At 59.4% G+C, this 56228-nt stretch carries 53 protein-coding genes and 4 pseudogenes (1 of these 57 running past the window's edge); 26 read left to right on the top strand and 31 right to left on the bottom strand.

Annotated features, from left to right (window positions below; all coding sequences use genetic code 11):
• The 3 genes from AvAM_RS14685 to AvAM_RS14675 form a co-directional block, all read right to left on the bottom strand.
• Positions 1 to 121: the 5' portion of a hypothetical protein gene (locus tag AvAM_RS14685; protein ID WP_137747730.1), read on the bottom strand. It extends 365 nt beyond the left edge of the window; the window shows 121 of its 486 coding nt (coding positions 1–121); the start codon lies at positions 119 to 121; the stop codon falls past the left edge of the window.
• 42 nt (positions 122 to 163) lie between these two features.
• Complete coding sequence (locus tag AvAM_RS14680) at positions 164 to 2074, bottom strand: IPTL-CTERM sorting domain-containing protein (protein WP_137747729.1); 1911 nt, start codon at positions 2072 to 2074, stop codon at positions 164 to 166.
• Between the two features lie 456 nt (positions 2075 to 2530).
• Positions 2531 to 3181: a TetR/AcrR family transcriptional regulator gene (locus AvAM_RS14675; protein WP_137747728.1), complete on the bottom strand. Its 651-nt coding sequence runs from the start codon at positions 3179 to 3181 to the stop codon at positions 2531 to 2533.
• 202 nt (positions 3182 to 3383) lie between these two features.
• On the opposite strand from AvAM_RS14675, the gene fabF reads away from it, so the two are divergent.
• Complete coding sequence (fabF, locus tag AvAM_RS14670) at positions 3384 to 4664, top strand: beta-ketoacyl-ACP synthase II (protein WP_137747727.1); 1281 nt, start codon at positions 3384 to 3386, stop codon at positions 4662 to 4664.
• Between the two features lie 26 nt (positions 4665 to 4690).
• Here fabF and AvAM_RS14665 read toward each other — a convergent pair whose 3' ends face one another.
• Entirely contained in the window at positions 4691 to 5089 is a 399-nt protein-coding gene (locus AvAM_RS14665) for a BLUF domain-containing protein (protein ID WP_137747726.1), read from the bottom strand.
• 138 nt (positions 5090 to 5227) lie between these two features.
• Here AvAM_RS14665 and AvAM_RS14660 point away from each other — a divergent pair, with 138 nt between their 5' ends.
• The 3 genes from AvAM_RS14660 to AvAM_RS14650 all read left to right on the top strand — a co-directional run bounded on the left by AvAM_RS14660 (position 5228) and on the right by AvAM_RS14650 (position 8395).
• Positions 5228 to 5983, top strand: coding sequence for a Crp/Fnr family transcriptional regulator (locus AvAM_RS14660; protein ID WP_137747725.1), 756 nt, complete (start codon positions 5228 to 5230; stop codon positions 5981 to 5983).
• Between the two features lie 166 nt (positions 5984 to 6149).
• Complete coding sequence (gene glmU, locus AvAM_RS14655) at positions 6150 to 7580, top strand: bifunctional UDP-N-acetylglucosamine diphosphorylase/glucosamine-1-phosphate N-acetyltransferase GlmU (RefSeq protein ID WP_137747724.1); 1431 nt, start codon at positions 6150 to 6152, stop codon at positions 7578 to 7580.
• Positions 7577 to 8395 carry an ATP-binding protein gene (locus AvAM_RS14650; protein WP_137747723.1) on the top strand — a complete coding sequence of 273 codons (819 nt, stop codon included), beginning with the start codon at positions 7577 to 7579 and terminating at the stop codon, positions 8393 to 8395. Before glmU ends, AvAM_RS14650 begins: the two co-directional genes overlap by 4 nt.
• A gap of 10 nt (positions 8396 to 8405) precedes the next feature.
• Here the strand turns inward: AvAM_RS14650 and AvAM_RS14645 are convergent, their stop codons facing one another.
• Positions 8406 to 9458: a diguanylate cyclase gene (locus AvAM_RS14645; RefSeq protein WP_137747722.1), complete on the bottom strand. Its 1053-nt coding sequence runs from the start codon at positions 9456 to 9458 to the stop codon at positions 8406 to 8408.
• Between the two features lie 183 nt (positions 9459 to 9641).
• The gene (locus AvAM_RS14640; RefSeq protein ID WP_137747721.1) at positions 9642 to 10133 is read right to left on the bottom strand and encodes an Lrp/AsnC family transcriptional regulator; all 492 of its coding nucleotides are present in this window, start codon (positions 10131 to 10133) and stop codon (positions 9642 to 9644) included.
• 135 nt (positions 10134 to 10268) lie between these two features.
• Between AvAM_RS14640 and glmS the strand changes: the two genes are divergently transcribed.
• The gene (gene glmS / locus AvAM_RS14635) at positions 10269 to 12221 is read left to right on the top strand and encodes a glutamine--fructose-6-phosphate transaminase (isomerizing) (RefSeq protein WP_137747720.1); all 1953 of its coding nucleotides are present in this window, start codon (positions 10269 to 10271) and stop codon (positions 12219 to 12221) included.
• 234 nt (positions 12222 to 12455) lie between these two features.
• On the opposite strand, the gene AvAM_RS14630 is transcribed toward glmS, so the two are convergent.
• Entirely contained in the window at positions 12456 to 12740 is a 285-nt protein-coding gene (locus tag AvAM_RS14630) for an antitoxin (protein WP_056638830.1), read from the bottom strand.
• A gap of 236 nt (positions 12741 to 12976) precedes the next feature.
• Between AvAM_RS14630 and AvAM_RS14625 the strand changes: the two are divergent.
• The 4 genes and pseudogenes from AvAM_RS14625 to AvAM_RS14610 all read left to right on the top strand — a co-directional run.
• Positions 12977 to 13222: pseudogene (locus tag AvAM_RS14625) on the top strand (transposase); the annotation flags it as partial.
• 117 nt (positions 13223 to 13339) lie between these two features.
• Positions 13340 to 14866, top strand: coding sequence for an IS21 family transposase (gene istA, locus AvAM_RS14620; RefSeq protein ID WP_056637686.1), 1527 nt, complete (start codon positions 13340 to 13342; stop codon positions 14864 to 14866).
• The gene (istB, locus tag AvAM_RS14615; protein ID WP_024815605.1) at positions 14859 to 15644 is read left to right on the top strand and encodes an IS21-like element helper ATPase IstB; all 786 of its coding nucleotides are present in this window, start codon (positions 14859 to 14861) and stop codon (positions 15642 to 15644) included. Before istA ends, istB begins: the two co-directional genes overlap by 8 nt.
• 460 nt (positions 15645 to 16104) lie before the next feature.
• Positions 16105 to 16332: an antitoxin Xre/MbcA/ParS toxin-binding domain-containing protein gene (locus AvAM_RS14610; RefSeq protein WP_082564895.1), complete on the top strand. Its 228-nt coding sequence runs from the start codon at positions 16105 to 16107 to the stop codon at positions 16330 to 16332.
• A 297-nt stretch (positions 16333 to 16629) separates the two neighbouring features.
• On the opposite strand, the gene AvAM_RS14605 is transcribed toward AvAM_RS14610, so the two are convergent.
• The 11 genes from AvAM_RS14605 to AvAM_RS14555 form a co-directional block, all read right to left on the bottom strand.
• Complete coding sequence (locus AvAM_RS14605) at positions 16630 to 17310, bottom strand: TetR/AcrR family transcriptional regulator (protein WP_056743877.1); 681 nt, start codon at positions 17308 to 17310, stop codon at positions 16630 to 16632.
• A gap of 96 nt (positions 17311 to 17406) precedes the next feature.
• Positions 17407 to 18558, bottom strand: a complete 1152-nt coding sequence (locus AvAM_RS14600) for an acyl-CoA dehydrogenase family protein (protein ID WP_056743879.1) — start codon at positions 18556 to 18558, stop codon at positions 17407 to 17409.
• 43 nt (positions 18559 to 18601) lie between these two features.
• Complete coding sequence (locus tag AvAM_RS14595; protein ID WP_056743881.1) at positions 18602 to 19390, bottom strand: ABC transporter ATP-binding protein; 789 nt, start codon at positions 19388 to 19390, stop codon at positions 18602 to 18604.
• Positions 19391 to 19450: 60 nt separating this feature from the next.
• A complete protein-coding gene (locus tag AvAM_RS14590; protein WP_083235468.1) occupies positions 19451 to 20701 on the bottom strand; it encodes an ABC transporter substrate-binding protein in 1251 nt (416 codons plus the stop codon).
• 85 nt (positions 20702 to 20786) lie between these two features.
• Entirely contained in the window at positions 20787 to 21845 is a 1059-nt protein-coding gene (locus AvAM_RS14585) for a branched-chain amino acid ABC transporter permease (protein ID WP_231940635.1), read from the bottom strand.
• Entirely contained in the window at positions 21842 to 22726 is an 885-nt protein-coding gene (locus tag AvAM_RS14580) for a branched-chain amino acid ABC transporter permease (protein ID WP_056743883.1), read from the bottom strand. The genes AvAM_RS14585 and AvAM_RS14580 overlap by 4 nt, the downstream gene beginning before the upstream one ends.
• Positions 22723 to 24690, bottom strand: coding sequence for a long-chain fatty acid--CoA ligase (locus AvAM_RS14575; protein WP_056743885.1), 1968 nt, complete (start codon positions 24688 to 24690; stop codon positions 22723 to 22725). Before AvAM_RS14575 ends, AvAM_RS14580 begins: the two co-directional genes overlap by 4 nt.
• Positions 24687 to 25484, bottom strand: coding sequence for an ABC transporter ATP-binding protein (locus AvAM_RS14570; RefSeq protein WP_056642819.1), 798 nt, complete (start codon positions 25482 to 25484; stop codon positions 24687 to 24689). Before AvAM_RS14570 ends, AvAM_RS14575 begins: the two co-directional genes overlap by 4 nt.
• Before the next feature lie 112 nt (positions 25485 to 25596).
• Positions 25597 to 26358 carry an SDR family NAD(P)-dependent oxidoreductase gene (locus AvAM_RS14565; protein ID WP_056642823.1) on the bottom strand — a complete coding sequence of 254 codons (762 nt, stop codon included), beginning with the start codon at positions 26356 to 26358 and terminating at the stop codon, positions 25597 to 25599.
• A gap of 33 nt (positions 26359 to 26391) precedes the next feature.
• A complete protein-coding gene (locus AvAM_RS14560) occupies positions 26392 to 27630 on the bottom strand; it encodes a thiolase family protein (RefSeq protein WP_056642825.1) in 1239 nt (412 codons plus the stop codon).
• A 129-nt stretch (positions 27631 to 27759) separates the two neighbouring features.
• Entirely contained in the window at positions 27760 to 28821 is a 1062-nt protein-coding gene (locus tag AvAM_RS14555) for a CaiB/BaiF CoA-transferase family protein (protein ID WP_231940634.1), read from the bottom strand.
• A 95-nt stretch (positions 28822 to 28916) separates the two neighbouring features.
• Here AvAM_RS14555 and AvAM_RS14550 point away from each other — a divergent pair, with 95 nt between their 5' ends.
• The 3 genes from AvAM_RS14550 (at position 28917) to AvAM_RS14540 (ending at position 32087) form a co-directional block, all read left to right on the top strand.
• Positions 28917 to 29729, top strand: a complete 813-nt coding sequence (locus AvAM_RS14550) for an enoyl-CoA hydratase/isomerase family protein (protein WP_231940633.1) — start codon at positions 28917 to 28919, stop codon at positions 29727 to 29729.
• 12 nt (positions 29730 to 29741) lie between these two features.
• Positions 29742 to 30965 carry a phenylacetate--CoA ligase family protein gene (locus tag AvAM_RS14545; protein WP_056642827.1) on the top strand — a complete coding sequence of 408 codons (1224 nt, stop codon included), beginning with the start codon at positions 29742 to 29744 and terminating at the stop codon, positions 30963 to 30965.
• Between the two features lie 69 nt (positions 30966 to 31034).
• On the top strand, positions 31035 to 32087 hold the full coding sequence (locus AvAM_RS14540; RefSeq protein WP_056642830.1) for an MBL fold metallo-hydrolase: 1053 nt from the start codon (positions 31035 to 31037) through the stop codon (positions 32085 to 32087).
• Between the two features lie 371 nt (positions 32088 to 32458).
• Here AvAM_RS14540 and AvAM_RS14535 read toward each other — a convergent pair.
• Positions 32459 to 33133 (bottom strand): annotated as a pseudogene (locus AvAM_RS14535) (DDE-type integrase/transposase/recombinase); the annotation flags it as partial.
• Between the two features lie 119 nt (positions 33134 to 33252).
• On the opposite strand from AvAM_RS14535, the gene AvAM_RS14530 reads away from it, so the two are divergent.
• From AvAM_RS14530 to AvAM_RS14520, 3 genes are all read left to right on the top strand, one after another.
• Positions 33253 to 33495, top strand: coding sequence for a hypothetical protein (locus AvAM_RS14530; RefSeq protein ID WP_056642833.1), 243 nt, complete (start codon positions 33253 to 33255; stop codon positions 33493 to 33495).
• Between the two features lie 233 nt (positions 33496 to 33728).
• A complete protein-coding gene (locus tag AvAM_RS14525) occupies positions 33729 to 34385 on the top strand; it encodes a tyrosine-type recombinase/integrase (RefSeq protein WP_108499779.1) in 657 nt (218 codons plus the stop codon).
• A complete protein-coding gene (locus AvAM_RS14520) occupies positions 34382 to 34810 on the top strand; it encodes a hypothetical protein (RefSeq protein ID WP_020228498.1) in 429 nt (142 codons plus the stop codon). Before AvAM_RS14525 ends, AvAM_RS14520 begins: the two co-directional genes overlap by 4 nt.
• Here the strand turns inward: AvAM_RS14520 and AvAM_RS14515 are convergent.
• Positions 34807 to 35514: an SOS response-associated peptidase gene (locus AvAM_RS14515; RefSeq protein ID WP_082564899.1), complete on the bottom strand. Its 708-nt coding sequence runs from the start codon at positions 35512 to 35514 to the stop codon at positions 34807 to 34809. The genes AvAM_RS14520 and AvAM_RS14515 overlap by 4 nt on opposite strands.
• Positions 35486 to 35923: a Cd(II)/Pb(II)-responsive transcriptional regulator gene (gene cadR, locus AvAM_RS14510; protein WP_020228496.1), complete on the bottom strand. Its 438-nt coding sequence runs from the start codon at positions 35921 to 35923 to the stop codon at positions 35486 to 35488. The genes AvAM_RS14515 and cadR overlap by 29 nt, the downstream gene beginning before the upstream one ends.
• Positions 35924 to 35999: 76 nt before the next feature.
• Between cadR and AvAM_RS14505 the strand changes: the two genes are divergently transcribed.
• From AvAM_RS14505 to AvAM_RS26155, 6 genes are all read left to right on the top strand, one after another.
• Positions 36000 to 37046, top strand: coding sequence for a cation transporter (locus AvAM_RS14505; RefSeq protein WP_056642836.1), 1047 nt, complete (start codon positions 36000 to 36002; stop codon positions 37044 to 37046).
• Positions 37043 to 37357 (top strand): DUF3703 domain-containing protein, encoded by a 315-nt coding sequence (locus AvAM_RS14500; RefSeq protein WP_020228494.1) that lies wholly within the window; start codon positions 37043 to 37045, stop codon positions 37355 to 37357. The genes AvAM_RS14505 and AvAM_RS14500 overlap by 4 nt, the downstream gene beginning before the upstream one ends.
• Before the next feature lie 113 nt (positions 37358 to 37470).
• Positions 37471 to 37971: a signal peptidase II gene (gene lspA, locus AvAM_RS14495; protein WP_137747719.1), complete on the top strand. Its 501-nt coding sequence runs from the start codon at positions 37471 to 37473 to the stop codon at positions 37969 to 37971.
• Between the two features lie 82 nt (positions 37972 to 38053).
• On the top strand, positions 38054 to 38671 hold the full coding sequence (locus AvAM_RS14490; RefSeq protein ID WP_020228492.1) for a hypothetical protein: 618 nt from the start codon (positions 38054 to 38056) through the stop codon (positions 38669 to 38671).
• Positions 38672 to 38693: 22 nt separating this feature from the next.
• On the top strand, positions 38694 to 38939 hold the full coding sequence (locus AvAM_RS14485; RefSeq protein WP_199227788.1) for a hypothetical protein: 246 nt from the start codon (positions 38694 to 38696) through the stop codon (positions 38937 to 38939).
• Between the two features lie 188 nt (positions 38940 to 39127).
• The gene (locus AvAM_RS26155) at positions 39128 to 39496 is read left to right on the top strand and encodes an HNH endonuclease (RefSeq protein ID WP_082564900.1); all 369 of its coding nucleotides are present in this window, start codon (positions 39128 to 39130) and stop codon (positions 39494 to 39496) included.
• A 212-nt stretch (positions 39497 to 39708) separates the two neighbouring features.
• On the opposite strand, the gene AvAM_RS14475 is transcribed toward AvAM_RS26155, so the two are convergent.
• Positions 39709 to 40743 (bottom strand): IS630 family transposase, encoded by a 1035-nt coding sequence (locus tag AvAM_RS14475; protein ID WP_056642839.1) that lies wholly within the window; start codon positions 40741 to 40743, stop codon positions 39709 to 39711.
• A gap of 392 nt (positions 40744 to 41135) precedes the next feature.
• Here AvAM_RS14475 and AvAM_RS14470 point away from each other — a divergent pair, with 392 nt between their 5' ends.
• From AvAM_RS14470 to AvAM_RS14450, 5 genes are all read left to right on the top strand, one after another.
• On the top strand, positions 41136 to 41465 hold the full coding sequence (locus AvAM_RS14470) for a helix-turn-helix transcriptional regulator (protein WP_056642842.1): 330 nt from the start codon (positions 41136 to 41138) through the stop codon (positions 41463 to 41465).
• A gap of 215 nt (positions 41466 to 41680) precedes the next feature.
• The gene (locus tag AvAM_RS14465) at positions 41681 to 42685 is read left to right on the top strand and encodes a CBASS cGAMP-activated phospholipase (RefSeq protein ID WP_056642845.1); all 1005 of its coding nucleotides are present in this window, start codon (positions 41681 to 41683) and stop codon (positions 42683 to 42685) included.
• A gap of 12 nt (positions 42686 to 42697) precedes the next feature.
• Complete coding sequence (locus tag AvAM_RS14460) at positions 42698 to 43867, top strand: cyclic GMP-AMP synthase DncV-like nucleotidyltransferase (RefSeq protein WP_056642848.1); 1170 nt, start codon at positions 42698 to 42700, stop codon at positions 43865 to 43867.
• Positions 43868 to 43870: 3 nt separating this feature from the next.
• Positions 43871 to 45586 (top strand): ThiF family adenylyltransferase, encoded by a 1716-nt coding sequence (locus tag AvAM_RS14455; RefSeq protein WP_056642852.1) that lies wholly within the window; start codon positions 43871 to 43873, stop codon positions 45584 to 45586.
• A complete protein-coding gene (locus tag AvAM_RS14450; RefSeq protein WP_158276489.1) occupies positions 45558 to 46016 on the top strand; it encodes a Mov34/MPN/PAD-1 family protein in 459 nt (152 codons plus the stop codon). The genes AvAM_RS14455 and AvAM_RS14450 overlap by 29 nt, the downstream gene beginning before the upstream one ends.
• A 69-nt stretch (positions 46017 to 46085) precedes the next feature.
• Here AvAM_RS14450 and AvAM_RS14445 read toward each other — a convergent pair whose 3' ends face one another.
• From AvAM_RS14445 to AvAM_RS14415, 9 genes and pseudogenes are all read right to left on the bottom strand, one after another.
• Entirely contained in the window at positions 46086 to 46670 is a 585-nt protein-coding gene (locus tag AvAM_RS14445; protein WP_056642858.1) for a hypothetical protein, read from the bottom strand.
• 1040 nt (positions 46671 to 47710) lie between these two features.
• Positions 47711 to 48190: a hypothetical protein gene (locus AvAM_RS25685; RefSeq protein ID WP_171012235.1), complete on the bottom strand. Its 480-nt coding sequence runs from the start codon at positions 48188 to 48190 to the stop codon at positions 47711 to 47713.
• Positions 48187 to 49014: a hypothetical protein gene (locus AvAM_RS25915; RefSeq protein WP_249368150.1), complete on the bottom strand. Its 828-nt coding sequence runs from the start codon at positions 49012 to 49014 to the stop codon at positions 48187 to 48189. The genes AvAM_RS25685 and AvAM_RS25915 overlap by 4 nt, the downstream gene beginning before the upstream one ends.
• 84 nt (positions 49015 to 49098) lie before the next feature.
• A pseudogene (locus tag AvAM_RS26150) lies at positions 49099 to 49557 on the bottom strand (TniQ family protein); the annotation flags it as partial.
• Positions 49558 to 49593: 36 nt separating this feature from the next.
• A complete protein-coding gene (locus AvAM_RS14435; RefSeq protein ID WP_082564902.1) occupies positions 49594 to 51459 on the bottom strand; it encodes a TnsD family Tn7-like transposition protein in 1866 nt (621 codons plus the stop codon).
• A 32-nt stretch (positions 51460 to 51491) separates the two neighbouring features.
• Entirely contained in the window at positions 51492 to 52886 is a 1395-nt protein-coding gene (locus AvAM_RS14430; RefSeq protein WP_056642864.1) for an ATP-binding protein, read from the bottom strand.
• Positions 52883 to 55087 carry a DDE-type integrase/transposase/recombinase gene (locus tag AvAM_RS14425; RefSeq protein ID WP_082564903.1) on the bottom strand — a complete coding sequence of 735 codons (2205 nt, stop codon included), beginning with the start codon at positions 55085 to 55087 and terminating at the stop codon, positions 52883 to 52885. Before AvAM_RS14425 ends, AvAM_RS14430 begins: the two co-directional genes overlap by 4 nt.
• Positions 55084 to 55674: a TnsA endonuclease N-terminal domain-containing protein gene (locus AvAM_RS14420; RefSeq protein ID WP_082564904.1), complete on the bottom strand. Its 591-nt coding sequence runs from the start codon at positions 55672 to 55674 to the stop codon at positions 55084 to 55086. The genes AvAM_RS14425 and AvAM_RS14420 overlap by 4 nt, the downstream gene beginning before the upstream one ends.
• Positions 55675 to 56105: 431 nt before the next feature.
• Positions 56106 to 56228 (bottom strand): annotated as a pseudogene (locus tag AvAM_RS14415) (IS30 family transposase); the annotation flags it as partial.

The following is a 56228-nucleotide window of genomic DNA, read 5'->3' as shown; positions in this document are numbered from 1 at the left end:
CCGTGCCCTCGCCCAGGTCCGCGGTTGCGCCGGTGGGCAGGGCCCAGTCGGCCCTGGCGAAGGCCATGGCCGTGAGGAGTGCAGCGGCAATGGCGCCCTTGTGTAAGATGATTTTTGGCATGAAATTGGGCTCTGGCGCTTGCACAGAATGTGCAGGCAGCTCTTATTTCAGGAGCGATTGCCGCCTCCGAATCGGTGCCATGCCTGCTGCGAACAGGGACAGCAGCACCAGGGCCCAGGGCCCCAGTGCAGGAATGGCCTGTGCGCCAGTGGGGGCGACCGCCAGCAGGACGGGCAAGCCCGGGTCAGTGATCTGGCCGTTGGCGGCGCCATCGCTGTCGCCTGCGCCGCCATCGGTCAGGGTAAAGCTCACGCTCAGGCCATCGGGGGCAAACACAGCGCCCGGCAGTGCGTACCAGTGCGGCAGAGCACAGGCGGTGGCGCCAGTGCAGCCCAGGCCTTCAGGGCTGGGGCCGTACTTCAGGTAGGTGGCGCCCGGCGGCACGGGCTGGGTGTAGCGCACGGTGACGCTTGCGCCCTGTGTGCCACCCGCCAGGGTGAGTGTGAGCGGGGCAGAGGTGGTGCGGGCACCCGTGGGCAGAGGGGCGGGGAGATTGCTGCCGAAGGCCGCAGACTGGATCCGCCAGCCGCTTGATCCATCTACCTGTACGCTGCCTTTGCCCGTGCCAACATCGGCCCACGGAGCGCTGCACAGGCCGGAGTCACTGCCGCCCTGGGCGCCCCCGCAAGTCCAGGTGTAGCCTCCGCCAGCCGATTGCACCGGGCTGGCCGGGCCTGCGCCGCAAAGGTCGGCTGTAGGGGGGGTGATGATGGGGCGACCGGCTGCCGCGCCACAGGCGCCATTCACCGACTGCACAAAGCCAAAACCCGTGTGCTGCGCCGTGCCGTGCGGCGTGAGGACCTCGATGGTGGCCAAGCCCGCCGCGTGGGCTGGGGTGGTGGCGGTGATCTGTGTGGCGCTGTCCACCGTGAAGCGGGCTGCGGCGGCGCCGCCAAAGGTGACCGCTGTCGCACCGCTGAAGGCGTGGCCTGTCAGCGTGACGCGTTCCCCCCCGTTGCTGCCCGCGCTGGAGGGATTGGCCTGCGTGATGAATGGCAGCAGCGAAGGCGCCGAGCATTGCGGCGAAGTGGCTCCGCCGTGCAAGCCAACACAGGTCCATTGGTAGGCCGTCCGGTCACCGGGCGGTAGCAGCACGCTGCTGGCCTGGCCCGCGCTGCACAGGTTGGCTGTGGGGGCGATGGATGTTGGCTGGTTGTGGGCGCTGCCACAGGCGCCATCAATGGGTGCGACGAAGGTGAAGCCTGCCCCCAGTGTGGCGGTGCCATCGGGCGTAGTGATCTCTATGGCCACTGGTCCCAGGGTGTGGGCGGGGGTGATGGCGGTGATTTGGGTGTCGCTGTCCACGCTGAAGCTGGCTGCAGGCGTGCCGCCAAAAGCCACGGCCGTCGCGCCGGTGAAGCGGGCACCTGCGATGCGGACAGCAAGCCCCCCGTTGGACAAACCCGTGGCAGGGCTGGCGCTGGTGGCCAAGGGGAGCAGCGTGCCCTGCAGTTGCATCACCCAGGACTGGGGATAGCACCGCCATCCCATGTACTCGCGGCAGAGGTGCCCCCCGGTGCTGCTGCGGTTGACTTGTCGATAGCCCCTGCCTGCAGGCCCGTTGGGGTCCGCAAAGATCACCCAGACCTGGCTCGAAGCCTGCGCGGTGTAGCTGCCGGTAAAGGTGGTGGGCCCCGGCGACGGGGCCATGGCCGTGGCGGTGAACGGCTGGCAGTCGTTGGCGGGGGCTCCATCGCCCGGGGCGCTGCCGCAGACCTCCATGGTGAAGGGTGTGTCAGGGTTGTGGGCGTTCACCATGTCCAGCGCGACGCTGGTGATGCGGGTCGGGGCCGGGCCCACCGGCACCCGGTTGGCCCAGCGCATGGGGACCTGCACCGTGTAGCCGATGTTGTCGCCCGTGCCCAGGTTGTCGAAGAGCACTTCGGCGTGGACGGTCGTAGCGCAGGCCAGGGCTGTGATCAGCAGCACGCGCAGATGGGGAGAAAAAACCATATTTATGCGGAAAAAAGGCCTCCCCCGCTTTGCCAGAAAGCGCGAGTAGCTATGCTTTTGAGAGCATCAGGATGCGTGCCTGATGGGGCCGTGGAATCGTCGCGGCAGATGGGCTAGGCGGCTTGACTGAGCGTTTGCCCTGTTCTTGACTGAGCGTCCCCCTGCTGGTGTCAGCGGTCGGTCGGTGTGTGGGGCCGGGAGCGCAGTGGAGTGCTCCAGCGCGACGCCAGAAGAGAAGGCGAAGGCGCGGGAGCATCCCGTGCTGCTGCATGTGGCGATGCCCCAATGCTCTGGTGCCTGGGGTGGCCAGTGGCTATCTGCGCGGCAGGCGCCGGGCTCTCACAAGATGGTGTGCACTTGGCACGAGGCCAGCCCTGCCTGCGGGTTTCTGGCGCTTGTCCAGCGGTGCATGCGGCGCTCCGTCGGATCGCCGCAGGTTGGGAATGGCCTCTGGCTTTAGGCGGGCGGCGTCTCTAGCCACTGAATCAACTGATTCTGCAGCGTCGTCAGTAGCTCCTCAGACAGCCTTGGCTGTGCGGCGGCTGTGGCGCGGGCCAGCACCAGGCCGCCGACCATGGTGGCCAGCACCTGCATGGCGCGGGCGCGCTGGGTGGCTGCGGCGACCGCTGCTTCGTCGGCATCCTGAGGCGCAGGTGCAGAGCCAGGGGCAGCGGGCGCGGCAGGCGCGCTGTCGGCCAGCAATTTTGCAAAGCGCTGGATGTTGCGCTCGATGCCTTCGGCAAACACCTGCGACAACTCGGGCCCGGCGCGTGCCGCGTCCACCGCCAGGGCGGCGGCGGGGCAGCCGCTGCCGGGGGCGTCGCGGTGCTGGGGTGAGAGGTAGCTTTGGATGCGGTCGGCCACATTCGCGTTGGGGGTGTGTCCGTCCAGCGGCGCAATCGACCAGTCGAACGCGCGGGCGCAGGCCTCTCGCACCAGGGCGTCCTTGGAGTCGAAATGCCGGTACAGCCCGCCATGCGTCAGCCCTGCGTCGCGCGTGATGTCGGCCACGCCCACGCCCGTGAGGCCCCGCTCGCGGTACAGCCGTGCGGCGGCGTCCAGGATGCCCTGGCGGTTTTCGGCGGCCTGCGCTTTGGAGACTTTCATGGGTGCGGCCTTCTAATGATTGCGGTCATACGCAAAACAATGTTTTGTGTTTATGATGACGACCCCAATCATAAATGCCCACCCCTCTGGTGTCCTGTGCCCCAGGGGTGCAGGGCGGCAACCCGTGAGGTGATTCCATGACGTCAACCCCTTTGTCTTTTCACACGCGCAAAGCGCTTGTGTTGCCTGGGATGGCCCGCTGATGCGCCGCGTTGTCATCACCGGCATGGGCCTGGTCTCGCCCCTGGGCTGCCAGGTGGAGCTGGCCTGGCAGCGGTTGCTGGCGGGCCGTTCGGGCCTCACGCTGCTGCCAGCGGCCGTGACCGAAGGGGTGCCCGCCAAGGTGGCCGGCCGGGTGCTGCCGCTGGAGGAAGATCCCGAGGGCGGCTGGGATGTGGATGCCGTTGTCTCGGCCAAGGACCAGCGCAAGATGGACCGTTTCATCCCCTTTGCGCTGGGCGCTGCCGACCAGGCGCTGGCCCAGGCGGGCTGGCCCGCTGCGGGTGGCAGCGAGGCGGCACTGGCGCGCACAGCCACCGTCATTGCGTCGGGCATTGGCGGTTTTGGCGCGATTGCCGACGCCGTGCGCACCACCGAAACGCGCGGGCCGCAGCGGCTGTCGCCGTTCACCGTTCCGTCGTTTCTGGTCAACCTGGCGGCGGGGCAGGTGTCCATCCGCCACGGGCTCAAGGGGCCATTGGGCGCGCCGGTCACGGCCTGTGCCGCCAGCGTGCAGGCGCTGGGTGATGCCGCCCGGCTGATCCGTGCGGGCGAGGCCGACATCGCCGTGTGCGGCGGCAGCGAGGCCGCCATCGACCGTGTGAGCCTGGGCGGTTTTGCGGCGGCCAAGACCCTGTCCACCGGCTTCAACGCTGCGCCCGCACAGGCCTCGCGCCCGTTTGACGCGCAGCGCGATGGTTTTGTGATGGGCGAGGGCGCGGGCATGCTCGTGATCGAGGCGCTGGAGCATGCGCTGGCGCGTGGCGCCCAGCCGCTGGCCGAGCTGGTGGGCTATGGCACCTCGGCCGACGCGCACCACATCACCTCGGGCCCCGAGGATGGCGACGGGGCTGCGCGCAGCATGGCCGCCGCGCTGGCGCAGGCGGGCCTGCAGCCCAGCGAGATACAGCACCTCAACGCGCATGCCACGTCCACCCCGGTGGGCGACCGGGGTGAGCTGGCCGCCATCCGCCGCGTGTTCGGCACGGGCGCGGGGCCCGCCATCGTCTCCACCAAGTCGGCCACGGGCCACCTGCTGGGCGCAGCGGGTGCGGTGGCCACCATCTTCACGGTGCTGGCGCTGCGCGACCAGGTGGTGCCGGGCACGCTGAACCTGCACGAACCCGACGAACTGGCGCAGGGGCTGGACCTGGTGGCGCTGGCGCCGCGCCGCATGGCGCTCACACACGCTATGGTCAACGGCTTTGGTTTTGGCGGGGTGAACGCCACGCTGGTGCTGCGGCGCTGGGCCGAGGCCGCCTGATCGTTTTGGGGCGCTCAGGCCGCAGGTCAGAGCACCAGCTCGCCCCGCACCGCCTCGAATGCGGCGATGGCTGCCTCGCCGTCCAGCAGCTCCATGCGGGCCAGCGCCTCCACGTCTTCCACGGTGCTGAATGCCAGGCTGAAGTGCTGAAACCGCCGCCCCGCCAGCGGGCCGTGGTGCAACACCTCGATGTTGATGTGGCGGGGGTCGTTGCGGATGCGCTCAATGAGCTTGAGCACGGCTTTTTGCGGGCCCTCCAGCTGCTGGCAAAAACGCTGCCCGTCAAAGATCAGCAGGCCCGTCACGTCCAGCTCCACGTTGACCTGGCGTGCACTCCCGGCAATTTCAGCCACCACGCTCAGGGGTTGCTCGGGGGCGATGGTGCTCACGTAGAGCACCTCGTAGAGGGCTGGGGATAGATTCATAGATGCAGTCCAATGTAGGGGGCTCCAGGTGCCTGCGCAATGTCAAAAGACATAGCAGCGCCAGTGGCGCCGCCCAGTCTGCTGCGCGGTTGCAACACGGTGTGTGTCGGTGCCATCCATCCCTAGAATCGCTGCCTCATGAACGTCACCTTGCCCGCCAACGTCTGCCCCCCGGCCTGCGGCAATTGCCGGTTGCGCAAGACCGGGGCCTTCACCGCCGTGAAGCCCGAGGTGCTGGACTTCATCCAGGGCTTTCGCAGCGAGAGCCTGGCGGTGGAGGCGGGCGGCGCGCTGGTGCGCGAGAACCAGACCAACGCCAAGCTGTTCACGCTGTATTCGGGCTGGGCGTTTCGCTACAAGACGCTCAGCGACGGGCGCCGCCAGATCCTCAACTTCTTGCTGCCCGGCGATCTGGTCGGGCTGCAGCAGGAGTTTGGCGAGGTGTCGGCCCACGGCATCGAGGCGCTGACCGACTGTTCGCTGTGCGTGTTCCAGAACGACAGCCTGTGGGCGCTGTTCCGCGAGCACCCGCGCCTGGGCTACGACATCACCTGGCTGTCGGCGCACGAGGAGGGCCATGTGGACGACAACCTGCTCACTGCGGGCCGCCGCAACGCCACCGAGCGCGTGGCCATGCTACTGATGCACCTGTACCGGCGGCTCGATCGCATCGGGTTGGTGGAGGACGGCTCGGTAGCGTTCCCGCTCAACCAGCAGCACATTGCCGACGCGCTCGGGCTGTCGCTGGTTCACACCAACAAGACGCTGCGGCGCCTGGCCCTGCTGGGCCTGCACGAGCTGAAAAACGGGCGGCTGCGCCTGCTCAACACCCGCGCGCTGGCGCGCATTGCCGAGTACTACGACACGCCGCCCCGGCTGATGCCGCTGCTGTAGCGCGGTGGATGCGCAAAGAGTTTGGTCTAGTAGGCCCTTTGCGCCTGTCCCGTATGTGTGGATAGCTATGAATTGAATAGCATTTTGCGACCTGTGGGCGGCAGCCGATAATCCACGCCATGCCCGCGCGCCGGGTTTTTCTGCCGCGCAAACCACCTCTTTTTCCATGACCCCAATCGACATCCTCATCATGGCGGCCGGCAAAGGCACGCGCATGAAAAGCCGCCTCCCCAAAGTGCTGCAGCGCCTGGCCGGGCGGCCCCTGCTGCACCACGTGCTGGACCAGGCTGCGCATCTGCAGGCCCGCAGCGCCATCGTCATCACGGGCCATGGTGCTACAGAAGTAGAAGCTGCTTGCGCAGGCGCAGCGCGCGCAGACAGCAGTTTTGACCTGAAATTTGTGCGCCAGGAACCCCAGCTGGGCACCGGCCATGCCGTGCAGCAAACCGTGCCCCACCTGCGGGACGACGGCACGGCCGTGGTGCTGTCGGGCGATGTGCCGCTGACGCACGCCGACACCCTGCGCGCCCTGGTGGCCGCGAGCGGCGGTGAACGGCTGGCACTGCTGACGGTGACCCTGCCCGACCCCACCGGCTACGGCCGCATCGTGCGCAACGCCCACGGTGCGGTGCAAGGCATCGTCGAGCACAAGGACGCCACCGAGGCCCAGCGCGCCATCACCGAGGTCTACAGCGGCATCATGGCCGTGCCCGCGCGGCTGCTCACGCCCTGGCTGGCGCGGCTGACCAACAACAACGCGCAGGGCGAGTACTACCTCACCGACGTGGTCGCCATGGCCGTGGCCGACGGCGTGCCCGTGGTGGCCCACCGCATCACCGACGCGCTGCAGGTGGCGGGCGTCAACAGCCCCCTGCAACTGGCCGAGCTGGAGCGTGCCCACCAGCTGCGCCAGGCCCGTGCCTTGATGGAGCAGGGCGTGCGCCTGGCCGACCCGGCCCGCTTTGACCTGCGCGACGACACCCGCACCGGCGTGCGTGGCGAGCTGGTCTGCGACCAGGACGTGGAGATTGATGTGAACTGCGTCTTCACCGGCCGTGTGGAGCTGGGCGATGGCGTGAGCATTGGCGCGAACTGCTGTATCGCCAACGCGCGCATCGCAGCGGGCGCGGTGATCCACCCCTACACCCACATCGACGGCGAAAAAGCCGGCGCCACCGTGGGCGAGGGCGCGCTGATTGGCCCCTTTGCCCGCCTGCGCCCCGGCGCGGAGCTGGGCCGCGAGGTGCACATCGGCAATTTTGTGGAAGTGAAGAACAGCACGCTGGCCGATGGCGCCAAGGCCAACCACCTGGCCTACCTCGGCGACGCTACGGTGGGCGAGCGTGTGAACTACGGCGCAGGCAGCATCACCGCCAACTACGATGGCGCCAACAAGCACCGCACGGTGATCGAGGCCGACGTGCATGTGGGTAGCAACTGCGTGCTGGTAGCGCCCGTGACCATTGGCGCAGGCGGCACGGTGGGCGGCGGCAGCACCATCACCAAGAGCACGGCGCCCGGCGCGCTGAGCGTGGCGCGGGGCAAGCAGGTGAGCATTGCCAACTGGAATCGCCCCGCCAAACAAGCCAAGCCATGAACGAGTCAGGCACCGGCATCGATCACGAACTGCAGCAACTGCGCGCCGACTTGGCCCGCAGCCAGCAGCAGGTGGCCGACATGGCGGCTGCGCAGGAGGAGTTCTTGCGCGCCGTCTCGCACGACCTGCGTGCGCCGCTGCGGCATGTGACGTCGTACGGCACGCTGGTGCGCGAGGTGCTGGGCGACTTGCCGCCCGAGGTGGTGCAGGGCGCCGAGGTGCAAGAGGCCCTGGGCTTCCTCGCCACCATGGACCAGTCCGCCCGCCGCATGGGGCTCATGATCGACGGGCTGCAAGCCCTGGTGCGCGCCAGCCGTGCGCCGCTGCGCCTGCAGCCTGTGCGACTGGCCGATGCCATTGCCGGAGCGCGCACCATACTGGCCTCGGCCGAAGCAGGGCGTGCCGTGGAATGGCGCGTGGCTGCTGACTTGCCCACGCTGCAGGCTGACCCCGTGCTGCTGCAGGATCTGCTGGTGCAACTGCTGGGCAACGCCCTCAAGTTCACACGCCCCGTGGCCCAGTCGTGCATCACGGTGGCGGCGGATGCAGCCTCAACGGGCCAGGTCGCCTTCACGGTGCAGGACAACGGTGTGGGCTTTGACCCGGCGCGCGCGGGCAGCTTGTTCGGCGTGTTCCAGCGCCTGCACCGCGAGGCAGAGTTCGAGGGCGTGGGCACGGGGCTGGCGCTGTGCCGTGCCATTGCCCAGCGCCATGGTGCGGCGGTGGCTGCCACGGCGGCGCCGGGGGCGGGCTGCACGGTGCGGGTGATGTGGCCTGTGGCTGACGGGGCCGCCCCAGCGCCGGGGGCGCAATAGAAAAGCCTGCCTATACCGCCGGCGCCAGTGCCGGCTCGATGTAGCCCGACACGCGGTTGCGCCCTCCATGCTTGGCGGCATACAGCGCCGCATCGGCTGCATCGACCCAGGCGCGCAGGTTGCTGTGGCGGTGGTCGGCCGGGGCCACGCCAATGCTGCTGGTGATGCGCAGATCGGGCAGGTGGCGCAGCCGCACACACTCGGTCTGCTCGCGGATGCGCTGGGCAATGGCCAGCGCATCGCGGGCGTGCATGCCGGGCAGCACGATGGCGAATTCATCGCCGCCAAAGCGCCCCGCGCAGTCGCCCGCGCGCACATGGCCGCGCACCACATGGGCCAGGGCGCGGATGACCTCATCGCCCACGGTGTGGCCGTGCAGGTCGTTGATGCTCTTGAAATGGTCGATGTCCAGCATCAGCATGCAGGCGGGTTCGTCGGTGGTGTGGTGGCGGCGCAGCGCGGCCTCGGCCTGTTCCTGCCAGTGGCCCCGGCCGAACAGGCCGGTGAGCGCATCCACGCGCCGCAGTTCGTCGAGCATCTGGTTGTTGTGTGTGGCCTTGCGGATGAGGTGGTAGCTCACGACGCTGACGGACAGCGTGTGCAGCACCATCACGGGCAGGCAGGCCACCATCACCAGCATGGATGTCTGGGGCGCCCAGTGCATGCCCGTGAGCAGGGTGCTGGCAGCACCGGCCACCAGCATCACCACCAGGGCGCGCGCCCACAGCCCCCGGATGCCGGTGGTGATCTTGTCCACCAGCGTCAATGTGACCAGCAGTACGCTGGGCAGCAGGTTGAAATGCATGAGCGGCACAAACGCTGCGGCCATGGCCGAGTCGATGAGCAGGTTGCGGGTTTCAGCGTGGTAGGGGTCGGCACTGCGCTGTGTGAGCAGGTAGGCCACATGGGGCCAGACAAACGCGGGCAGCGCCATGCACAGCCAGGCCAGAGCCGAGGCCTGGCGCTCCCACAGCACCACGCCCACCACCATGCCGCCCAGCCCCATGCCCAGTATGCGCAGCGGGTAGATGCGGCGGGGCATCTGGCGTCGGGAGGTTGGCATCGGTCTGCGGGTGGGCCCGGGCGTGCCGCCAGGGGATGCCTGGGGGCGCTTTCGCGGGCAAAGGTCAAAGATGCGGGGGAGCTTACAACGCACATCCGGGCGATGCCAGCAAGAAATGACCATCCGGGGCAGCGCCCTCCGGTGGGGCTCCAATCTATCAAATTTGATAGCAATCAGCGCTTGTCAGTCGAGCGCAAGAGGCACTTTTGTATCGAATTTTGCGCGCCGTGTGGCAAAGAAAGCCTTCACGTTGCGCACGTTGGCATCGCCGGTGAACAGCCGCTGCGACAGCGCGAGGTATCCCGGCATGTCGCGCGTGTGCACCACCAGCACAAAGTCCGGGCCCGGCGACACGCGCCAGCATTGCTGCACGGCGTCGTCGGCCGCCGCGCGCGCCTCGAAGGCGTCCAGCTGCTCGGCGCCCTGGCGGTCCAGCGACACTTCGACGATGCAGGCCAGGCCATGGCCCTGGATAGCGGCTAGCCGGTCCGGCTGCAGGATGGCCACCTGCCGCTCGATCAGCCCCGCATCCTGCAGGCGCTTGACGCGGCGCAGGCAGGTGGGGGGCGACACATGCACCTGCTCGGCCAGCGCCTGGTTGCTTTGTGCGGCATCGGTCTGCAGCAGGTTGAGCAGCTGGAGGTCGATGGCGTCGAGTGTGATTTGTTCCGACATTTCTGATTTTATGAACTTAAATTTCATTCGATGTGAATGGTGAAATTTAAATTCAAATTTACGCAAATATAAATCAAACATTTCTTTTTGGGCTGCATACGATCACCCCATCGTTTTCACACCAAGGCAACCACCATGTGCGGCATCGTCGGCGCAGTCTCCACGCGCAACATCGTTCCCATCCTCGTGCAGGGCCTGCAGCGGCTGGAGTACCGGGGGTATGACTCCTGCGGCGTGGCCGTGCACGGCGCCAGCATCGACGCATCGCGCCACGGCACCGAGCGCGGGGGGCTGCAGCGCGCCCGCAGCACCGCCCGCGTGGCCGAACTGCTGGAGCAGGTGCAGGCCGAGCATGTCGATGGCGCCACCGGCATCGCCCACACCCGCTGGGCCACCCATGGCGCCCCAGCCGTTCACAACGCCCACCCGCACTTCAGTCATGGCCTGGGCGCAGACGCCGCCGCCCGGCAGGCGGGCCGCGTGGCCCTGGTGCACAACGGCATCATTGAAAACCACGAAGAGCTGCGCCGCGCTTTGCAGGCACGCGGCTACGTGTTTGCCAGCCAGACCGACACCGAGGTCATCGCCCACCTGGTGGACAGCCACTACAGCGGCGACCTGTTCGAGGCCGTGCAGGCCACGGTGGCTGAGCTGCACGGTGCCTACGCCATCGCCGTGATCCACAAGGACGAACCCCACCGCGTGGTGGGCGCGCGTGCAGGGTCGCCACTGATTCTGGGTGTGGGCAAGGACGCTGCGGGCAGCGCGGCGGCGTCGTCGTCGCGCGAGCACTTTCTGGCCAGCGACGCCATGGCCCTGGCGGGCGTGACGGACCAGATCGTCTACCTGGAAGAGGGCGATCTGGTAGACCTGCAACTGGGCCGCTACTGGATCGTGGGCCAGGATGGCGCCGCGCTGACTACTGCGCAGCGCCCCGTGCGCACCGTGCTGGCCCACAGCGGCGCGGCCGAGCTGGGCCCCTACCGCCACTACATGCAAAAGGAAATCTTCGAGCAGCCGCGCGCCATTGCCGACACGCTCGAAGGCGTGGAAGGCATCGTGCCCGAGCTGTTCGACGGCGCGGGCCAACACGGCCAGCCCGGTGCGGCCGCCTGGCGTGTGTTCAAGGAGATCGACAACGTCCTCATCCTGGCCTGTGGCACCAGCTACTACAGCGGCTGCACCGCCAAATACTGGCTCGAAGAAATCGCGGGCATTCCCACCCAGGTCGAGGTGGCCAGCGAGTACCGCTACCGCACCAGCGTGCCCAACCCGCGCACCCTGGTCGTCACCATCACCCAGAGCGGCGAAACCGCCGACACGCTGGCCGCGCTGCGCCACGCACAGAGTTTGGGCATGCAGCACACGCTGACCATCTGCAACGTGGCCACCAGCGCCATGGTGCGCGAATGCAAGCTGGCCTACATCACCCGCGCAGGTGTCGAGATCGGCGTGGCCAGTACCAAGGCCTTCACCACGCAGCTCGCTGGCCTCTTCTTGCTGACGTTGGCCCTGGCGCAAAGCAAAGGCCGCCTCTCTGAAGCGCAGGAAGCCGCCCACCTCAAGGCCATGCGCCACCTGCCCGTGGCCCTGCAGGCCGTGCTTGCGCTCGAACCCCAGCTCATCAGCTGGGCCGAAGACTTTGCGCGCATGGAAAACGCACTCTTCCTGGGCCGAGGCCTGCACTACCCCATCGCGCTGGAAGGCGCCTTGAAGCTCAAGGAAATCAGCTACATCCACGCCGAGGCCTACCCGGCGGGCGAACTCAAGCACGGCCCCCTGGCCCTGGTGACCAGCGCCATGCCGGTGGTCACCGTCGCGCCCAACGACGCGCTATTGGAAAAGCTCAAGAGCAACATGCAGGAAGTCCGCGCCCGCGCAGGCGTGCTGTACGTGCTGGCCGACGGCGACACCCACATCGAAAGCAGCGAAGGCATCCACGTGATCCGCATGCCCGAGCACTACGGCGCACTCAGCCCGCTGCTGCACGTGGTGCCGCTGCAGCTGCTGGCGTACCACACGGCCTGCGCGCGGGGGACGGATGTGGACAAACCCCGCAACCTCGCGAAATCGGTGACAGTGGAGTGAGGCTGGGGCGCCCTCTTTGGAGCTCCTTAATTGACTAAAGTTATGGACTTTTTCATGTATAAAAATTAGATTTCAACAATTATTTTTCGATTGTGGGAATTTTCTACAAATTTGACTCATGCACTGTGGGTCGTAAAGATAGCTCTGCAGCCTGTAGATAAAGCCCCAAGGGTACCTGTCACCGGAAGCGGTTCGGACGGACGCATGAACGACAAGGAGTCGTGAATCCACGCACTACCTCGGGCTCAACAGGCTGGACGTCAAACCACACGTTCCTGAATTTGGCAAGCGTTCGCGCACCGCCATGAAGTCGGCCGAGGTCTTCACCCCCGAAGCAAAGAAGTCAGACCAATCGGTTGGACGCGGGGTCAACACCAGCCTCTCGCCATCGCGGCGGATGAACACCTCACGGACGGAATCGGCAAACCTGAATCCGGGCGGCAACACTACCGTCTGGGAGCCATTGCTCCAGCCGACGCGGGCTATCAGCAAAGGGTTGGTGGTGTGCTTTTTCGGCATGTCATCCTCCAGCAAAAAGACTGCTTATGCGAACAACTGCCCCCTTCGGCAGATCCTCATTGGCCACTGCCTGAAGCACCGATATCTGCGCAGGAGATAGCGGCCCATCGTCGGTATTCTGGGTAATTAAAGTCGTAAACACGCAATTAAAGTCGTAAACAAGCATCTAGGGAAATCCTGCAAAACCCCCCGCAGTGTTTGGTACATGTCAGCATGCAATGGCATCCTCACAGGCCATGAAGCAAAGCAGCCTTGACCTGAATCTGAGCACCAAGAAGACCCGCAAACAGGAACTGCTGGTCCAGATGGATCGGGTGGTTCCCTGGGCTGCATTGATCGATGTCATTGCCCCGTACTACCCCGAGGGCAAGAACGGCCGCCCACCCTTTGCCCTGGAGACCATGCTGCGCATCCACTGCATGCAGCAGTGGTTTACCTTGTCGGATCTGGCGATGGAAGAAGCCCTCTTTGACACCCCGATCTGTTGACGCCGACCGAAAACTGAGCCACTTTTTGGTGTGATGCCGACCTAAAACTGAGCCAGGTGTTTTACCTACCCTGCTGTTTTGTGCAGCAAGGGAATGAAGAGGGTGATCACCATGGACATGATTGGCAAGATACGGCGGATGCACCGCCGGGACAAGAAGACGAAGCGGGAGATATCGAGGGCCACGGGCCTGTCGCGCAACACGGTGGCCAAGTGGCTGGACGAGGCGCAGCCGGTCGAGCCCAAGTACCGCCGGGAGGCGGCGAAGGCGACCAAGCTGTCGGCGCACGAGGCGGAGCTCAAGCAAGCCTTGAAGGCCGATGCCAAGCGGCCCAAGAAGGAGCGGCGCACGGCCAAGGCCTTGTTCACGCAGATCAAGGCAGCGGGCTACGAAGGTGGCTACACGCGGGTGACGGACTTCATCCGCAAGTGGCGCCAAGGTGAAGGCCAACAGGCGGCCTGCAAGGCCTTCGTGCCATTGACTTTCGAGCTTGGCGAGGCCTTCCAGTTCGACTGGAGCGAAGACGGCTTGCTGGTGGGCGGGGTGTACTACCGCATGCAGGTCTCGCACATGAAGCTGTGTGCCAGTGGGGCCTTCTGGCTGGTGGCCTACCCCAGCCAAGGCCACGAGATGCTGTTCGATGCGCACACCCGCAGCTTTGCAGCGCTGGGTGGCGTGGCACGCCGTGGCATCTACGACAACATGAAGACGGCGGTCGACAAAGTCAAGAAGGGCAAAGGCCGCGTGGTCAATGCGCGCTTTGCAGCCATGTGCGCGCACTATCTGTTCGACCCTGATTTTTGCAACCGTGCCAGCGGCTGGGAGAAGGGGCGCGTGGAGAAGGATGTGCAAGACAGCCGCCGTCGCATCTGGGTGGAGGCGGGGCAACGGCGCTTTGGCAGCTTTACCGAGCTCAATGCGTGGCTGGGCGAGCGCTGCCGGGCTCTGTGGCGAGAGCTGCGCCACCCGCAGCACAAAGCGTTCAGCATCGCCGAGATGCTGGAGCTGGAGCAAAGCCACCTGATGCCGATGCCGGTGGCCTTTGATGGCTATGTTGAGAACCCGGCCAAGGTGAGCAGCACCTGCCTGGTGACGGTGGCGCGCAACCGCTACTCGGTGCCCTGCGAATGGGCGGGGCAAATGGTCAGCACACACCTGTACCCGGCGCAGATCGTGGTGGTGGCCGGCGATGCTATGGTGGCCACGCACGAGCGCCTGAGCGATCGCAACCAGACCCGCTACGACTGGCAGCATTACGTGCCGCTGATCGAGCGCAAGCCGGGCGCGCTGCGCAACGGCGCGCCCTTTGCAGACCTGCCCGAGCCATTGCAGCGCATGCGCAAAGGCTTGCTGCACCAGGAGGGGGGCGACAGGGTGATGGCGCAGGTACTGGCCGAGGTGCCCAAGCAAGGGCTGGACGCCGTGCTGGTGGCGGTGGAGTTGGCCCTGGAGAGTGCGCCGCCATCGGGGCGGGTGAGCACCGAGCACGTCATCAACGTGCTCGGCCGCCTGCAAGCGCAGCCCCTGCCCGAGACGGTTGCGACCAACCTGCAAGTGAGCCAGACACCCCTGGCCGACACGGCGCGCTATGACAGCCTGCGCGCTGGCAGCGACATGCAGGAGGCCGATCATGCGTGAGCTGGACAAGGAGTTCAAAGAGCTGCGCCTGTACGGCATGGCCGGGGCCTGGGAGGACCTGGTCAAGCAAGGCGGCCACGCCACGCTGGAGAGCTCGCGCTGGCTGCTGGAGCACCTGCTGCAAGCGGAAGTCACGGACAGAGCCATGCGCTCAGTGAGCTACCAGATGCACACGGCGAAGTTCCCCGTGCACCGCGACCTGGCGGGCTTCGACTTCGAATGCTCGCCCGTGGACAAAAAGCTCATCGAGCAGTTGGCCAGCATGGCGTTCACCGAGCAGGCGCACAACGTGGTGCTGGTGGGTGGCCCCGGCACGGGCAAGACGCATCTGGCCACGGCCATCGGCGTGGCGGGCATCACGCGCCATGGCTCACGCGTGCGGTTTTACTCCACGGTGGACCTGGTCAACGCACTGGAGCAGGAGAAGGCCCAAGGCAAGGCAGGCCGCATCGCAGCGAGCTTGCAGCGCATGGACCTGGTCATCCTTGATGAGCTGGGCTACCTGCCCTTCAGCCAGGCAGGCGGCGCCTTGCTGTTCCACCTGCTGAGCAAGCTCTACGAGCAGACCAGCGTGATGATCACCACCAACCTGGACTTCAAGGAATGGTCCAGCGTGTTCGGCGATGCCAAGATGACCACGGCACTGCTGGATCGACTCACGCACCACTGCCACATCGTCGAGACGGGCAACGAGTCCCACAGGTTCATGCACAGCACAGCCGTGGCCAAGAAACGCATCAAGGCACGCGAACAGGCCAAGAAGGCTGAGCCGTTCTGAGCGGCTCAAGGGCAAGCCGCTACGGGCTTCGCCCTGCGCGGCTTACCCTCAACGGACGACCACCGAGCTCGATCACCAAGGAGACCAAAACCGACCCAAGGCACTACACTTATCCACAGCCGACCTTCACAGGTTGGCCATTAGCCCTGGCTCAAAATTCAATCGGCACGGTGGCTCAATTTTGAATCGGCGCCAACACTCAGCCGCGATAGTTGCAGCAGCACGCGCGGTGCTCGCACGTCCAAAATACCCCCCACACTCTTGCACCCCAGCCGAAGACCAAGGCAGTTTTCATATGTCCGCCCAAAGCAAGCGAGCAATTCGCTGAATCGCCCACTGCAGTTCATCGCCTCCATGTTCGTCATGCAGGCGGTGGTAGGGCGGGGAACTCCCTTCAATTCAAGATACCTTGCCCGGACGTGTGCATTGCATTCATCTGGCGTGCAGATCAGAATGGGCCATGGCCCTCGAAGACGATATCGCTACCCTCTCCGCACTTGTTCAGCGTATGGTTGATGAATCAGGAACACCAGTAGGTTTTGACGCGCGGGCTTGGCTTGACCAATGGCTGTTGGAATTGGCACCGACATTTGGTCATCGTCGTCCACTGGATGTTCTCAGCGGACCCGGCGGGCTGGATTTGGTGCGTAGCCACCTCCTGCGCGCGCAATCCGGGGCCTATTCCTGAGCGCAATTGTGGTGCTCTCCATTCATTGAATGCGTCACTGCCCACTAATTCATTGGGCCATCGCACACGCCTTGAAAGCCGCCTTGGATTCCCGTGTGGGCCGACCAGCTTCTCAGCATCCCATCGTCGAAGCAGAAAGACTCGCATTGGCTGCCTCGAAGAACTCGACCACCTTGCCATCCTGATCAAGCCTGAAGACCTGATTCCAGCACCGGTTTCCGCCATGCACGACGATGTCCGCCAGAATTGCCTCACTGCGAAGAACACAACCGGAAGCCCAAGCCTGTTGCGCCAGATTCACGCTTGACTGGGACGAATACCATGCGCAAGAAAACCGATAAAAATATCGGCCACTTCGTCGCTTCCAAGGCTGCCATCGATATGCATCCATTGGGTAATCGAGCTAACAGCGCCCATGAACCAGAACACCGCCAATTTCACGTTGCACGGGGCAATGGAACCATCCTGAACACCCCCCTCGAGCACTTTGCGCAGCTCTTGATCAAACTTTCGCCGACGCAAAGTGATTTTTTTCTGATCCGCCACAGTCATACCGGAGAAATCCTGGAGGATCGCCGGTGCGCCCATTTCATCCGTTAGCAACGAGATGTAGTTCTTAATGAAGACCGAGATCCGACCGAAACCAGTATTTTCCGAAGCGATCGCGTCTTGCAAGACGCGATCTCCCAAATGCATGGCGAGCTCGTGGCATTCGTAGACAAGTTCCTGCTTGTTCTTGAAGTAGTAGTAGAGGGCAGGCTTGGTGACGTTGAGCGTTTTTGCAATCTCGTCCAAGGACACATTCTTGTACCCATGGCGGCCAAATGCGCGCGAAGCTTCCGCAATGACAGCTTGCTTTTTGAGCTGGTACTGCTCATCCGCGCCGCTGACCGCATTGTTCCATTTTGCGCCCTTGCCCGATCTTTTGGCAGCATTGCGTGTCAGTGACTTGGGCTTTGCCTCAATTGGCGTACTCATTGGTGTTGTTTTCCTTGAGGGCATTCGTATCGCTAACTGAGGCAAAGTGTATCGAACTGCTTTCGCCGATAGGCCTGCGGAGAAAGGCCGTGCTCATCAGCCAGCCAAGATACTGCGCGCAATGATCAACTTTTGAATGTGACTAGTGCCTTCGTAGATCTTTGTAACGCGCACATCGCGATAATAGCGCTCGACCGGGAAGTCGTTGACATACCCGTAGCCACCATGCACTTGCAGCGCCGCAGAGCAAACCTTTTCAGCCATTTCGCTGGCATAGAGTTTAGCAACGGAGGCCTCCTTACTGGTTGGCAGGCCCGCATCCGTAAGACGAGCTGCATACAGCATGTACTGGTGCGCCACCTCAACCTGCATGGCCATTTCCGCCAAATCAAAGCTAATGGCCTGCAGTTCGGTGAGTGGCTTGCCATAGGCCTCGCGCTCTTTGGCGTAGCGGATGGCTGCCTCCAGCGCTGCACGGGCAATGCCGATGGCCAGGGCGGCGATTGCGATGCGCCCATCGGACAACAGCGATAGTGCTTTGCCATACCCGCGCCCTTCCTCACCGATCATGTTCTGAACTGGAACACGCATGTTGTCCAGCTGAATCTGAGCCGTGTGGGCCGTGTGCTGGCCCAGCTTCCTTTCGATACGCAAGCATTGGTAGCCTGGATCTTCGGGGTCCGCGATGAACAGGCTGAAGCGGTGACGGGCACCTGGTTCCGCAGTTGCTGCCACGACGAGCGCAAAGCCCGCTTCACTGCCATTGGAAATCCATTGTTTGCTGCCATTGATCACATAAACGTCGCCGTCCCGCTTAGCCGTGGTCCGGATGGCTGCGGTATCCGAGCCTGCATGGGGCTCTGACAATAAAAAGGCACCAATGCGCTTGCCACTGGCCAGATCCGGCAGATGGCGGGCCATCTGTTGTTCGGTTCCAAAACTACGTAACACGTGCGCAGCTGAGTTGTGGACGTGCATCATGGTGGCGAAGCCACCATCGGCCGCTGCGAATTCTTCAATAGCCAGGCAATACTCCACGAATGAAAGCCCGGAACCGCCGTATGCTGGCGGGGCGAGCATGCCCATGAAGCCTACGTCGGCAACTGCCTTGATTTCGTCGTGTGGCCAAGCCCCCGTGCGATCACGTTCGGCGGCCGTGCTACCCACCACTTCAGTCGCGACACGCCGGGCAGACTCCCGAATAATGACTTCTTGTTCGCTCAGCAATGCATTGGAAACGATGCTCATAAACCCATCCTTGAAAACTTGGAAAACGACTGACCCAATGCGGTCAACCCAGCCAGCGCTTGCGGCGGCGGTAATGTTTCATGTCGCGGAAACTCTTGCGCTCCCCATCGACCGTCAGGCCGAGGTAGAACTCTCGAACGTCCTCGTTGGTCTTTAAGCTGTTGGAGGGGCCCTCTAACACGATCCGTCCGCTCTCCATCACATAGCCGTAGTCGGCTAAATCCAGAGCGACGCGGGTGTTTTGCTCCACGATCAGCAGAGTCAGACCGCTGGTCTTGAGGTCACTCAGCAAACCATAGACCTCATCGACCATCAGCGGAGCCAAGCCGAGCGAAGGCTCGTCGATCATCACCAACTTAGGCTTGGCCATCAGGGCCCGTCCAATTACCAGCAATTGCTGCTCGCCGCCCGACAGGTAACCTGCTGTGCGAGTACGCAAGGCTTTCAGACGCTTGATGCGGCTATACACCTCATCAAGCATTTCCTTGGCATCGCCAGCGCTGCCCATATGACCGCCCACCACCAGGTTCTGCTCCACTGTCATGTGGCGGAGAACCTTGCGCCCTTCCATGACATGTACCAACCCCTTGCGAACGACATCGACGGGGTTGGCACCGGTGATGTCCGCACCATCAAATTGAATACTCCCCGCCGTCACACGACCATCCTCTGTCCTGACCAGGTTGGAGATGGCCTTGAGCGTGGTGCTCTTGCCAGCGCCATTGGCGCCCAGCAAGGTCACGCACTGTCCAGCGGGGACTTTGGCGGTAATGCCTTTGACAGCAAGAATGACGTCGCTGTAGAGGACTTCAACGTTGTTCAGTTCAAGCACGGGTAGCTCCAGATGATGTGGCCTGGGTCTCGGTGGCCCGAGACCCAGGCCGATTTGCAATTACCACTTGTTCAACACAGGAACCGGAACGTTCTGCTCGAGAAGTTTGTACTTTCCCTTTTCGACGGTGCCGATGTTGACGGCTGTGCCCGAGGTCGGGAACGGCGCATCATTGTTGAACTTGATATTGGGCAACAAGCCAAAACTGCGCTCGGTAGGCATGGGGGTGGACAGCAGTGCAGCGCGAACCTCTTCGCCCGTCACACCGCCAGCACCTTTGACCTTGACAACATTTTCAACGGCACGAACCGTCAACATCGCTTGGCTCATGCCCATAATGCAGGCAGAGTTATAGGCGGCTTGCAACTTGTATTGGCTGCGCAGTTTCTCGAAGAAGTCCCGTGCCGGTGTTGCGCCTTCGGCGGCCATGGCCATGCCATAGACCTCATAGTTTCCATCCATTTGGCTCAGGTCACCCAGCGCTTTCCCCGACGAAAGCAACCCGTTATGAGCGCTAACCACTATCGGAATATTGGTTTTTCCAAGGCTTTGCAGGGCGCGCCGTGTCGCCACTACCGATGCTGTATTGTTGAACACCTGCAGTACCGTGGCCCCCTTGCGGACCAGGCGGCTGACCTGCTGGGTAAGGTCGGTCGGCTGTGCTTCGGTATAAATCGTTTCAACGACTTCAATGATCTTCGGATTGTCCTTAGCGAACTTCTCGACACCTTTGTGGATGTCCACGTAGGCCGGCGATACTTCCGATGAAATCACCCCCACCTTGAGAGGAGCAGACGAACCCGACTTCTTCTGCATCCACACATAAAACGCAGCCGCTTCGTGCGGGTAAGTGGCACGGGCATTGAACACCCAGTTATCACCCTTCCAAGCAAATCCATATCCTGCTGTCGACTGGACAAGAGGCACCTTGTCACTAGGCAAGCGCTGCTGCAGCGCATTGGTATCTGCACCGCCCACACCCAGAACAGCCACCGGGTTGAGCTCGGACTTGATGCCTGGCCAGAGGCTGGCCACTTGGGCGACGTCATAGCGGGTGTCGAAATCCTTGATTCGCAATGCGACGCCCTGCGCTTTACCGACCTCTTCGCTCCACCAGTCGAGCACCGCACGGCGGCATCCCGTCATATCTTTCATGATGTCTGCGAAAGGTCCGGTGAAGTCAGCCAGGCCAGCCACGTTGTAAGTAGTCTGAGCTTGTGCCATGCCGCCAAGGCACAAGGCTGACGCCAGTAAAGCGCCGCGTTGCCCCAGTTTGACCATTGCCGACAACTTTGCTCGATTCGTTTTCATAAAAAAAGTCTCCTTTTGTAGTAGCGCTTTGCATTGGAGCAGCCCTTCCCAGCGCCTAAGGTGGCTGCAGAAAACAGGATTGCGGTCAATATGGGTAAGGCCACATGCGATAAGACCGCTTGACGATGTTCCACCGGTGCATCAGACCGCGTGGCTCAAAGATCAGAAAGGCCGCGATGACTCCACCCAGGAAAATATTCATCACTGCGAAAACAACATCTCCGCTCAGGAAGGAAAAGTTCTCGACCAGTGAAGGGCCCACGATGGTGATCGTCTCCTGGGCAGTACGGATAACAAACACGCCGATCAGCGCGCCCGTCACCGACCCCATGCCACCCACAATGATCATCGCGATGAACCATATCGAGTGGATCAGGGTGAACTGGTCAATCGCCACGAACCTGACGTAGTAAGCCCAGAGCCCTCCACCGATGCCCGCGTAAAACGCACCCAGCAAGAAGGCAAGTACCTTGGTGCGCACGACATTGATGCCCATCATTCCTGAGGCCACGTCGTCATCGCGCACTGCCGCAAAAATTCGACCATGGCGGCTGCGTGCGACGCCGTAGGCGCCCGCAATCATGATGAAGGCCACTACCAGACACAGGTAGTAAATGCGGGTATCGGTGTTGAAAACGAAACCAAGGAGCTGTGCTGGTTCCAGAGTGATGCCGTTAGATCCCCCCAGCCACTTGGCAGGCAGGTTGAGCACAAAGAAGTGGAACAAAATCTGCGCAGCAATCGTGGTCAAGGCAAGGTAAAAACCCTTTATGCGCATTGCGGTTAATCCAAACACCAGCCCAAAAAGCGCCGCGCACAGCCCGCCGATGGGCAAAGCCAGCCAGAAAGGCAGGTGGCCTTTCGTCGCTAGGAGCGCTGTTGCATACGCACCAACCCCCATGAACGCAGCTTGACCCAAATTGATCTGACCCGCTAGACCAGTATTGATCTGCAGCCCCATGACCACCACTGCAGTAATCAGCATAGAGGTCATGATCGCCACCCAGCGGACCTCGCTGATCAGGGGCAGCGCAAACAACGCTATAACAAACAGGCCCAATGCCACCGCCTGGCTGCGCGTGCGAATTAGTGCTTGGTCTTTGGCGAAAGAAGTCGCGAATACACCTGCGGGATCCATGCTCATACCCTCTCAATGGTTTTCCACCCGAACATGCCGGTGGGACGAATTAACAACACCACCAGCATGATGATGAAAGGAAAGACGGAGCCCAGCGCTCCCCCCACCAGGGGATCGAGATAGGCCGAAGCCAAACCCTGAATCACACCCACCAAAACACCGGCGATCAGCAAACCTGCGAGGGACTCCAACCCAGCCAGCAAGGCCACCGGCAAGGCAGCCAGGCCGATGTCGGAGCTCATCATGTTGATGGAGCGGCCACTCAAATGCACTATCGCCCCCAGTGTGGAAAGCACGGATCCCAGCACCCACGCAAAGGCAATGGAACGCTGCACCGAGATGCCCATGGACATGGCCACCTGGTGGTCTTCCGCCACGGCCGTCATGGTCAAGCCAGCCCTTGTCCGGTTGAAAAACCAGGAGAGGCCAACGCCGATGAAGATGGTCATAATTCCACCGTAGAGCATCGAACGGGAGACGATGAGATCGCCAACGATGATCGGATCCAGAGGAAAGATGATCGGAAAAGCACGCACCTGTGGACCAAAAAGCACCAACACAACGCCTCGGATCAGAATCAAGAGACCGATCGTCACCATGACCATCGAGAAGACGGATTCCCCAACCAGACGGGCAAAAAATATCCGCTCAATCATGAAACCAAAAATTGCAGCACTAACGAATGCCACGGGCAATCCGACCCACAGCGGTAGACCCATCTGAATAATCGTCCACCACACCATGTAGCCGCCAAAGACCACCAACTCACCTTGTGCAAAGTTGAACACCTTTGACGCGCGATAGATCACGACGAAACCCATGGCGATCAACGCATACAGAAGCCCTGACAGCGCACCGTTTATCAGGTAGTTAATAAAATCGATCATTTCCGTCCTCTGCTTCGGGCTGCGCCCAGGTGGTCTGACCCTGCGGCGTCCGTGTCATGGATGGACACCAGAGCCTCGAAATTGCCGCGCCGACCGTCCTGGTAGGTCACAGGAATATCGATACGCACGGCGTGCAAGCCGTCATATAAACCGTTGATCAGCGTGGCGTATCGCACCTCCAGGAATTCGCGCCGCAGCTTTCTCGAACGTGTTAGTTCGCCCTCGTCCGGATCAAGCTCTTTTGGAAAATTGGCGAATCGCTTGACCCGCGCATGCGCCGGCAAAAACTGATTCACACGGGTAATTTCCTGACTGATCAACTCTGCGACCTCTGGCCGCTGTGACAAATCGGTAAAGGTTGAAAATCCGATCCGCTTGTCTTCTGCCCACCGCGACAGAACAGCCATGTCGATATTGATGAGAGCGGCCACGAAGTCCCTCGTCTCGTCTCCCACCGTCATGATGTCCTTGATGAAGGGACTGAACCGAAGGCGGGTCTCGACGAACTGCGGCGGGAAGGTTTCTCCGCTGCGCAAACGCTTGAGGTCCGACAACCGCTCCAGGAACACGAGCTCGCCTAGCTCAGTTTTCGTTACGGCATCGCCCGTGTAGAACCAGCCATCTTTCACCTTCGACTCTACGGAACCCTCTCTGCGGTAGTAGCCCAGAAACGGGCTTCCGCCACGAATCTGCAGCTCTCCGTCCGCACTCAAGCGCCATTCCAATGGTGGGCCCGCCTCTGGATGCGCCTTCATCCAGTGCCCTACGGTCTCCAGATCAAATCGGTCACCCTGGTGGCATGTCAGCAACCCGGTTTCGGTGGAGCCATAGATGTTGCGCAGAGGTATACCCATGGCATGGAACATGCGAAACACATCCGGTGCCATGGTGGCACCACCGCAGCTGGCACAGCGCAGCCGGGTCAGGCCGAGCAGATCTCGCAACGGGCGCAGAACCAGTGCATTGGCGATAGGAAACAGCAACCGGTCCAGCAGGCCAACGGGTTTTCCATCCAAGCGCCCCACATTAACGGTGTGACCGATCTTCATGCCCCACTCGTAGACACCTCGTCGAATGGGTCCTGCGTCGAGCATGTGCGCCTGCACAGAGGACGCCATGCTTTCCCACTGGCGCGGAGCAAATGTCATACCTTCCACCGCCAATTCCCGAATGTTGGACAACACCTGCTCCGGGCCCTCGGGGAAGTTCACTACCATGGGCAATCCCAATCCCATGGTGATGCCATATATTTGTTCAGTGGCCCAGGATGGCGCGATGTAACTCAGGTATTCCATACCCGGCTTCACATCCATGGAATCGATCAAGCGCTGGGCGTTGTCGATCAAAAAGCGATGCGTGAGGATCACGCCCTTGGGCTGCCCCGTCGTGCCGGAAGTGTAAGAAAGAACCGCTATGTCATCGGGGGCTCCCGCATCCACTAGCGCGTCGTACATCTTTCCGTTACGTTGATGGATTTCACGCCCTTGCCGCTGCATGCCATCGAAGGTTTGCAGGATGGGGTCGTTATACGACCACATACCCGTTTCATCCCAATACACAATGTGGCGCATCTTCAACGTCTTGTTCCGGACATCCAGGCCCTTGTCAACCTGCTCTTGGTCCTGCGCGAACAAGATGACTGCTTCGCTGTCGTCCAAAAGATAGGCCACCTCCTCCGAAGTGAGGTCCGGGTACATGGATACAACTTTGCATCCCAGTGCATGCGCGGCATACTCGGCCCAGTAATGCTGCGGCTCATTCTCACCAATGATGGCAATGGTCTCACCCGCTTTGACGCCTGCTTGGTGCATGCCCAGCGCAATCTCTCGAACGTTGCGCTGCACATCCGCAAAGCTGTACTCCCGCCAAATGCCGCGCTGCTTATGGCGCTGGGAAAGACGGTTGGGGTTAGCATGCGCATGCTTGCGCAGCAACTGGGGAAGGGTCGCGATTTCGAGTTTCATTGGACGCCCTCCCCAAGATAGGCTTTAAGCACTGCGGGATTAGCCTGGATCTCCTTGGGCGTTCCATCGGCGATCTTGCGTCCAAAGTCCAGCACAGCGATGCGGTCAGCCAGGTCCATCACCACACCCATGTCGTGCTCCACCAAAACAATAGGAATGCGCTTTGCCTCGCGCACATCCAGAATGAAACGTGCCAAGTCTTCTTTCTCTTCAGTATTCATACCGGCCATAGGCTCATCCATCAACAGAATCTTCGGGTCTTGGGCCAGTGCGCGCCCCAAGTCCACGCGCTTGCGAAGCCCATAACCGAGGCTGCCCACCGGCGCATGCCGGATGGATTCAATTTCAAGAAATTCAATGATTTCTTCCACCACCTCCCGATGCAAAACTTCTTCCCGTTTTGCCGGGCCGAAATGGAAAAATGACTGCACGAGATTGGCCCGCATGTGCATGTGGCGCCCCACCATCAGGTTCTCGATAACGGTCATGCCCGAAAAAATGTGCGTACCTTGAAAGGTGCGCGCTAGGCCCTGTGCCGCCACGTCGTGAACCGCCATGTCGCGCACGTTGTGCCCGGCCAGGGATATCTCGCCTTTCTTGGGGCGGTAGAACCCGCTCAGGCAGTTCATCAGAGAAGACTTTCCCGCTCCGTTCGGCCCGATGATTGCCAGCAGCTCGTCCTTGCGCACATCAATCGAAACATCATTCAGCGCCACAACTCCACCGAACTGCAGCAGCAGATTCTGGGCTGTCAGCACCACGCCTTCCCGCTGGCTTTGAATGGCTGCATTCATTGGTACCTCCACTCTGAATTCTTGGCTTTGTCCATCGAATTTCCTTCATAAGACCTTTGCAGGGTCTACGCATCCATTTGCGGGAATGCTCGCAGCGATCAATGGACCACGACTAACAACGGACACCCGCATCCAGGCTGATCGTGGTGGCATTCAAATAGGCGTTTTCCACAACGTGCCGAACCAGTCCACCGAACTCTTGTGCCTGCCCCATGCGATGAGGAAAGAGGATGACGTTGTCAATAATGTTTTGCGACACCTTCGTTGGCATGCCTGCAGACATGGCGGTCTCAAACAGACCAGGCGCCACGGCCACCACTCGGATTCCGTGTTGCGCAAGATCCCGCGCCACCGGAAGCGTCATTCCAATGACCGCCGCTTTGCTGGCGCTATATGCGGCCTGGCCCACTTGACCCTGCCACGCAGCACCAGATGACGTGTTCACGATGACCCCCCGTTCACCGTCGACATTGGGCTCGTTCTGCGACATGGCCAACGACGCATAGCGCACCACGTTGAATGTCCCGGTCAGGTTGATGGCGATCACCCGGTTCCAAAGATCCATCGGGAATAACTCGCCCTTTGAAAGCGTCTTGCAGGGACCCAGAATTCCCGCGCAATTTACCGCCACATGCAGCGCACCAAATTCCGCCACTGCCGCGTCTACGCCAGCCTTCACACTGGCCTCGTCCGAAACATCAACCTTCTGGATTCGCACGCGCTCGCCCATCGGCAGCACCTCGCTCGCAAGGCGCTCTTCGTCCAGATCAACCGCCATGACGCTCGCTCCGGCCGCAAGCAATGCCTTGCAAGTGGCGAGCCCCAGGCCTGAAGCAGCTCCTGTGACGAAGGCAATGGTATTTTTGACATCCATACTGTTTCTCTTGTCTCTTATTGAGTGCAGCGCTCAGCGCGCCAAGATGGTGATACAGGCAACAGCTTCTTCAATGCCCTCAAGACCGCCACCGTTTTCTGCCAGCGCAATCCTTGCGTCAGTCACCTGCCGCAGTCCGGCTTCCCCGCGAAGCTGAGTTACCAACTCATGGACTTGGGCAATACCGGTGGCCCCAACAGGGTGCCCCTTAGACTCCAGGCCGCCGGACGGATTAACGGGAATGCGGCCACCAATCCGGGTATCACCCCGCTCGGCAATCACACCGCCCATGCCGAACTCACAGAAACCGAGGTTTTCTGTCTGAATGATTTCACCCATGGCCGTGGCATCGTGCACCTCGGCCACCGAGATATCTGCTGGGCCAACACCTGCCAGTTCATATGCCCTGCGCGAAGCCAGTGCTGTGCAGTGGTTGGTGTAGTCGTCTTCGCTCCGGTCGGAACCGCTTTGCACTACTGCCGCCAACACCTTGATGGCACGCTTTTCATCGATGTTCAAGCGCATAAGCGCCGAGCGTGTGCAAATGATGGCTGCTGCTGCGCCATCAGACACCGGGGAGCACATGGGCAGAGTCAATGGGTAGGTGATCGGCGGCGCGGCGAGCACCTCTTCGATGCTGTAAGCCATCCGGTACTGCGACAGCGGGTTGTGCATGGAGTGCGCGTGGTTCTTGGATGAAACGGCGGCTAACTGGCGCTGCGTCGTCCCGAAAGTGCGCATGTGCGATCGTGCAAACGCCGCATACACGTCCATGAAAACGCTGTACGGCCTGGGTGAGGTACTCCCCTCGGGCACCGCCACGTCGCGCCCCATCTTCATCAACTCCCCACGAATCTCTTCTGCACGCGAGAGATCCCAGGCACTGTCAAACACCGAGAACATCTTGAGCTTGTCGGATGAGAACATCTTCTCTGCACCAACAGCCAAAGCGACATCGCCAGCACCCGACTTGAGGTGATTGCAGGCTAGAACGAACGCCGACGAGCCGCTTGCACAAGCGTTTTCGACGTTCACCACCGGAATGCGCCCAATCCCCATGGCCCGCAGCGCAATTTGCCCACGAATCATGTGCTGGCCATCCATATGCCCCTGGGAAGTGTTCCCAAAAAAGGCCGCTTCCAAGTCTTCTTTTTCCAATCCCGCGTCCGCCAAAGCAGCCGCCGTGGCCTCGCGTGTGAGCGCCTTGATGTCTTTGTCCAGATGCCGTCCGAATGGCGTCATCCCCACACCAACCACATAGATATCTTCCATCGCATTTCTCCGTGGCGGATCTTCTTGATCCATGAAAGTCAAATAAATTACTTTGCGTAAGATGTTTTTACTGTACAGTAAAATTCTCAACTGCTTGCCAGGGATTACCCTTGGTATCACATTCGCGGCTCAGCAAAGCGGCAGGAATCGCATGCCCCGCGCAGTCTCAATATCGCCCTGCTCAGTCACGCTGTACAAACCACGAGCCACGTTGTGGGGATGAGCGGCGGCTTCGGCCATGGTGAGCACCGGCGCAAAGCAACTGTCAGTGCCTTCCATCAGTGCATTCCAGTACGTACTAGGTTGGGAAGCAAAGCGCTGCGCAATCCGCGCCTTGAGAGACGGCCACAAAGTCTTGTCCATTTGCCGTGCGGGGTCGACATCCGTCAGCTGCAATTGCGTCAACAGCAATGCATAGAACTGTGGCTCGATTGCACCGACCGTGATGTATCGCCCATCGCTGCACAGATAGCGGTCGTAGAAGGGTGAGTCATGGAAGACACTGGGTTCGCTGCCTTCCAATCCGCCACCTTGACGAATCAGTTGCACGAGCGGCGACAGCATTGCCAACACATCAATGATGGCGCCGTCAACCACGCAGCCCTGGCCCTTATCCCGCGCGCCTAGCAACGCCGACACCATGCCAAATGCAAACCCGAGGGCGCCGGCAGCATCCCCAACCACTGTGGGTGGAAGCATGGGAGGGTGTCCCGGTTGCTCGGTGATCGACATGAGCCCAGTGAGAGCGACATAGTTCATGTCGTGCCCGGCGGCCTGAGCCAGCGGCCCATCCTGCCCCCAGCCCGTCATGCGCCCATACACAAGCCGCGGGTTGTATTCACCACATACATCGGGACCCAAACCCAGGCGCTCCATCACACCCGGGCGGTTGCCCTCAATCAACCCGTCGCTTTGCGCGACCATGTCCAGCGCCCGCGCCTTGTCCTCGTCGTTCTTGAGATTCAATGTGACGCGTCGTTTGCCGCGCGACAAGAGCGCCCCGTCCTTCGGAGTGAGCTCATCAGGCAATGCGCTCGCACCTGGCCGCCCGACCACAGTAACGTCAGCGCCCATCTGCATCAACATGAACCCAGCTAAGGGCCCTGGGCCGATCCCCTCGAACTCGACGATCTTGATACCCGATAGCGGGAACATGAGCGGGCTGCTCTTACTTCGCATGAAGAACTCCATTTGTTTAATTGTTTTACTTTAGGGTAGAATTTTTAACCTATGGGTAATGGAAAACCCCATGTCCCTCAAAACAGAGGCAAAAGCAGAATCGATCCATGAACACGCAAGCCAGCAAGGAACCCCTGATGTCGACACCGGTTGTGATTACAGACGTACGAAAAGGCACCATGTGGATTCGCCTGAACCGACCTGATGCAATGAACTCGCTGACCCCGGCGGTGCTTCGGGGAATAGACCACGCACTCAACGAAGCACAGAGCCGCGGAGACGTGATATCCGTCGTATTGACGGGCACTGGACGGGCCTTCTGCGCGGGCGCCGACCTCAAGTACGTCAAGACGCAAGCGGGCGAAAGTGGCACCAGTGGCTTTCTGGACAGCGTACTGTCCACCATGAACCGGATTGACCGCTTTCCAAAACCCGTGATCGCCGCCCTGAACGGCATAACTCTGGCGGGCGGGCTCGAACTGGTGCTGTGCTGTGATCTAGTGCTGGCGGCAAGGAGCGCCAAAATTGGCGACGCACATGCCAACTACGGCCTGATCCCCGGAGGGGGGGGGTCGGTGCGCCTGCCGCGGGTCATTGGCCCCACACGCGCCAAGTACCTTCTCTTCACGGGTGACTTCGTGGACGCGGCAGATCTTGTGGAAGCGGGCCTCGTCAACCAAGTGGTGGACGACGACCAGCTCGAAAGCGTTGCACAAGCCGTGGCCGACAAAATTGCCACGAAGAGCCCCCTTGGCCTGCGCCGCATGAAAACGCTGGTCGACGATGGTTTGCAACAGCCTCTAGACACCGCCCTGCGATTGGAGCTTCTGGCCTCTGAAGTGCATTCCCACAGCGCCGATCTCCACGAAGGCCTGGCCGCATTCAACGAAAAACGCACCCCGCGCTTCACGGGCCACTAGGACGGCAACGCCATGCATACGTTACCCACCACCGATCGATTCAGACTACTGCGTGCTTCGCAGCAATTCGCCTACGACCGCGCCCCGGCCATCCGCGCGGTCTATCAGCTTGCAATGATGACGCCGCAGGATCTCCAAGGCCCTGCCGACCTTGCACGGCTCGCCGTCACAAGTAAGGATTCACTGCTTGATAAGCAGCGCCAGTCACCGCCATTCGGTGGGTTTCTCGCTGCCGACGACACATCTATCCGCCGCATTTATGTCTCCCCAGGCCCCGTCTATGAACCCCATTCTTTCGACGAAGACACTGGCAAGGGCTTCTCGCATGTGTTCAGGCAGGCGGGAATCGGCCCCGGTGACCGTGTACTCAACACCTGGTCCTACCATCTTGTTCCAGCCGGCCTATTGCTAGATGCGGGCATTGCTGCCACCGGGGCGACGCTCATTCCCTGCGGGCCCGGCGGCGCCGAGCAACAAGCGCAGCTCATCATGGAACTGGGCATCACCTGCATTTGCTCCTCCACCTCCTTCTTCGTGACCTTGGTCGAAACGCTTGAGCGCATGGGCTACGACCTGCCTTCTCAATGGAAGGTCCGCTCCGCAATGCTGGGCGGCGAACTGGGTGACTGGATGGGCAAGCGCCGCGCATTGGAGCAGAAATACGCAATCCGCACGTTCTCGGCTTATGCCACCGGCGACTTCGGGCTGATTGCTTACGAGGAACTAGGACAACTGGGCTACACGGTCCAGCCTGACCGGCTCGTCCAGATCTGCGACCCGCACACCGGCGCACCCCTTCCGCCGGGCGAACCCGGCCAGATAGTGGTCACCACGCTGGACAGCGGTTGGCCTCTGGTCCGCTTTGGCACAGGCGATGTGGCGCAAGCGCTGGCCCATTCCCCGGATGGTCTCGTCGAACGAATCAGTTTGTTGCAAGGCCGAGTGGGCCAAGGTGTCAAAGTACGCGAAATTTTCATCTATCCACGCAACGTGGAAGAGCTGATCATCCGGATCCCGGCTATAGAACGTGCCCAGATCATCGTTGAAAAAAAGCAGCATCGGGAAACTGCAACCTTGCGCGCGGTGCTAACGCCAGGGGCTTCTCACTACGCCACGCAAAGCGATTTGATCGAAGTGTTCAGGCAATTGACCCGCCTGAGGCTCGACTCAGTCGAGTGGGTAATCCAAGAAGATATGCCCATTGACGCACCCTTGCTGGTTGACAACAAGCAGTGAAATTCTAAAAAGCCATTGGTCTGATGCACCTAGTGGCTATACCGTCGCTTACCTCATGAAACGATAGCAATGATTGAACTCGCAGCCAATCCACTTATTTATCCATTCAAGCCACCATCGTCACGACACTGGGTCGAGATCGCCCCGGGCGTACGCTGGATCCGACTGTCGATGCCATTCCGACTCGACCACATCAATGTATGGGCCATAGATACCCATGATGGCTGGGTGCTGGTAGATACCGGCCTGAATAACCCCGACACCGTGGCCGACTGGCTGGCCCTCATGGCGCACGGGCCGCTGGCACGGCCACTCCAAGGCGTTTTCGCCACACACATGCACCCAGACCACATCGGCTTGGCTGGTTGGTTCACGCGTCGCTTTGGTGTGCCGCTGCACATGAGCCGGCTGGAGTACCTGACCTGCCGCGTGATGCATGCCGACACGAACCGCGAAGCCCCGCCCGACGGCGTGCTCTTCAATAGATGCGCCGGCTGGTCGGAGGCAGCCATTGAAAGCTACCGCAGTCGCTTCGGCAGCTTTGGTAAACATATCCACGCTCTGCCTGACAGCTACCGACGGTTGCAGGACGGCGACCACGTCCAGTTGGGTAAATATGGCTGGCGGATCATCACCACCGGCGGCCACTCACCAGAACATGCCTCTCTGTACTGCCCCGACTTGAAACTGCTGATCTCCGGCGACCAGGTGCTACCGAAGATTTCGTCGAATGTTTCGGTGTTCGCCAGCGAGCCACAGGCCAATCCGCTGAAGGAGTGGTACGAAGGGCTCGACAAACTAATGAGGGATGTTCCCAACGATGTGTTGGTACTCCCCTCTCACAACGAGCCCTTTTATGGACTGCATGAACGCCTTGACTCGCTCAGGTCAGGCCAAAATAGTGCACTGAATCGGTTACGTCAGACATTGACTACCGGGCCTCAACGGATCATCGATACGTTCGCTGCACTCTTTCATCGCTCCATCGGAGAACAGGATGCGCAGCAACTGAGCCTGGCAACAGGTGAGGCAGTTGCTTGCATAAACTTTCTCATCGCACAGGCCACCATAGAAGTCACGATGGACGAAAACGGGGTCGCGTGGCACTCAACAAGATATTGACATTGAAGTGCCGCCCTACGCTCTATGGTGAATCGACCCGGTTGATCTAGACGCCGTCGAGCCTCGAACCGAAGCCCATTGGCAGGTGCAACGGTGTTTCGGCGGCAATCTGCGGAAATCTGACCGAGAAGTCCCCTGAATTTTTATTCGTTTGAGCGACCGTTTTGAGTCGTTATGCACAGTGCGCCGTTATGAGTAGCCCGGTGGGTGTGAACCGCCCCGGGGCGGTTCACCATGCCCATCCGGGATTGGAAAGCTGCCCTGACCCGATTTACCATTCAGTTCGGAGACCGCATCTCCATCAACTGTATGCGTCCGGCCAACCCATCTTGAATCGGATGAATGGGCTGTGATGCAACCAACATAAACTGCTATGTGTCGCATCCCGGACGATCATAGGGTCGCTTGTGGAACAGGTGCGGGTGCTCCTGATACCAATCCTTCATGGCTTGCATCGGCGTCTTGCTCTTGAGTGCTGACTGCGGCAGCTGGTGGTTGTACAAAACCACATAGCGCAGCAAGGTCTGCTCCATGTCCTCGCGGCTGTTGAACCGGTGGGTCTTGAGCACATCGGCAATGCGGCCATTGAATCGTTCGACCATGCCATTGGTTCTCGGTGTTCTGGGCTTGGTCAACCGGTGTTCGATACTCAGTTCTTGGCACAACTGGTCGAACTCATGGTTGCCGCTGGGCTCGCGCTCCCTGCTGGCAAACAGGCGGTCCGTGAACTCCTTGCCGTTGTCGGTCAGCAGCTTGGTGATCCTGATCGGACAGGCCTTGTGCAATGCCCTCAGAAAGGCCCGTGCACTGGCGGCTGTCTTGTTGGCCTTGAGTTGTACGAACACCCATCGCGTGGCCCGGTCGATGGCCACAAACAGGTAGCGCCGTTGCGATTCGTCCTGCATCTGGGGCAGGTACTTCACGTCCATGTGCACATAGCCAGGCTCGTAGCTCTTGAACGCCTTGTGCACAGGCTGTGGCTCCTGGGGCTTGAGGGCGTTGAGGTTGCCCGCCCCATGGCGGCGCAGGCACCGGTCCAGGCCCGAGTGACCTTGCCCCTGTTTCGTGTAGTTCTTAACCCACGATTCACGCGGCCTTTTTACGCTGTGCCTCGTACCAGCGCTGCTCGTATTTCTTGAGCTGCTTCAGCTGTCGCAGCTACACCGTGGTCGGCACCAGTGAAGACCTGCACCGCCTCTTCAGCTTCTACTGGTTCCTGGAAGCCGAGAGCAGGAACACGAGGTCCCGCGAATGGGCTGAATACTTCACGCTCATACGCACTCAAATTGACCTGTTCACCATGGACAAATTCGATGAGGAACTGGTGACCCAGTCCAGAGAGGCCGCCCGCAGCAAGCCTCTGAAATTCTGGAGTCGGTACCGCATCTCGGGAGGCGCACTTGCCTAGCCACGCACAACCATCGATGGCCCCGGCAACCGCCCCTGACGGCGCGCCAGCTGACCTGGTCGTCAGCTCTGCGCCGGGCCCGGCCGGCGCCACCCAAGTCCTGAGCCGTTACCGCGACGACGTGTGGGAGCTGTGGCCCTACTTCGAGCAGTCGAACCTGACCCCCAGCAGCAAGCGCATCGACTGGGCAAACGTTCCTGAGCAATTCAGGCCCGACACCGCAGATCCGGACCGTGTCCGGCCTGCATTGGGCCGGCCGGATGAAAGGCTTTGCCGCCTACGCCGGCGTTGATTGGCGCCTCTCGCCTCACCAACTGCGCCGGGCGTACGCCTGGACCTTCGTGCGGCATCGCCTGGGAAATGTCCTCTTCCTCAAGGAGCAGTTCAAACACTCGAGCATCGAGATGACGCAGCTGTATGCGGCGAACCCTATGCAAGATGACGCGCTGTTTGAAGACCTGTTCACGGAGATCAGTGCCCGAAAAGTCGAGCTGATCGAAGGCTGGCTCCACGCGGATACGCCCCTGGCGGGGCGCGCCGGCCAGCGAATCGTGAGCATGCGGGCCCACGACTTCCCTAGCCGCGAAACTCTCATCGAGGAGACGGCCGATTGGATCAATATCCGCAGCACCGGCCATTCGTACTGCTTGGCCCAGGATGATGGCTGTGGCGGGGCCGGTCTGTATGAGCCGTGGCGGTGCGGCGCCTGCAATGACTCTGTGATCGACAGTTCCCAGCGGATCGCGTGGCAGGCAATACACGCCCACCAACTGGAGCTCCAAGTGGAGGCCCGCGAGTTGGGACCGGCAGCGGTCCAGCGCGTGCAACGAGACCTCCACCGGGTCGAAGACGTCTTGAAGCAGCTGGGGCCGGGGATCGAACCGCTATGAAAGCCAGATGGGACCGACGCCAGGCGCCCGAAGAGGTTCGCGGGCGCAATCGAGACACAACGACCGCCGATCTGTGGGAGGCTCTGGCACGCCTGCAGCGTGCCGAGGCCGTTCCGACGATCACAGCCCTAGCGGTCGAGGTCGGCGTCACTCCAGCGTTGATTCACAACCGCTACCCGGATGTCGCGAAGGAGGTTCGCCGCCTGAGCGGCCGAGAGCCCGGCGCAAGCGAGGACAGCCTCAAGGCGGCGCTCAAACGCGAACAGGAGACTGCCCGTGATTTGCGCGCCGAGAACTTGGACCTGCGCAAGCAGCTTCAGGCCATGGCCTCGGTGAACGAAGCGCTGCGGCAGGAGGTCAGGATTCTGCATGCGACCGGCCACGCGAAGGTCGTGAGCTTCGTGCCCGGGGCACCGACACGCTAGTCGAATAGGGAAGCTGTTTGAGGAACGGCCTTAGCCGGCGCTCGCTCGACCGGCTCGCCGGTGGCTGCCAGGCGCTCAGGCGGACAAGCCTGCATGAAGTCCATCGAGCCTTCGGCGGGCGCGTCCAGCCAGGCGTCGTACTGGGATTCGTCCAGCAGGACGACCATACGCTTCTCTTCGCCTGGGCGGTGATAGTTGCACATGACGGGATGGGAGTCGGCGTTGACCGTCATGAGCGTGAAGGTATGAACGCGCTCTCCTGCAGGCGAATGCCAAGTGTTCCATAGCCCGGCGATCGCCAAGGGGCTGCCGTCGGCCGCGCTGATACGTGTGGGCACGTGCACGTTCGAGCGCCAGTCTGGCTCGTAGATGGCCTCAGCCGGGACAATGCAGTGCTGGGCCTTCTTCCAAGCGGCCTGGAACGGCCTCGCGGTGGCAACTGTTTCGGAGCGGGCGTTGTACGTCAGCTTCACCTTGCGCATATCGGTGGCCCAGAAAGGGATCAGGCCGAACCGCGCGACAACGGCCTCGCGCTCAGGAACCGCCTCGTCGCCCGATTCGAGCTCGGGCGGGCGCCTCACGATGGGCGCAAAGCGTCCTGGAAAGACATCTCGATCGAGAACATCCAAGCCGCTGTCGCGGATGGCTCGAAAGAATTCGCGCAGCCGCGCTGCGTCAAGAACCGAGTGGTAACGAGCGCACATTCTTTGAATTCTGCTTGGCCGCGCGCTCAAGTCCACCCAGGATGCCGCAGTTGACCGCGGCACGGCCAACCGAGCAGCTGCGGTGCAGTGAGCGCAATTCGGCTTCCAACGCCTTCAGCTCCCGGATGCGGACCACGACCTGCTCGATGTGACTTGCAATCAGCTCATCCACGACGCCGCAATTCTCGGAAGGAGCGTCTTTGAAGTGCAGCAGCGTGCGGATCTCAGCCAGCGTCATGTCCAGGCTGCGGCAGTGCCGAATGAAGGCGAGCCGCTGGGCGTGCTCAGCCGTGTAGCTGCGGTAGTTCCCCTCGGTCCGGGCGGGGGACGGCAGCAGTCCCTCGCGCTCGTAGAAGCGGACCGTTTCGGGAAGCGTATTGGTGGCCTTGGCCAGGTCGCCGATCTTCATGGATGAGCCGCCCTTGCAGCGGGCTTGACTTTGTAGTTGCTAGAGGGTTTCCAATTATGCAGTCCGAGGAATACCCATGAGCGCCACCACAAAATTCGAAAGTACCTTTGCCGTTCCGAAGATGGATTGCCCGTCCGAGGAGAACATGATCAAGATGGCCTTGCAAAGCGTCGAAGGCGTGCAGTCGCTCACCTTCGACCTGCCGGGCCGAAAGCTGGTGGCCGTGCATCGCGCGCCGGTCGCCGAGGTGTTGCAGCGTCTCGAACCGCTGGGCTTGGGCGCGAAGCTGGTGCATTCGGCCGCGGTAGACGATAGCGCCGCCGGCAGCTTCAAGAGCACCTTCCATGTCCCGAAGATGGATTGCCCATCGGAAGAGAACATGATCAAGTTGGCCCTGCAAGACGTTCCCGGGGTGAAATCCCTGTCCTTCGACTTGGCCAACCGCAAGCTGACCGCAGTGCATGGCGCTCCGGTGGCGCAGGTCCTGCAACGCCTGGAGCCGTTGGGTCTGGGCGCCAAGCTGCTGGAATCGGACGCGGTCATGGGTGACGACGATGAAATCGACCCGCCTGACAATGCGGCCGAGGCCAGGCTGCTATGGATACTGCTCTCGATCAATGCGGCCATGTTCGTGATCGAGATCGTGATGGGCTTCATCGCTCAATCGACCGGGCTCATCGCCGACTCGCTCGACATGTTCGCCGACGCTGCGGTGTATGGGCTGTCCCTGTTTGCCGTCGGCCGAGCAGCTGCCCTTAAGACGCGTGCGGCTCACACGGCGGGCTGGTTGCAACTGGCGCTTGCGCTCATGGCACTCAGCGAGGTCGTTCGACGCTTCATCGCCGGGAGCGAACCTGTCTCGGGCCTGATGATGGGGATGGGCCTGGTGGCCCTGATCGCCAACGTCATCTGCCTGGTCTTGATATCCAAGAAGCGGGATGCCGGTGCGCACATGAAGGCAAGCTACATCTTCTCGGCCAACGACGTGATCGCCAATGCGGGCGTGATCCTGGCTGGCTTCCTGGTGGCCATGACCGGATCCAACTACCCTGATCTGGTCATCGGCACCGTGGTGGGTCTGATCGTCTTGAACGGTGCCCGGCGCATCCTGAGTCTCAAATGACGAACCTGACAGCCATAGACGATCGGCAGCGCGGGGCAGCATTTGCTCACCTCGTGGAGCGGGCGAGATCCCGAGGACCTGACCGGTGGAAGGTCCTGGAGGCCGCGCACGTGCTTGGCCAAGAGCGCTTCTGGCTTCATCTGCGGAGTCATTGGTACATGCTGGCCCTGGCCGCGCGTGAGCGTGACGTGCGGGAAGCCGCGGGCCAGCTGTTTAGGATCCTGCTGGTGCCGCTTGGCCACCTCTCGGGCAGGCTGCCGCTTGGCAACCCTGGCCGGGCCACGGTCAGTGCCTTCGCGCCAATGCTGTGAGACCGGAACTCGCTGAAATTCTGTCCGCGTCAATAGCACTCACGGCCGAGCACGGTGCGGCAACGCGCTGAATCCAACCACGGCCCTGCGATCTGGTCTAACCAACAAGAACGATGAAGTATGTCAACCGACCAGCTCGCTGGTATTGCCTTGCGCTTGTAGTCTTTGCCGCAGACCAGACTGCCAAGACCTGGATTCATCTGACCACCCTGCTCGGCTGGTCGCGCGAGGTCGCACCGTTCTTCAGCCTGGTCCACGTACTGAACCCCGGCGCGGCCTTCAGCTTCCTGGCCGGCACCGGCGGATGGCAACGCTGGTTCTTCCTGGCCATCGCCCTGGGCGCGTCGGCCTGGCTCGCTTGGCTGCTCGCCAAGCCGGTGCGCAGCCTCGAGGGCTTGGCTTATAGCCTCATCCTGGGCGGCGCCCTGGGCAATGCCTTCGACCGGGCTGTGCGCGGGTCCGTGATTGACTATCTGGACTTCCACCTGCACGGCTGGCACTGGCCGGCATTCAACATCGCCAACATGGCCATCGTTGGTGGCGCCGTTGGTCTCATTGCATCGTCAGTTCTGGGGCACCGCGAGGCAAACACATCCTCTCGAAGGCACACGTAACTGTTGCCGCTTAGCAGTCCCGACAACAAGGGAGCCCCCCAACCCGCGCGTGCAGGCGTGCTCTGCTGTGCGAAACTTCCTGATGACCAAAGGAATCATCGCGCTTGACGCTGACGGAGTCCTCCTGGACTACGGCTTGGCCTATGCCAGCGCTTGGCAGAAGGCGTTCGGCACGTACCCTGGCGAGCGCGATCCGCTCGCCTACTGGCCCATCGACAGATGGGAAGTGGAGCGAGTTGAAGGGGATAGGCTTGATCTGCTTCGGCGGGCCTTCGACAACGAGTTCTGGTCATCGATCCCGCCGGTTCCAGGAGCGATTGAGGCGTGCCACAAGCTCGCCGCGGCGGGCTACGAACTGGTATGCGTCACGGCCTTGCCTGCGGAATTCAGGGCAGCTCGCGAGCACAACCTGAGACTGCACGGATTCCCGATTCACCTGGTCCACGCCACCGACAACGTGGCAACGGCCGCGAGCCCTAAGGCCGACACGCTCAACTCCCTAAAGCCGATCGCCTTCGTCGACGACTACTTGCCGTACTTCGTGGGCGTCGATGCCGCGATCCATCGCGCATTGATTTTGCGTGGGATTACCGGGTCGCCCAACGCGGGCGACCTGTTGGTACACACGGATTCGCATCACGCCGACCTTCTTGCGTTTGCGAATTGGTGGTCGCAGCGCGCTGGTGATAAGTGCCGGTAACAGTTACTGCTGTTGAGAAACCATGATCTCGCAGAACTGCGATGAAGTGCCGGTGCTCAACCTGATGCACAGGCCTGACCCCAAGCGCGCGCCGGACATGCAGGACAAACGTACGGTGGTTCCGCTGGAAAAGGGGGACTGGGACACTTGGCTGCACGGCACCATCGAACGGGCAGAGTCGCTGATCAAGGTGCCACCGGTGGAGCTGTTTGTGCACAGGGCGAAGGATCCGGCGCAGCAAGTCGAGTTACCTGTTGAGTCAGCATGACGCATGCGTGCAACAGCCGGTACTTGCGCCGACTGGACGCAGCGATATAAATTATTGGTTGTCCGGGCTAACGCGAACCCGGCCGCGTCCGGGTTACCTGGCGCATAGCCGAGTGGTGCGATGCCCCGGCGCCCGACCTGTCCGGATATCGGCAACGGGAGTAGCTTCAACACTACCCCTGCTGCCAAATGAACAAGCTGGCCAAACTCCGTATCCAGTCCGCGATCGCCCAACAGGGCTGCTGCTTTTACTGCGGGCTAAAAATGATTGAGCCCACGCTTCCTGAACTTTCGCAATCAAGCGCGCCCACACGGTGGCGTAAGTTCCTTCGGTGCACTGCAGAGCATCTCACTGCGCGCCAACAGCAAGGCCGCGATGTAGCGCCCAACATCGTCGCCGCCTGCTGGTGGTGCAATTCCCGTCGGCACAGGGGACGTGAGGAGAAAGCGCCAGATTCATTGAGATATCGGCAGCGCGTGCAAAGCTTGATGAAAAAGGGGTGCTGGCACCCAGCAGGCAGGCTAGTTGTTGATTTACACGCAAACCATAGCCGGTGAAAATTAACCCAGAATTGCTTATTCAGTTTCAGGCTGATTGCGGCGATCCAAATCAAGGCCATCAGCAACTGCTAGCTGGCTGCACCAGTCACCAGGTGAATCCAACTACTTCCCTGGACGCTTGTTCGCGAGATCTGGCTGGCGCACATGACAGAACTGACCTTGCCCCTGTTTCGTGTAGCTCTTATTGATCCGCCCCCTGTGAACTTGACTCAAGCAGCGTAGCGAACCGGGGCGTGGTCGAAGTACTTTCGAATGCGCTCGGGCTGACGTTGCACGCTGCGCAAGTGTTTGGCCGTGGCCTTCACCAACTGCATCTTCGTGCGCGCCGGGGCCAGCTTGGTCACCGCCTGTTTGATGTCTGCATTGGCCATCTCATCGGGGTTCAACTCCGGGCTGTAGCTCGGTAGGTAGAACACCTCGATGGCGTCAGCGTGCTCTGCCAGCCTGGCCTTGACCGGCTTGGCGTGGTGCACCCGCAGGTTGTCCAGGATCAGGAACAGCTTCCTGCTCTGGCCCTTGATCAGTCGGCGCAGGAAGTCGATCAGAATCGTGGTGTTGAGCGCCCCGTCAAAGCTGCTCCAGCGCATCTGGCCCTTGTTGGTCACGGTGGAGATCACCGACAGGCCATGGCGCTTGTTGTTGACCCGCACCACCGGTGTCTGGCCCTTGGGCGCGAAGCTCCTGCCGCGCACGTCGTCGCTGCGCAGCCCGCTCTCGTCGCCCCAGTGAATCTCGGCTCCTTCAGCCTTGGCGCGTGCGGCGATGACCGGGTAGTCCTCATCGAGCCATTTCTTGACCGCCGCTGGCGACTGCTCGTAAGCCTTCTTCATAGGCTTTTGTGGTGTGAAGCCCCAGCGGGCCAGGTACTTGCCCATGGTGCGCACTTGCAGCCGGATGCCAAAGCGCTGCTCAATGAGTTGGGCCACTGCCGCGCGGGTCCACAGCGCATAGGGCATCTTGAGCTGATCTGGCGTCTTGTCGGCAATGAGCTTTCGCACCAGGGCCTCCTGGTCGGCATCGAGCAAGCGGTTTTCTCCGAACTTGCGTCCGCCAATGGTGTCGTGCAGAGCCTTGGCGCCGTGTGCCGCATGGCGCCTGCAGATGTTGAAGACGCCCGTGCGGCTCAGACCCGTGAGCGCTGCAATCTCGTCGTAGGTATTACCGGCTTTACGCAGTCGGATGACCTGCACGCGGCGCTCGTGCCGCGCTTCGCGGCTCAGCGATCTCATGTCGGTTGCTTGCATGAATCTGAGTTGAGGGCGGTACAGATAATTTCAAATGCACAAAGGCCTGGTCAATAACCCACGGTTCACGCGGCCTTTTTACGCTGTGCCTCGTACCAGCGCTGCTCGTACTGCATCGGGCTGAGGTAAAAACTCCAGTTTTCAGGGGCAACCTCAGTCCAGCAAGTACAGCCTGGGCTGGATTCCATTCAAGGCTCGGGCGTTGCAATACAAGGCTCCAGGAGCTGGATACGGGGCTTGTCCATGGGGATGAGGACGGCGTCGTAATGCATCGCTTTACAGAATCTATAGTTAACTGAATTTTTAGGGCTCATTCTATAGTCTAGTATTCATCGCGAGCGATAGATGGCTATACTTATCTAAAGATTCGTTGTTTTTTCTTTAGTTTACTTATGAAAACCGTTGGTCAGTTCGCTGCTGCACTGTCAGCCGCCAAGCAAGAGCAGGGGGTGACCCTGGCGGCGCTGGCAACCAACACGGGGCTCACGCCACTGGCCGTGCGGCAGATCCTCGATGGCAAAGTCTCCCCGCGCATCAGCAATGCCATGGCGCTGGCGTCCGAGCTGGGCCTTGAGCTGGTTCTGATGCCCAAGACGGCTGCTGCATCGTTCGAATCCAAAGGGGGGGAGCGCACCTTGCTGAGTCCGCTGGAACGGCAGCTGGGAGCGCCATCCATTGGAATCGTGGGTGACCAGAATTCGGAAGTGAAGGAGGGCCGATGAAATACCGCGCGCTGGATGTGTACCTTGGGGAGGGTAGACGCCAGTGGCGCAGCGCGGCAGAAAGCGATCAGCCAAGGCGCAATTAAGCTGTATTTAAAAGCAGGCTGTATGTTTATACTGCGCTACTGGTAGTGTATTGACACTGGTTGATACCCATATATAGTGTTTCATAGCACTCGCCATCGCGGAGTGCTAGAAACAACCAGTTATCCCCAATGCCCCACAATGTGCGCAAGCCCTTTCAGATTCTCGCCCTCTCTGGTGGAGGCTTCCGAGGGCTGTACACCGCAAAAGTCATAGCGGATGTCGAGAAAGAGATCGAAGCGCCGCTTGCATCGCGTTTCGATCTGATCACAGGTACTTCAATCGGTGGGATCCTGGCGTTGGCACTTGCCCTTGAGATTCCGGCGCAAGATATCGTAGACCTGTTTGTCGACCACGGGGAGGAGATTTTCGACAAGCGCTGGTCACTCTTCGGATTCTGGCGGTCGCCTTATTCACCGGAGCCGCTGAAGAAGCTACTGTCTGACTCCAAGCTATTTGGCGACCGGCTCTTGGGTGCATGCAAACACCCTGTCATCATCCCGAGTCTGAATTACTCTACCGGTGAACCGGTAGTTTTCAAGACGCCGCATCATGTCGATTTCAAGCGGGATCGCCATTTCACCATCGTAGACGTCGCGATGGCCACCAGCGCAGCCCCGGCGTACTTCCCAAGACACTGCTTCAACAACAGCCAGTATGTCGATGGCGGCTTATACGCCAATGCCCCCGGGCTCCTTGGTTTGCATGAGGCCCACAAGTTCTTCGGCCAGGACATCGACAACGTCCGCCTGATGGCGGTCGGCACGATGTCGTCGCGCTTCACTGTGGACCCCAGACAAGACCGGCAAGGTGGGGTCCGAGACTGGGGCGGCGGGTGGCCGATCAAGATGTCCCGGCGTCTCTTCGGCCTCTCCATTTCGGCGCAGGAGGTCTTGAGCGATTTCATGCTGACGCACCGCCTGGGAAAACACTACTGCCATGTAGACGACGAACTTCACGACGAACGTGCCCGTGCTGTTGCATTGGACATTGCAGACAAAAACGCCCGCGAAGTTCTGCTGAGCGCAGCTACCCAACGCTCCAAAGTTTGCATCAGCAAGCCGGAATTCCAAACCTTTTTGGAGCATTCGCCCTCCAAACCGATCTTCTTCCACGGCGAGAACGCACGCACCTGAGGCCCAAGAAACATGCTCAAACTCAACCGCCTGCTCTTCGCTACTGCCGAAGAAGTGTTCATCAACAGTATCGAACCTACCAAGGACCAGCGCCGGGTGCTGGTTGAAGCCAAGAACGAGATCCGCGATCACTTGAGGCCACGAATCCGAGAAGCGACGATCAAGGCGCTGGGCATGGACAAGGCCGTCACCCCGCGTTTCCGGACACAAGGCTCGTGGTCGTACCAAACCTGCGTGCAGCCAGCCTGGCATCCGCCCCAGGAAATGGACTGGGACTTCGGTGTCTACCTGCCAGTGTCTGTGTGGGAGGAAAGTGGGCCTCCGCACGCCATGGCCCAGCTCTACTTCAAACTGGTCGAAGGCCTCTTGAAGGATCTTTGCAAAGAAAAGGGCTGGAAGCTGTACAGCGGCAAGGACACATGCATTCGGGTGCAGATAAATGCCTGGGCGCATATCGATATCCCGTTGTACGCGGCGCCGGAAGCACAGTTTGCGCAAATCGTCGAGAAACGCGTGTTCGATGCGGCCGCGAAATCGGACGCACGTGAAGCGCTCGCCGCAGAATTTGCAGAAGAGGATTTCACCCTGCAGCAGTGGGAGGACATGGTCGACATCATGATGGCGACGCGCTCGGGCGAATGGAAACCGTCGGACCCCGAAGAGGTATCTCGGTGGTTCCTTGACCGTGTCGAGGAGCACACCGAGCAACTGCAGCGCGTGTGCCGTTACCTGAAGGCCTGGCGTGACCTGCACTGGAAGGCCGGCGACGGCCCCACTTCAGTGTGCATCATGATCGCCGTGGCGCAAGCCTTCGAACCCAAGCGTGGGCGCGACGACGTGGCGCTTGAGAGATCCGCACGGGCGTTGTCGATCGCGCTGAAGGGCAACGTGCACGAGCCCGCTATCGCAGAAGGCAAGGAAGATTTCAACAAGCGCCTGGATGCCAATGGCCGCCAACACGCATCGACCCTTGCTGCAACACTGGCTTCCCAGATCCAGGCAGCCAGAATGAAAGCATCGCACTTGGCCGGTGACGCGATCGATATCCTCCGAGCACAGTTGGGCAGCCGCGTGCCCTACCGGACGGACCTGGTTGAGCCGGACAGCGGCGACGACGTCGTCCGGCTGGTCGGCGCAGATCGGGTATCTCGCCCAGTAGTGAATTCGACAAGCGCAGGCTGAGCAATGCCGGAGGCTGCGGCATCGCTCCTTGGCGAGGCGCTCCGGCTGCTGAGGTCGCGCGGCTTCACGCCCAGCGGCTATCGGCGAGGCACGCGGTCATTCGATGGAGCACTTCCGTGTAAGGGCGGGCCGATCAAGGTCAGGCTCAGCGTCACCGACTGGGACTTTCTGACCTACCCCTCGATCAGGATCCTCGATCACCTCGATGTCCTGCCGCCCCTATCGCCGCACGTGTATGCATCGGGAGGTCTGTGCTACTTTGCCTCTGGCGCAGTGGTGTTGGACCGGTTCGATCCGGCAGAATCGATTGCGCAGTGCCTGGACCAGGCGCAACTCGTGCTGGATCGCATCCGGCATGACCCTGATTTCAGGCACGACGACATCCAGGACGAATTCCTGCAGCACTGGTCGCACGGCGAATCCTCCGCCGTCTATTCGGTGCTGATCGGGAACGTTGACCGAACGACCCAGTCGTCGAACTACTGGTTCTTGGACATTGCAGGTGCTTCGCACGCCGTTGTCGCCGACAACAAGGAGGAAGTCGAAGCGCTTGCCTTGGCGTTAGGGGCCCAGCCTCCCAAAGAGACGAAGTGTCCGTGCTGGCTGTTCGCAACTCAGACGCGGCCTGCGGTACCGAAAGCAATCCCGGCGACCATCAAAGAGCTATTCGCGTGGCTCCAGGCATGGGATCACCGGCTGTACCAGCAACTTCAACGCGTGCTCGAACGCGAGACACAGTATCTCAAGTACTCCATCGCAACGTTCGCCATCCACACACCGCTGGGGTGGCTAGGGTTCGGTTTTGATCTGGATCCGCTACATCGGCTTGGCGCTGCCAGGAAGCCTAGGCTCTATCGCCAATTTCTCCACACGAGAGGGGGAACGAGCAAGATCAGTAGGCTGGCGATCACCGAGTTCGGCCCGGACTTCGTCCACAGCCGCAATCTGACGTTCCCCGACCTGAAAGGAAAGAAGATCACCGTAGTCGGCTGCGGTGCCATCGGCTCGCATGTTGCACCGGGTCTCGTGCGGCTGGGCGCCGGCACGGGTGCAGGATGTCTGGACCTTGTGGACTACGATGACATGAAGCCGGAGAACCTTGGCCGGCATGTGCTGGGCTACCCTGCGCTCTTCAAGAGCAAAGCCGAAGCATTGGCCGAAGAGCTCAAGCGACAGTTCCCATTCGCAAAAATCCGGGCCCGCGTCCGCAGTGTCAAGGGACTCCCAGACCTCTTCGATGCGGATCTGGTGATTGATGCAACTGGCGAGGAGATTGTGAGCGAGATGATCAACGCCATGCGCCTGGACAAAGGCACTGAAGTACCGGTGCTCCACGTACGGATCCGGGGGAACGGGGAATGCGTCCAGACTTTCTGGGCAGAGGGGCGCCGCCTCGGATGCTTCCGATGCCTGTTGCAGGCTGAGCACAATCACTATCGGCAGGAGCGCTTCCCGGTCCTGAAAGAGCTGCCCACGCGCAAACAACTGGGCTGCAATGGCTTCACGCCGTACGCGGTCAGCGCACCGATGGCTGCGGCGGCGCTGTGCTTGGAAGTTGTAGTCGACTGGCTTCAATACGGACGGGCAAGCCCGCGATTCCGAACCAGCGCGATGGCCAATGCGAACGTCTACGGCGTCAAAAATCAGGACGTCTCTCGATTGGCTGCCTGCCCCGCTTGCGGGCCTCGTGATGCTCAAGCCACTGCCATTCGGCCGTAATGGCGCGATGCTGCTCATTGAGCCGCAATTATTGGAGCGGCTATTGGGCCTCAGGCAGCTGACGGCGTCCGCACCCGAGGCTGGCGGCATTCTGATGGGCTACCGCCGCGGCCCCCACACCCACGTGACAGAAGCTACCTTCCCGACGGCGGCAGATGTTCAGCGGCGTTTCGGATTCTTCCGTCATGCCACACATCACCAGCGGGTGTCGCGGCGTCGTTGGAAAGAAAGCGGCGAGACAATAGACTACGTCGGCGAATGGCACACGCACCCTGAAGACGCCCCCTTGCCATCAGGCGTCGACCTCAAGCACTGGCAGGACATCGCGCAGGGGGTTTCTAAACCGATGGTCTTCTTGATCGTCGGCCGAGTTTCTAACTGGTGCGGAGTCGGTATGGGGGCAGAATTGACATGCGTCTCCGACATGTAGGCCTCAATTCAAATCGCCGACCAATCAAAGATTGCCCCCCTCCAAACGGCTCCATATTGGTGATCGTTTTTACAGCGTGCGTCGGAACTCGAAATGACCGCCGGATTCACGACTGGTGAAATAGTTGCCGCTGAGGCGATCATAGGTGGCGACATCGACGACCAAAGACGCGGCTCCCTGGTAAACCATGTTCTGCCCGGGCGATTGATACTTTTCCCTCACCTCGTAGATGTAGTGGAGCAAGGGCCGCGCGGATTCCGGATCTTTCTTGACTGAAAGCGCTATGGTGCGCGACTCAGATCGTGGGGCATCCATCTCAATAGAAAGCGTGAAAAAATTCTGTTTGATCGACACGGTACCCAGTGCAAGACCAGTTTTTCCATCCTTTACCCAGTCAATGGATGCAGCCCAGGTTCCGTTGAGATCGGGATAGAGCCATTGATTGAGACGGGGCACTTTTTCCCATATCCAGCGCCAACCAACGTAGACGAAGAACAGTAGTCCGAGATCGATCACTACCGCACCGCTAAACACGCGAAGGAAGCTGACCTCAATACCTAGCCGTTCCATTCCAAGCGCCACAAGAAAAGCCAGCAGCGCATACAGTCCAGCTAGCATCGAAATCACTTTTGTCATCGGAAGAAGGCTAAACATCACGCCACCTTTCCGTGCTCAAAAACTATCGGGCCATATTGCTTCGACACAACTCCCGTGCAAATCACGCCCTCAAGGCAAGACCCGAAGGCAGCTGCAAGGTAGCGCCCACCGAACCTCAGTCCGTTCGCAGGAGTCTCCACTTGCGCGGAAATCGCGGGTGAAAAATAGACTGACACCTGGATGAGCGCAAGAGCTGTGTCAACGACGTGAAATCCATCGTGAAAAGGGCTCCCCTCCCGCGAGATATTCATCAAGACTTCAAATGTGGTTTTGTCATGGATGCCCCTTGGCTGTTCACTTCGCATAGGGAGGATTGGTATCGTAGACACGCCATCCCACACAATGACCCCCAGTCCAGAGAACGTTGTGTCAACCTGGGTATGAATCCTATGGAGGAGCGCCTTGAGCTTAGTTTTAGGCTCCATGGACTCTGGGGGCTTAGAAATCATGTGATTGGGTGGGCACGAGTTGCGTGGCGTATTGTCCGCCAGTATCTCCCGCATGCTCGTAGCGAACGCCAGTAGGCTTACGCCACATCTCGTGGTAGATCTGATGTTGGCCGGAGCACAGGAACCATTTTTATACCCAGCAACTTTAACCGGCACCATACCCTGGTCTGGTCAAGTAGACACGGAACGCATGGTCACCTTGCAGTGTACTTTGTGGTCAAGTGCATCTAGCTTCCGCAGCAATATACCTCTGCCGTCACATGCCTCCTGTATGGCCACTAAGACAATTGCTTTTAAAACGGTTGGTCCTGTGGGTAATCGTCAATTTAGTCACTTTTGCTGCATCACTTAATTGATGTCTCACTTTTTAGGTTCAGCCGACGAGTGAATTACGCCCTGTCGTCATAATTTATGTGTTTGATGGTGCTGTAAATGCCGTCGTGGCCCCCTCGAAGTTCTAGGCGCTGAGGAGGTCGGGTTCGTCGGGGGCGGAATATCAGCATCGGCGGCAAGCCGCCTCCGCAGAGCAGTTGAAGGATTTTAGTCAGATGATTATTCGCGATATTTGACTAGAAGATGTCGCTTGTATTAATTCAGAGGTTTTAAGTCGACTCGGTTGAGGCGGTGTAATCGGGCTATCTGCTCTGGGTCTGTGTTAAAAGATTCACGAATTGCTTGACGACTTAATCCGCTTGAAAGCAAATCGATTGCAGAGCGCGCGTGTTCCCTGTTACGGGAAGTCGTGTTGAGCCCTGCCGCTAGCAGAACTGTTGTAGGCGTCATATTTGTCTCTGCAAGAGCTAACGCTTGTGCTGCCCACAGTGCCAATCTACGATCTTTGTCGGCGTTGATTTTGCTTATCATCGTGTGCAGCCTACTGCCGGGTGGGGTTGCTCTGGTAATTGAAGAAACTCCTCTTGATGATAGTTGAGAAAGTCTTGATCTGGTGATCTTATGAGGGCGCCGTTCTATGCGAATCGCCTTCATTAATGCGAATACGAGGTCTCTTTCAATGTCATCTATTTTTGGATTTTTATGTTCTTTTTTTCTGTTGGTGGGAGTGCTCAAATTTTTGGAGGCAGGGATTTTTGCTGATGTAAGTTTGGTGATCGGTTTGAGTGGGGGGCTGTAAAATCTGATGGGCTTAATTTTGCGGTGCTTATCAGCCAGTTCTGGTCCCTTATAATTGCTCTAAAGAGGGGGCGCGATGCACTGGCGAATATTTTTTTAAAATCTCCATTTTTTTTTAATAGTCGACCTAACTTCTTTCTATCGCTCTCAATCGGCGGCAGTGTTTTCAACTTTGGACACCATCTTTTAATCGAATCTGGATGATGGATCCTCAGGAGCCAGTAGAGTCGAGGGTGAGATCTCTGGAATTTCGTAGCCACCTCGCCTGGGTATGCTTTTGAAAAGTTCAGGAGGACTTCTTCGGCGTGCTTCAAACCGTAGACGTACTTCGGACTCCTTTGCTTGATGTGAATGCCGACAGTTCTATTTTTTGAAATTAATAGTGCGGATTCGTCGAAGGTTAGTCCAGCGGCAGTGAAGAGGGATGCAAAGTCCTCAGCTTTAAACCTCCCCAAATCCAGATTGAGTCTGAGATGGCAGTCGCTGCTCGGCGGCGCGATAACGAATTTGTGAGGAGAAATGCTGATTGGCTTACCGTAAACTTTGATAAGAGATTTGATATATCCTGTGGAGAAGTCATGCGGCGATAGTCCAAGAGCTTCGCTGGCGGCGGACTTGACTTGAGCGTGCGACCACAGTGAATTTTTAGAAAAAATTGAATCCGCACAAAATTTACTCAATCGCTTGAAGGCACTGCTTACTGGCGATTTTCTGACCGGCAATGACCGTAGATCCGCGCCGCATTCGCAGACGATGGGCATAGGTCGAAGTACCATTCTGTTAATTGGCACAACAAGCATTTTGCACTTGGGGCATGAAATTCTTAACCATTCTTCATGAACTGTGCATGTCAATGCGGGCTGCATCTGATGAATTCGATGAAGATAGGGCTCACCGTATTTTTTGAAGTCCTCATCAAGACAGGATGGACAGAAACGCACAGCGGGTTGGTGATTGCAAGGAATGAATCCAAGGGACCGAAGTCTCCCACTTCGTGTTCCATACCCCGCTGTCTCTAGGTTCAGCGGTCTCTTGTGAGCCGTGTTGAATACTCGAAAGAATTGACTTGTAGTTAACCTATCGGTGACTTCATTTCCTGGTAGCCCCATTTGATCGGTGATGAATGCTACGACTGCAGGATGAGGCGGGCTTGCCTGATAAATTGAAAGATTGGGACTGAGGTGGGCTACAGAATTTGATATTTTTCGAAAAACACTCTCACCATTGTGAACTACAAATCTTGTGAGAACCGAGCACAGAACTTCGTCTGGGTAAGGGGTGGGAACGTATGGCAGGAATACCATGAAGGGGCTTAGAGAGTTAGTTGGTGCCCAAGACCTTTAGGTGTGCTCGTTGATTCGTCGTTGAGCGTACGCGATAAGGTCCGCAGGCCATATACGAAGGCCTGCAGCACGCTGAATTTTCCATAATTTAATGTCGGACTCTCGTTGCACTAAAAAATCGATTGCGAAGTTAACCCTCCGAATTCTGAACGACTCAGGTGTCTCCGAAAAACGTGATAAGAGCGCCTTAAAGTGGGGTAGTTTGTCGCGGCGCCATTGAGAGGATTGCCCCAGCCCTGAGCAAAGCCGAGCTACTGAGATTCGCATGGGTGGTTCAGCCCTTAATAGCAAGATCATCCTAGTGAGAACTTTCGAGCAGAGCTCCTGATCTCGGGCCGGCCAATTCACCGTACCACGCGTGCTCACCGATTTGCGATATTGCGCATTGGAAGTAAGTAGCCAACTGCGATCATGTCGATAGAGCCAAGCATAGTCAGAAAAGCCCAGAGACCTTGCTTTGGAGATTCCCTCAACGCCAGGCGTTTTTAACACTCCCATCCACCGGTCACGCCGAGACGTTCGTTGTGCCATGAAAAGTGAACGTTGGCGGTGCAGTTTGGTGCCCTTCTCGTACGCTAATTCCCGATATATAGTTTGCACGGAAACCCCATTACGAAGGGCAATAGACTGCAATTCCAAACCTGACAACAAGTCGTGCCCTATCGAAGTTCGAGTTTGGGCGCCGACGAATTTACGACGCTCTTTCACTTCGATTTTTCGCTGTCTACGATACTTGACGATGGTGCCGACACTCTTGCCCGTTTGTTGAGCTATCTGACGGCAGGACAATGACGGGTTGCGTAGGAGATGTTCTATTTCAAGGCCTGGTACTTGTAGGGATTTCTTTGTCTCACCACGAGGAATCGCGTGCGCACTTCCTCGTGTCGCTTCGCGTGAAGACCGCTCTGCGTCAACTGCCAAGCTGAACTCTGCTATGGAGCCAAATAAAAAATCAATCATCAGCAGGTGGCATATCGGATGCAATGAGCGGTCAGGACGCTCAACCAGATCTTCAATCCAGCGCAAAGGACTTCTGGCGGTCTGCAGCAGTCGTGATTGATGCTGAAAGTTAGCGAAGTCGGCAAAGTAGTGCCTCACCTCAGTTGCAACTAATTGGTAGTCGAGGCTTCGACGGCTCGACTGAAAGCCTTTTGCCGACAGGCGGTTTCGATATACGTTGGAGCGATCGGCATTGTTTATCGGCGGTAGTGCTGCCAGCAGGAGATCCGCTGATAGTTGCGCAAATCGGAATTGAAAACCACATTCAGGGGTTATGCATTCCTCGCCGCTAGGAAGGCCTGGATACATTAGGGGTTGGCCAAATAGGCCTTCCTTTGGGACACTTTGTTGTTGCAACTGCAGAGAATGGCGGACGCAGCAGTTCACTCCGGGTAGATGGTGCTGCCGATGCCAGTAGTGGCAGCCGTTCATCTCAATATCTTCGGCTACACATGCGGGGCAAAAGCGGTGTGGCGTGTTGATTCCGAACCGGTTTGCAACGAGACCAAGCCGCAGTTTCAAGTCAAGGGAGTTACTTGAGCGCGAGTCCTCCATTAGTTGTGCATAGCGCTCGTGATCCAAGAACGGCCTGTGATACGGTAGCAGCGTACTGGCTTCCATAAGAGCGGCGAAAGAGTCGTGTGGCAGCGCCCCCGCGTATCGCTCGTTCATGGCATCGAAGTGAGTGGGAAGGGTAAGGCTGGGTGTAACCGTCCTGCCACCAAAAATTTTCCTCACTGCGTCTCGGCCCGTTCCCCACGCATTCAAGATTGCTAACCTGCACAGCCATGAATACAGCAGTTCGTCATGGAGCAGCTCAGGCGTGTAGCAGATAGTTGTTGAAGCGAGGCGAGCGCGGTGCACGTTTGCTAACTCCAGTCAATCAGCAAGTAGTCTCAGCGGGCCAGCGGATCCTCTAAGGGGAGGTCAACCGGCCGAGGCGAGGCCCTTTTTTTGTTCTTTGTCGCAGCGGGACTGGGGGGCACGCTCTCTTCGTGTACATCGTCAAACTCATCGTTTTTTACCCCTTTGGGTCGAGCAGGCTCCTCTGCCCCAAGCAGGGCGCGCATAGCTTTGTACCTAGGACTGAACAGCAGATCGTCAAACATTCGAAGCTTTGCAGGGTTCTTGCTGAGCAAGGCTGCAATTGCCGGTCCAAGAAATGCCATGTCAGTCGCCGCGGTTCGCTGAAACGCAGTAGCGTCGATAATTTCGCGCCCGCCAATCTCATTGTGCTGAGATAGTGTGAACGCGAGCGCCGCGAAGGCCGTATTTCCCGCTGAGGCCGTGTACCAAGCATCAAGGATTTCTTTCGTCAGCTTTGTCTTTGTCTTGACAAACGTATAGTCCCAATACGTATCGCAGAATTCTTCCCACTGAGGGCTATTCCTTGCCATCGGCTCAATTACCAAGCTCCCGAAGGAAGCGAGTTTGCGGGTGTTTCGTACCGCTCCTTCTACGACAGCTTGGACCGCTGGTGTTGCAAGCGCCAACAAGCTAATGCCGAGCCGCTCAATGATTTCACTGAATAGGTTTAGTACAAGCTCCGCATTTTGGGCGCGCGCGCTGCGCAAATTCTGAACTTCATCAACGACAATAAAGCCCAAGGAGACAGCTGTTGCGACTTTGTTCATCAAGTCGACCATGGGCGCAATATTGCGTAGCGCTGCCGCCTTCCGCGAATAGTCGGTTCCTAGCAGTCGGTCGATCTCGTTGAAGAATTGCAGGCACAACGACTTGAGTGTTGCGTCGTGAGGCACTCTGAGAAGAACGTATACGACCTGATGGCATTTCAGATCAGCTCCGTGATAATTCGAGTGGCAAATAACCTGCTTGTATCTCAGCAAAGCTGCAGCTGCGAAAGTAGTCTTGCCTTGCCCGCTAACAGACATCATGAAGTAGCCTTTAGCCGAAGGTTTCCAGTCAGCGGGCATTGGTAGACCATTGGTTCCGGTGGTGGCAATGGCGTGCCTCCTCTGCCGGTCCATCGTAGTCAAAGGGTGGCGCGCTACATAAGTGTCGCGGGCCATCTTGGCCAGGGTGAAGCCAGCCTTTTGATATTCAGGGAAAGGGTAGACGATGTCGTTGATGGTGGACAGCTCCATCAGTCGAACGACCTCGCTACTCCTGCGAAGCGTTGCCGACGGCTTCGCTGGGTAGTGCGCGAGGTTAGTCAGAAAGTCACTTTTGCTTTGCTCCAGAGGCGGCATTGCCTCAATGAACGGATTGCCTGCAAATCGAGAAACTCCTGTATCGTGATACACCGCAGGGAATATCTCAACATCCTTCATCGCTTGCTCCTGTTTAGCTTCACTAGTTCTACCAATCGAGCCTTCTCCTCTCGCTCCACTTCACTCCAGCTTTTCCCAACGGACGCACTGGCCGTGTGCTCTTCGAACTCTGTGTGTGTTTGGGCATGCAACTTGTTTTTGAGTTTTGCGGTTTCTTGATACCTAGCTCGTTGCATATCAACATTAGGTAAACGTTCGGCGGGGGCGCTCTTATGCCGGTTGTTGACAGGCTTGGCCGCCTTTGCGGCAACCCGTACGCGTCGACTTTCATGGTCGGAGCGGGCCCAAAGGCGTGCATTGACAGCCGCGAAGGCCTCCTCCTCGTCAATTGAAATTCCTTCGCTGTCCCTTGCGTCACCAGCGCCCATCACGAAACACGGCCATTCGCCGTGTCTGCTCGCTATCATGATTACCGCTGGCTGCGTCTTGTCGAGTCGGATGTCCAGAGAAGGCCTGTTTCTGGGCGATCGCCTGATGTAGTCGATTGCGGCCTCGTTAGAGGGATGATATGCACGAGTCTTGTAGCGAAGAACACCTCCTGAAATACTCGCTTTATCTGAACTGAGTAACAGTCGGTAATAGTCTTCTTCCGTGTACGGTGCAGACCGAAGTCCCGTTATGTTTTCGAGTCCCCAAACATACGCATTTTTCGGCGTAGGTTCGATGCCGTGTTGTGTAAGGATTTTTCGACGCTTGAGGGCTTGATGGGGACGGTTGTTGTAGTCCTTCACAATTTCGATTAACGCTCGGTACGCATCCGCAAGTGTGTGCACTGCAGCAGCTTCAGCCTTACGTGCGGCCCTTCTTGATTGAGGATCTAAGGGACGGTCTGCGTAAACACCTTTCATCCCCGATGCCGCCATGCGCTGCTTGATAGTGCGGATTAGCCTCTCTACTATTGCTTTGCCGTCTGGGCATAGAGGGGGGAGTGGCGTCAGGTCGATGCGCAGATCATCGACCACGCTTTGCAACATAGATCCACTCATGAAGTCGGATCCACGATCAGGACAGATAACGGCTGGAATGCAGCCTATAGGCCATTGATTGTCAGAAACTTCTATGCCCAATCTCGAGAAGCGTTTTTCGCGAGAGGTAAATGCAATTAAGAGCGTATTGCGAACTTCCTCGTACGAAGGCGCGCGCAAAGAGATGTACGCTGAGACGACAAATCTACTCCACCGGTCAATTAGGAAGTAAATGGTTGGTTTGCCTACCACTACAGGATTTTTTTCGCTGGAGACTAGGTAGAGTCGCCCTCCGGTAGAATCGATCTCATATATTTCACCTGGACCTGCCGAAACTAGCGAGTTGGTGTTGGCAGGGTCACGACGAAGCCTGCGCTCATTTCGTGCTAAGTCTTCCGTAAGCTGCAACTCACCATTTATGTAGTAGCAAAACTGGCGATAGGTTACTGGCTCTGATATCTGTTTTTTTATGTACTGGCGATAAGTATCAGGGTGGCTCTTCTGGAAAAAAGTGCTTAAGTAGGTTTCGTGCGCAGTGGTCTTATTTGTTGGCCCCTTTCTGAGCAATTGCTTATAGCATCTGAGCATGTCGTCGACATCATCCGGAGTGACAACAAAATTATTAGGACCTAGTTCATCGCTCAGAATAGTTTTCCGGCCGCGGCGATTATTGGCCTTATCCGGAATTTCGCCATTTGCATGGTCTTTTTCACCTGACTCTTCACGACCCCTCGTGGTGCGCTTGGGGCCGCGAGGCAGTGCAACCAGTGCTATTTTTGTGCTGCCGAAGTAGTAGTAACGAAGGATGAGACGGTGCAGCGTCTTTTCCGCAACGTCTATGCTTAAAGCTCTCTCTCGAATTAAGGCGGTAAAGTGATGTCTCGATAGGTTCGTCCTATTTTCAAATGCTTGTATTACAGGCGCGATCTGGACCCATGCTGATTGAATTTTTCCTGCCTGAGAACTACCGCTTTCGGCTGGCACGGAGAGCTGTTGTGGAAGTACTATGCGACCCCATTTCGATGTAGGTGAGGTGAGCGCGCTAAGTTGATTCCAAGAATAGAAAATCGGTCGTTTGGCATACCTGGCTTCTTCGGGTGTGCCCACCCACATCGCATATACCCCATCCTCAAAAATATGAGTTAGGCGAAGATACCGACCTGGTCGTTCGGAGTCATGCAGTGCCAAGCCTACATGAAGGGTTGGCTGATTGGGTAGCGCACGAAAATCAGTCATCGCTTCTTCTGATTCAAAAACAGTGGTCGATTGAGCGCCAACGGATGACCAAGCGAGATATCTATTTGACCTGACCAAGCACAGTACCGAAACATGTCCAGCACCTGCGAATTGGGGAGTCGAAGAGTCTTGGTGAGCCTTGCCACTAACTCACTGAGCAACTCGTTGCTTTTGTAGAAGCTCTCGAAAGCAAGTAAGAAGCGTGGATCAAGTTGTGTTTCCGGATTGAAACGATGGCGAAACCACCCACGCATGAAGCGCAGGATTTCAAGTAGTGTCTTATTGAAGCGCGACGTATCTACCAACGTCCAAGGTATGCCTCGTTCTTGACACCATCTGTGCTCCACCTCTAAACGCAATCTCTTTGACGGATCGGCCGCATCTTCAGAAGTCTTAACGCTCGCTGCACGGTAGCTCTTTCCGTCCGCCGTCAGTTCCGTGATCAGAAAGTCGATCGTGAAGGGCTCCGGCAACCCTCTCTTATATATGTGTCGAACCTCAAGTTCCGTACAGAGCTCTAGAGTCCTATCCAAATCCAAGATAGGCCATTGCTCTCGAATGTCCACCACACTCTCACGACGTTCCATAAGGTACAGATAGGTGGCCTCCAGATCGGAAAGACCTTGATGCGGGCGACCCGTAACGATGCCATGCCCACCCAACGAAGTGCCGCGTGAAGGAACGTCGCGTATGTAAAGCCAAGGCAGGTACTCGGCGCCCTGGAGCAGGCCTCGTCCCCTCTTGACGCGTGCTCTTAAATGGCTGGGGTAGAGGAGGGGGTCTGGTTTCCAATGCACGCGTCCATTCTGAGGGAATCACCAAAAAAGTCCATAAAAATTGTTTAAAAAGTCCAAAACATTAGTCGAATAAGGGAGCTGATTCCAACAAATAAAGTGCGTCGGACGTGAATAAAGTCCGTCGGGGAAATTCCGCATTGAGAAATGAATGACGCCTCATTTGAGGCGGTTCATGTATCGACGGGTGTGGAGGGTGCGATGGGCTGCTTCAGGCGGCGGATTCAACCGGTCGATGCAACACATTCGCTGAACATCTCAGCGGGTGTGTGGAAGCCCAGCGTCTTACGCGGCCTCTCATTCAATTGTCTCGCAATGGCGTTGAGCTGAAGCTGTGAGAGACCCGA

The sequence above is a fragment of the Acidovorax sp. NB1 genome (assembly GCF_005405905.1).
Lineage (GTDB): Bacteria > Pseudomonadota > Gammaproteobacteria > Burkholderiales > Burkholderiaceae_C > Acidovorax.
Note: the sequence above shows the minus strand (reverse complement) of the source record. Positions and strands in the feature narration are given on the sequence as shown.

Excerpts from the sequence above, each read along its gene's own strand:
- AvAM_RS14485 (WP_199227788.1), top strand. The coding sequence starts at position 38,694 with ATGATCTCGCAGAACTGCGATGAAGTGCCGGTGCTCAACCTGATGCAC.
- AvAM_RS14680 (WP_137747729.1), bottom strand. The coding sequence starts at position 2,074 with ATGGTTTTTTCTCCCCATCTGCGCGTGCTGCTGATCACAGCCCTGGCC.
- AvAM_RS14580 (WP_056743883.1), bottom strand. The coding sequence starts at position 22,726 with ATGATCGATTTTATTAACTACCTGATAAACGGTGCGCTGTCAGGGCTT.
- AvAM_RS14455 (WP_056642852.1), top strand. The coding sequence starts at position 43,871 with ATGCCGGAGGCTGCGGCATCGCTCCTTGGCGAGGCGCTCCGGCTGCTG.
- AvAM_RS25915 (WP_249368150.1), bottom strand. The coding sequence starts at position 49,014 with ATGCCCATCGTCTGCGAATGCGGCGCGGATCTACGGTCATTGCCGGTC.
- AvAM_RS14665 (WP_137747726.1), bottom strand. The coding sequence starts at position 5,089 with ATGAATCTATCCCCAGCCCTCTACGAGGTGCTCTACGTGAGCACCATC.
- AvAM_RS14520 (WP_020228498.1), top strand. The coding sequence starts at position 34,382 with ATGAAAGCCAGATGGGACCGACGCCAGGCGCCCGAAGAGGTTCGCGGG.
- AvAM_RS14560 (WP_056642825.1), bottom strand. The coding sequence starts at position 27,630 with ATGGAAGATATCTATGTGGTTGGTGTGGGGATGACGCCATTCGGACGG.
- AvAM_RS14450 (WP_158276489.1), top strand. The coding sequence starts at position 45,558 with ATGCTCAAGCCACTGCCATTCGGCCGTAATGGCGCGATGCTGCTCATT.
- AvAM_RS14515 (WP_082564899.1), bottom strand. The coding sequence starts at position 35,514 with ATGTGCGCTCGTTACCACTCGGTTCTTGACGCAGCGCGGCTGCGCGAA.
- glmU (WP_137747724.1), top strand. The coding sequence starts at position 6,150 with ATGACCCCAATCGACATCCTCATCATGGCGGCCGGCAAAGGCACGCGC.
- AvAM_RS14490 (WP_020228492.1), top strand. The coding sequence starts at position 38,054 with ATGACCAAAGGAATCATCGCGCTTGACGCTGACGGAGTCCTCCTGGAC.
- AvAM_RS14465 (WP_056642845.1), top strand. The coding sequence starts at position 41,681 with ATGCCCCACAATGTGCGCAAGCCCTTTCAGATTCTCGCCCTCTCTGGT.
- AvAM_RS14500 (WP_020228494.1), top strand. The coding sequence starts at position 37,043 with ATGACGAACCTGACAGCCATAGACGATCGGCAGCGCGGGGCAGCATTT.
- AvAM_RS14505 (WP_056642836.1), top strand. The coding sequence starts at position 36,000 with ATGAGCGCCACCACAAAATTCGAAAGTACCTTTGCCGTTCCGAAGATG.
- AvAM_RS14600 (WP_056743879.1), bottom strand. The coding sequence starts at position 18,558 with ATGAGCATCGTTTCCAATGCATTGCTGAGCGAACAAGAAGTCATTATT.
- AvAM_RS14425 (WP_082564903.1), bottom strand. The coding sequence starts at position 55,087 with ATGACTGATTTTCGTGCGCTACCCAATCAGCCAACCCTTCATGTAGGC.
- AvAM_RS14585 (WP_231940635.1), bottom strand. The coding sequence starts at position 21,845 with ATGAGCATGGATCCCGCAGGTGTATTCGCGACTTCTTTCGCCAAAGAC.
- AvAM_RS14430 (WP_056642864.1), bottom strand. The coding sequence starts at position 52,886 with ATGAAGGATGTTGAGATATTCCCTGCGGTGTATCACGATACAGGAGTT.
- istB (WP_024815605.1), top strand. The coding sequence starts at position 14,859 with ATGCGTGAGCTGGACAAGGAGTTCAAAGAGCTGCGCCTGTACGGCATG.
- AvAM_RS14420 (WP_082564904.1), bottom strand. The coding sequence starts at position 55,674 with ATGGAACGTCGTGAGAGTGTGGTGGACATTCGAGAGCAATGGCCTATC.
- AvAM_RS14470 (WP_056642842.1), top strand. The coding sequence starts at position 41,136 with ATGAAAACCGTTGGTCAGTTCGCTGCTGCACTGTCAGCCGCCAAGCAA.
- AvAM_RS14605 (WP_056743877.1), bottom strand. The coding sequence starts at position 17,310 with ATGAGTACGCCAATTGAGGCAAAGCCCAAGTCACTGACACGCAATGCT.
- cadR (WP_020228496.1), bottom strand. The coding sequence starts at position 35,923 with ATGAAGATCGGCGACCTGGCCAAGGCCACCAATACGCTTCCCGAAACG.
- istA (WP_056637686.1), top strand. The coding sequence starts at position 13,340 with ATGGACATGATTGGCAAGATACGGCGGATGCACCGCCGGGACAAGAAG.
- AvAM_RS14610 (WP_082564895.1), top strand. The coding sequence starts at position 16,105 with ATGGCCCTCGAAGACGATATCGCTACCCTCTCCGCACTTGTTCAGCGT.
- AvAM_RS14650 (WP_137747723.1), top strand. The coding sequence starts at position 7,577 with ATGAACGAGTCAGGCACCGGCATCGATCACGAACTGCAGCAACTGCGC.
- AvAM_RS14555 (WP_231940634.1), bottom strand. The coding sequence starts at position 28,821 with ATGGAGTTCTTCATGCGAAGTAAGAGCAGCCCGCTCATGTTCCCGCTA.
- AvAM_RS26155 (WP_082564900.1), top strand. The coding sequence starts at position 39,128 with ATGAACAAGCTGGCCAAACTCCGTATCCAGTCCGCGATCGCCCAACAG.
- AvAM_RS14475 (WP_056642839.1), bottom strand. The coding sequence starts at position 40,743 with ATGCAAGCAACCGACATGAGATCGCTGAGCCGCGAAGCGCGGCACGAG.
- AvAM_RS14570 (WP_056642819.1), bottom strand. The coding sequence starts at position 25,484 with ATGAATGCAGCCATTCAAAGCCAGCGGGAAGGCGTGGTGCTGACAGCC.
- AvAM_RS14460 (WP_056642848.1), top strand. The coding sequence starts at position 42,698 with ATGCTCAAACTCAACCGCCTGCTCTTCGCTACTGCCGAAGAAGTGTTC.
- glmS (WP_137747720.1), top strand. The coding sequence starts at position 10,269 with ATGTGCGGCATCGTCGGCGCAGTCTCCACGCGCAACATCGTTCCCATC.
- AvAM_RS14590 (WP_083235468.1), bottom strand. The coding sequence starts at position 20,701 with ATGAAAACGAATCGAGCAAAGTTGTCGGCAATGGTCAAACTGGGGCAA.
- AvAM_RS14575 (WP_056743885.1), bottom strand. The coding sequence starts at position 24,690 with ATGAAACTCGAAATCGCGACCCTTCCCCAGTTGCTGCGCAAGCATGCG.
- AvAM_RS14565 (WP_056642823.1), bottom strand. The coding sequence starts at position 26,358 with ATGGATGTCAAAAATACCATTGCCTTCGTCACAGGAGCTGCTTCAGGC.
- fabF (WP_137747727.1), top strand. The coding sequence starts at position 3,384 with ATGCGCCGCGTTGTCATCACCGGCATGGGCCTGGTCTCGCCCCTGGGC.
- AvAM_RS14630 (WP_056638830.1), bottom strand. The coding sequence starts at position 12,740 with ATGCCGAAAAAGCACACCACCAACCCTTTGCTGATAGCCCGCGTCGGC.
- AvAM_RS14445 (WP_056642858.1), bottom strand. The coding sequence starts at position 46,670 with ATGTTTAGCCTTCTTCCGATGACAAAAGTGATTTCGATGCTAGCTGGA.
- AvAM_RS14550 (WP_231940633.1), top strand. The coding sequence starts at position 28,917 with ATGAACACGCAAGCCAGCAAGGAACCCCTGATGTCGACACCGGTTGTG.
- AvAM_RS14640 (WP_137747721.1), bottom strand. The coding sequence starts at position 10,133 with ATGTCGGAACAAATCACACTCGACGCCATCGACCTCCAGCTGCTCAAC.
- AvAM_RS14645 (WP_137747722.1), bottom strand. The coding sequence starts at position 9,458 with ATGCCAACCTCCCGACGCCAGATGCCCCGCCGCATCTACCCGCTGCGC.
- AvAM_RS14675 (WP_137747728.1), bottom strand. The coding sequence starts at position 3,181 with ATGAAAGTCTCCAAAGCGCAGGCCGCCGAAAACCGCCAGGGCATCCTG.
- AvAM_RS14545 (WP_056642827.1), top strand. The coding sequence starts at position 29,742 with ATGCATACGTTACCCACCACCGATCGATTCAGACTACTGCGTGCTTCG.
- lspA (WP_137747719.1), top strand. The coding sequence starts at position 37,471 with ATGAAGTATGTCAACCGACCAGCTCGCTGGTATTGCCTTGCGCTTGTA.
- AvAM_RS14540 (WP_056642830.1), top strand. The coding sequence starts at position 31,035 with ATGATTGAACTCGCAGCCAATCCACTTATTTATCCATTCAAGCCACCA.
- AvAM_RS14660 (WP_137747725.1), top strand. The coding sequence starts at position 5,228 with ATGAACGTCACCTTGCCCGCCAACGTCTGCCCCCCGGCCTGCGGCAAT.